Origin of the sequence: Candidatus Pelagibacter communis (assembly GCF_001179845.1) — a bacterium.
In the GTDB taxonomy this organism is placed as follows: domain Bacteria; phylum Pseudomonadota; class Alphaproteobacteria; order Pelagibacterales; family Pelagibacteraceae; genus Pelagibacter; species Pelagibacter ubique_Q.
Genome location: NZ_CVSB01000020.1, coordinates 1 through 57,671, shown reverse-complemented (window position 1 = coordinate 57,671; position 57,671 = coordinate 1). Strand labels below are relative to the sequence as shown.

62 protein-coding genes and 1 pseudogene (1 of these 63 running past the window's edge) are annotated in these 57,671 nt (G+C 28.6%); 27 read left to right on the top strand and 36 right to left on the bottom strand.

All coding sequences use genetic code 11. The features are described 5' to 3' along the window. From AMN81_RS01200 to metX, 12 genes are all read right to left on the bottom strand, one after another. On the bottom strand, positions 1-308 hold the 5' portion of the coding sequence (locus AMN81_RS01200) for an RNA pyrophosphohydrolase (protein ID WP_072090318.1). Its footprint begins 166 nt before the window's first position; the window shows 308 of its 474 coding nt (coding positions 1-308); its start codon is at positions 306-308; its stop codon lies beyond the left edge, outside the window. 1 nt (position 309) lies between these two features. Continuing rightward, positions 310-1,449 (bottom strand): S41 family peptidase, encoded by a 1,140-nt coding sequence (locus AMN81_RS01195; RefSeq protein WP_080986891.1) that lies wholly within the window; start codon positions 1,447-1,449, stop codon positions 310-312. Continuing rightward, positions 1,446-1,796, bottom strand: coding sequence for a ribosome silencing factor (gene rsfS / locus AMN81_RS01190; protein ID WP_072090317.1), 351 nt, complete (start codon positions 1,794-1,796; stop codon positions 1,446-1,448). Before rsfS ends, AMN81_RS01195 begins: the two co-directional genes overlap by 4 nt. 17 nt (positions 1,797-1,813) lie before the next feature. Continuing rightward, positions 1,814-2,341 carry a nicotinate (nicotinamide) nucleotide adenylyltransferase gene (gene nadD, locus AMN81_RS01185; RefSeq protein ID WP_256998201.1) on the bottom strand — a complete coding sequence of 176 codons (528 nt, stop codon included), beginning with the start codon at positions 2,339-2,341 and terminating at the stop codon, positions 1,814-1,816. Continuing rightward, complete coding sequence (locus AMN81_RS01180; RefSeq protein ID WP_072090316.1) at positions 2,337-3,587, bottom strand: glutamate-5-semialdehyde dehydrogenase; 1,251 nt, start codon at positions 3,585-3,587, stop codon at positions 2,337-2,339. The genes nadD and AMN81_RS01180 overlap by 5 nt, the downstream gene beginning before the upstream one ends. Beyond that, the gene (gene proB, locus AMN81_RS01175) at positions 3,588-4,694 is read right to left on the bottom strand and encodes a glutamate 5-kinase (RefSeq protein WP_072090315.1); all 1,107 of its coding nucleotides are present in this window, start codon (positions 4,692-4,694) and stop codon (positions 3,588-3,590) included. Next, on the bottom strand, positions 4,684-5,667 hold the full coding sequence (gene cgtA / locus AMN81_RS01170; protein WP_072090314.1) for an Obg family GTPase CgtA: 984 nt from the start codon (positions 5,665-5,667) through the stop codon (positions 4,684-4,686). The genes proB and cgtA overlap by 11 nt, the downstream gene beginning before the upstream one ends. A gap of 31 nt (positions 5,668-5,698) precedes the next feature. After that, positions 5,699-5,953, bottom strand: a complete 255-nt coding sequence (gene rpmA, locus AMN81_RS01165) for a 50S ribosomal protein L27 (RefSeq protein WP_023854670.1) — start codon at positions 5,951-5,953, stop codon at positions 5,699-5,701. Positions 5,954-5,967: 14 nt separating this feature from the next. After that, complete coding sequence (gene rplU / locus AMN81_RS01160; protein WP_072090313.1) at positions 5,968-6,366, bottom strand: 50S ribosomal protein L21; 399 nt, start codon at positions 6,364-6,366, stop codon at positions 5,968-5,970. A 64-nt stretch (positions 6,367-6,430) separates the two neighbouring features. Next, positions 6,431-7,150, bottom strand: coding sequence for a hydroxyacylglutathione hydrolase (gene gloB, locus AMN81_RS01155; protein ID WP_072090312.1), 720 nt, complete (start codon positions 7,148-7,150; stop codon positions 6,431-6,433). Between the two features lies 1 nt (position 7,151). Further along, a complete protein-coding gene (metW, locus tag AMN81_RS01150) occupies positions 7,152-7,748 on the bottom strand; it encodes a methionine biosynthesis protein MetW (protein WP_072090311.1) in 597 nt (198 codons plus the stop codon). A gap of 2 nt (positions 7,749-7,750) precedes the next feature. Further along, entirely contained in the window at positions 7,751-8,866 is a 1,116-nt protein-coding gene (gene metX, locus AMN81_RS01145; protein ID WP_072090310.1) for a homoserine O-acetyltransferase MetX, read from the bottom strand. 191 nt (positions 8,867-9,057) lie between these two features. Here metX and hisC point away from each other — a divergent pair, with 191 nt between their 5' ends. Further along, complete coding sequence (gene hisC / locus AMN81_RS01140) at positions 9,058-10,143, top strand: histidinol-phosphate transaminase (RefSeq protein WP_072090309.1); 1,086 nt, start codon at positions 9,058-9,060, stop codon at positions 10,141-10,143. Continuing rightward, entirely contained in the window at positions 10,140-11,036 is an 897-nt protein-coding gene (locus AMN81_RS01135; protein ID WP_072090308.1) for a prephenate dehydrogenase, read from the top strand. The genes hisC and AMN81_RS01135 overlap by 4 nt, the downstream gene beginning before the upstream one ends. Here the strand turns inward: AMN81_RS01135 and AMN81_RS01130 are convergent. From AMN81_RS01130 to AMN81_RS01120, 3 genes are read right to left on the bottom strand one after another with little or no spacing between them, the layout of a single operon-like run. After that, on the bottom strand, positions 11,033-11,779 hold the full coding sequence (locus AMN81_RS01130) for a C40 family peptidase (protein WP_072090307.1): 747 nt from the start codon (positions 11,777-11,779) through the stop codon (positions 11,033-11,035). The genes AMN81_RS01135 and AMN81_RS01130 overlap by 4 nt on opposite strands. After that, positions 11,769-13,145 (bottom strand): AmpG family muropeptide MFS transporter, encoded by a 1,377-nt coding sequence (locus tag AMN81_RS01125; protein ID WP_072090306.1) that lies wholly within the window; start codon positions 13,143-13,145, stop codon positions 11,769-11,771. The genes AMN81_RS01130 and AMN81_RS01125 overlap by 11 nt, the downstream gene beginning before the upstream one ends. Before the next feature lie 2 nt (positions 13,146-13,147). Beyond that, entirely contained in the window at positions 13,148-14,587 is a 1,440-nt protein-coding gene (locus tag AMN81_RS01120; protein ID WP_072090305.1) for a TrkH family potassium uptake protein, read from the bottom strand. Positions 14,588-14,678: 91 nt separating this feature from the next. On the opposite strand from AMN81_RS01120, the gene AMN81_RS01115 reads away from it, so the two are divergent. The 4 genes from AMN81_RS01115 to AMN81_RS01100 are packed head-to-tail and all read left to right on the top strand — an operon-like array spanning position 14,679 to position 18,226. Beyond that, complete coding sequence (locus AMN81_RS01115) at positions 14,679-16,241, top strand: lysine--tRNA ligase (RefSeq protein ID WP_102133208.1); 1,563 nt, start codon at positions 14,679-14,681, stop codon at positions 16,239-16,241. Next, positions 16,241-17,293 carry a quinone-dependent dihydroorotate dehydrogenase gene (locus AMN81_RS01110; RefSeq protein WP_072090303.1) on the top strand — a complete coding sequence of 351 codons (1,053 nt, stop codon included), beginning with the start codon at positions 16,241-16,243 and terminating at the stop codon, positions 17,291-17,293. Before AMN81_RS01115 ends, AMN81_RS01110 begins: the two co-directional genes overlap by 1 nt. A 52-nt stretch (positions 17,294-17,345) precedes the next feature. Beyond that, positions 17,346-17,657 carry a 50S ribosomal protein L28 gene (gene rpmB, locus AMN81_RS01105; protein ID WP_023854682.1) on the top strand — a complete coding sequence of 104 codons (312 nt, stop codon included), beginning with the start codon at positions 17,346-17,348 and terminating at the stop codon, positions 17,655-17,657. Beyond that, positions 17,657-18,226: a queuosine precursor transporter gene (locus AMN81_RS01100; RefSeq protein WP_072090302.1), complete on the top strand. Its 570-nt coding sequence runs from the start codon at positions 17,657-17,659 to the stop codon at positions 18,224-18,226. The genes rpmB and AMN81_RS01100 overlap by 1 nt, the downstream gene beginning before the upstream one ends. On the opposite strand, the gene speB is transcribed toward AMN81_RS01100, so the two are convergent. Genes speB through AMN81_RS01085 form a run of 3 tightly spaced genes read right to left on the bottom strand, consistent with a single transcriptional unit; the run spans position 18,208 to position 21,313 of the window. Next, entirely contained in the window at positions 18,208-19,083 is an 876-nt protein-coding gene (gene speB / locus AMN81_RS01095; RefSeq protein ID WP_072090301.1) for an agmatinase, read from the bottom strand. The genes AMN81_RS01100 and speB overlap by 19 nt on opposite strands. A gap of 2 nt (positions 19,084-19,085) precedes the next feature. After that, positions 19,086-20,129 (bottom strand): 1,9-bis(guanidino)-5-aza-nonane synthase, encoded by a 1,044-nt coding sequence (locus AMN81_RS01090; RefSeq protein WP_072090300.1) that lies wholly within the window; start codon positions 20,127-20,129, stop codon positions 19,086-19,088. Continuing rightward, the gene (locus AMN81_RS01085; protein WP_072090299.1) at positions 20,129-21,313 is read right to left on the bottom strand and encodes a type III PLP-dependent enzyme; all 1,185 of its coding nucleotides are present in this window, start codon (positions 21,311-21,313) and stop codon (positions 20,129-20,131) included. Before AMN81_RS01085 ends, AMN81_RS01090 begins: the two co-directional genes overlap by 1 nt. 169 nt (positions 21,314-21,482) lie before the next feature. Here AMN81_RS01085 and AMN81_RS01080 point away from each other — a divergent pair, with 169 nt between their 5' ends. After that, positions 21,483-22,046, top strand: a complete 564-nt coding sequence (locus AMN81_RS01080; protein ID WP_072090298.1) for an ActR/PrrA/RegA family redox response regulator transcription factor — start codon at positions 21,483-21,485, stop codon at positions 22,044-22,046. On the opposite strand, the gene AMN81_RS01075 is transcribed toward AMN81_RS01080, so the two are convergent. Further along, positions 22,039-22,590, bottom strand: a complete 552-nt coding sequence (locus AMN81_RS01075; RefSeq protein ID WP_072090297.1) for a biotin transporter BioY — start codon at positions 22,588-22,590, stop codon at positions 22,039-22,041. The genes AMN81_RS01080 and AMN81_RS01075 overlap by 8 nt on opposite strands. A 114-nt stretch (positions 22,591-22,704) precedes the next feature. Here AMN81_RS01075 and polA point away from each other — a divergent pair, with 114 nt between their 5' ends. The 7 genes from polA to AMN81_RS01040 are packed head-to-tail and all read left to right on the top strand — an operon-like array spanning position 22,705 to position 31,195. After that, the gene (gene polA, locus AMN81_RS01070; RefSeq protein WP_072090296.1) at positions 22,705-25,479 is read left to right on the top strand and encodes a DNA polymerase I; all 2,775 of its coding nucleotides are present in this window, start codon (positions 22,705-22,707) and stop codon (positions 25,477-25,479) included. A gap of 50 nt (positions 25,480-25,529) precedes the next feature. Next, a complete protein-coding gene (locus AMN81_RS01065; protein ID WP_072090295.1) occupies positions 25,530-26,237 on the top strand; it encodes a response regulator transcription factor in 708 nt (235 codons plus the stop codon). Continuing rightward, positions 26,237-27,778 (top strand): sensor histidine kinase, encoded by a 1,542-nt coding sequence (locus AMN81_RS01060; RefSeq protein WP_072090294.1) that lies wholly within the window; start codon positions 26,237-26,239, stop codon positions 27,776-27,778. The genes AMN81_RS01065 and AMN81_RS01060 overlap by 1 nt, the downstream gene beginning before the upstream one ends. Before the next feature lie 42 nt (positions 27,779-27,820). Beyond that, positions 27,821-29,107 carry an adenosylhomocysteinase gene (gene ahcY / locus AMN81_RS01055; protein ID WP_072090293.1) on the top strand — a complete coding sequence of 429 codons (1,287 nt, stop codon included), beginning with the start codon at positions 27,821-27,823 and terminating at the stop codon, positions 29,105-29,107. After that, positions 29,091-29,540: a tRNA (adenosine(37)-N6)-threonylcarbamoyltransferase complex ATPase subunit type 1 TsaE gene (gene tsaE / locus AMN81_RS01050; protein ID WP_080986889.1), complete on the top strand. Its 450-nt coding sequence runs from the start codon at positions 29,091-29,093 to the stop codon at positions 29,538-29,540. The genes ahcY and tsaE overlap by 17 nt, the downstream gene beginning before the upstream one ends. Positions 29,541-29,556: 16 nt before the next feature. Continuing rightward, the gene (locus tag AMN81_RS01045) at positions 29,557-30,501 is read left to right on the top strand and encodes a phosphotransferase (RefSeq protein WP_072090292.1); all 945 of its coding nucleotides are present in this window, start codon (positions 29,557-29,559) and stop codon (positions 30,499-30,501) included. A gap of 4 nt (positions 30,502-30,505) precedes the next feature. Further along, positions 30,506-31,195, top strand: a complete 690-nt coding sequence (locus AMN81_RS01040; RefSeq protein ID WP_072090291.1) for a sugar phosphate nucleotidyltransferase — start codon at positions 30,506-30,508, stop codon at positions 31,193-31,195. Here AMN81_RS01040 and AMN81_RS01035 read toward each other — a convergent pair. Then, positions 31,173-31,880, bottom strand: coding sequence for a 2,3-bisphosphoglycerate-dependent phosphoglycerate mutase (locus AMN81_RS01035; protein ID WP_072090290.1), 708 nt, complete (start codon positions 31,878-31,880; stop codon positions 31,173-31,175). The genes AMN81_RS01040 and AMN81_RS01035 overlap by 23 nt on opposite strands. Positions 31,881-31,924: 44 nt before the next feature. On the opposite strand from AMN81_RS01035, the gene AMN81_RS01030 reads away from it, so the two are divergent. Both AMN81_RS01030 and AMN81_RS01025 read left to right on the top strand, forming a co-directional pair. Then, on the top strand, positions 31,925-32,320 hold the full coding sequence (locus tag AMN81_RS01030) for a VanZ family protein (RefSeq protein WP_072090289.1): 396 nt from the start codon (positions 31,925-31,927) through the stop codon (positions 32,318-32,320). After that, positions 32,301-32,900 (top strand): transglycosylase SLT domain-containing protein, encoded by a 600-nt coding sequence (locus AMN81_RS01025; protein ID WP_072090288.1) that lies wholly within the window; start codon positions 32,301-32,303, stop codon positions 32,898-32,900. Before AMN81_RS01030 ends, AMN81_RS01025 begins: the two co-directional genes overlap by 20 nt. Here AMN81_RS01025 and AMN81_RS01020 read toward each other — a convergent pair. Genes AMN81_RS01020 through msrA form a run of 4 tightly spaced genes read right to left on the bottom strand, consistent with a single transcriptional unit; the run spans position 32,897 to position 38,280 of the window. Further along, the gene (locus tag AMN81_RS01020) at positions 32,897-36,019 is read right to left on the bottom strand and encodes an efflux RND transporter permease subunit (RefSeq protein ID WP_072090287.1); all 3,123 of its coding nucleotides are present in this window, start codon (positions 36,017-36,019) and stop codon (positions 32,897-32,899) included. The genes AMN81_RS01025 and AMN81_RS01020 overlap by 4 nt on opposite strands. Positions 36,020-36,023: 4 nt before the next feature. Next, positions 36,024-37,019 carry an efflux RND transporter periplasmic adaptor subunit gene (locus tag AMN81_RS01015; protein ID WP_072090286.1) on the bottom strand — a complete coding sequence of 332 codons (996 nt, stop codon included), beginning with the start codon at positions 37,017-37,019 and terminating at the stop codon, positions 36,024-36,026. 3 nt (positions 37,020-37,022) lie between these two features. Then, entirely contained in the window at positions 37,023-37,835 is an 813-nt protein-coding gene (locus AMN81_RS01010; RefSeq protein WP_072090285.1) for a sulfurtransferase, read from the bottom strand. Position 37,836: 1 nt separating this feature from the next. After that, complete coding sequence (msrA, locus tag AMN81_RS01005) at positions 37,837-38,280, bottom strand: peptide-methionine (S)-S-oxide reductase MsrA (RefSeq protein WP_072090284.1); 444 nt, start codon at positions 38,278-38,280, stop codon at positions 37,837-37,839. A gap of 34 nt (positions 38,281-38,314) precedes the next feature. Between msrA and AMN81_RS01000 the strand changes: the two genes are divergently transcribed. Continuing rightward, a complete protein-coding gene (locus tag AMN81_RS01000) occupies positions 38,315-39,196 on the top strand; it encodes a DMT family transporter (RefSeq protein ID WP_072090283.1) in 882 nt (293 codons plus the stop codon). Further along, entirely contained in the window at positions 39,189-39,824 is a 636-nt protein-coding gene (locus AMN81_RS00995) for a DNA-3-methyladenine glycosylase family protein (RefSeq protein WP_072090282.1), read from the top strand. The genes AMN81_RS01000 and AMN81_RS00995 overlap by 8 nt, the downstream gene beginning before the upstream one ends. 9 nt (positions 39,825-39,833) lie before the next feature. On the opposite strand, the gene AMN81_RS00990 is transcribed toward AMN81_RS00995, so the two are convergent. Next, the gene (locus tag AMN81_RS00990) at positions 39,834-40,721 is read right to left on the bottom strand and encodes a glycosyltransferase family 17 protein (RefSeq protein ID WP_072090281.1); all 888 of its coding nucleotides are present in this window, start codon (positions 40,719-40,721) and stop codon (positions 39,834-39,836) included. Positions 40,722-40,753: 32 nt separating this feature from the next. Next, positions 40,754-41,041 carry a DUF1330 domain-containing protein gene (locus AMN81_RS00985; protein WP_072090280.1) on the bottom strand — a complete coding sequence of 96 codons (288 nt, stop codon included), beginning with the start codon at positions 41,039-41,041 and terminating at the stop codon, positions 40,754-40,756. A 43-nt stretch (positions 41,042-41,084) separates the two neighbouring features. Between AMN81_RS00985 and AMN81_RS00980 the strand changes: the two genes are divergently transcribed. Beyond that, a complete protein-coding gene (locus AMN81_RS00980; RefSeq protein ID WP_072090279.1) occupies positions 41,085-41,408 on the top strand; it encodes a c-type cytochrome in 324 nt (107 codons plus the stop codon). A gap of 7 nt (positions 41,409-41,415) precedes the next feature. Here the strand turns inward: AMN81_RS00980 and puuE are convergent, their stop codons facing one another. From puuE to uraD, 4 genes are read right to left on the bottom strand one after another with little or no spacing between them, the layout of a single operon-like run. Further along, entirely contained in the window at positions 41,416-42,315 is a 900-nt protein-coding gene (puuE, locus tag AMN81_RS00975) for an allantoinase PuuE (protein WP_072090278.1), read from the bottom strand. Beyond that, complete coding sequence (locus AMN81_RS00970) at positions 42,312-42,803, bottom strand: ureidoglycolate lyase (RefSeq protein WP_072090277.1); 492 nt, start codon at positions 42,801-42,803, stop codon at positions 42,312-42,314. The genes puuE and AMN81_RS00970 overlap by 4 nt, the downstream gene beginning before the upstream one ends. Continuing rightward, positions 42,800-43,786 carry an allantoicase gene (gene alc, locus AMN81_RS00965; RefSeq protein WP_072090276.1) on the bottom strand — a complete coding sequence of 329 codons (987 nt, stop codon included), beginning with the start codon at positions 43,784-43,786 and terminating at the stop codon, positions 42,800-42,802. Before alc ends, AMN81_RS00970 begins: the two co-directional genes overlap by 4 nt. Beyond that, the gene (uraD, locus tag AMN81_RS00960; RefSeq protein ID WP_072090275.1) at positions 43,783-44,280 is read right to left on the bottom strand and encodes a 2-oxo-4-hydroxy-4-carboxy-5-ureidoimidazoline decarboxylase; all 498 of its coding nucleotides are present in this window, start codon (positions 44,278-44,280) and stop codon (positions 43,783-43,785) included. Before uraD ends, alc begins: the two co-directional genes overlap by 4 nt. A gap of 47 nt (positions 44,281-44,327) precedes the next feature. Between uraD and uraH the strand changes: the two genes are divergently transcribed. From uraH to AMN81_RS00930, 6 genes are read left to right on the top strand one after another with little or no spacing between them, the layout of a single operon-like run. Next, positions 44,328-44,678: a hydroxyisourate hydrolase gene (uraH, locus tag AMN81_RS00955; protein WP_072090274.1), complete on the top strand. Its 351-nt coding sequence runs from the start codon at positions 44,328-44,330 to the stop codon at positions 44,676-44,678. Then, a complete protein-coding gene (gene xdhA / locus AMN81_RS00950; protein WP_072090273.1) occupies positions 44,679-46,115 on the top strand; it encodes a xanthine dehydrogenase small subunit in 1,437 nt (478 codons plus the stop codon). Next, positions 46,116-48,419, top strand: a complete 2,304-nt coding sequence (xdhB, locus tag AMN81_RS00945) for a xanthine dehydrogenase molybdopterin binding subunit (RefSeq protein WP_072090272.1) — start codon at positions 46,116-46,118, stop codon at positions 48,417-48,419. A gap of 1 nt (position 48,420) precedes the next feature. Further along, a complete protein-coding gene (locus AMN81_RS00940; RefSeq protein ID WP_072090271.1) occupies positions 48,421-48,891 on the top strand; it encodes a nucleoside deaminase in 471 nt (156 codons plus the stop codon). Then, positions 48,891-49,799, top strand: coding sequence for a urate hydroxylase PuuD (locus AMN81_RS00935; RefSeq protein ID WP_072090270.1), 909 nt, complete (start codon positions 48,891-48,893; stop codon positions 49,797-49,799). The genes AMN81_RS00940 and AMN81_RS00935 overlap by 1 nt, the downstream gene beginning before the upstream one ends. A gap of 16 nt (positions 49,800-49,815) precedes the next feature. Beyond that, on the top strand, positions 49,816-50,340 hold the full coding sequence (locus AMN81_RS00930; protein ID WP_072090269.1) for a phosphoribosyltransferase: 525 nt from the start codon (positions 49,816-49,818) through the stop codon (positions 50,338-50,340). A gap of 51 nt (positions 50,341-50,391) precedes the next feature. On the opposite strand, the gene AMN81_RS00925 is transcribed toward AMN81_RS00930, so the two are convergent. The 5 genes from AMN81_RS00925 to AMN81_RS00905 all read right to left on the bottom strand — a co-directional run bounded on the left by AMN81_RS00925 (position 50,392) and on the right by AMN81_RS00905 (position 55,614). Next, the gene (locus AMN81_RS00925; RefSeq protein WP_102133207.1) at positions 50,392-51,462 is read right to left on the bottom strand and encodes a BMP family ABC transporter substrate-binding protein; all 1,071 of its coding nucleotides are present in this window, start codon (positions 51,460-51,462) and stop codon (positions 50,392-50,394) included. 77 nt (positions 51,463-51,539) lie between these two features. Next, complete coding sequence (locus AMN81_RS00920) at positions 51,540-52,460, bottom strand: ABC transporter permease (protein WP_425304111.1); 921 nt, start codon at positions 52,458-52,460, stop codon at positions 51,540-51,542. 8 nt (positions 52,461-52,468) lie between these two features. Then, a complete protein-coding gene (locus tag AMN81_RS00915; protein WP_072090267.1) occupies positions 52,469-53,533 on the bottom strand; it encodes an ABC transporter permease in 1,065 nt (354 codons plus the stop codon). Continuing rightward, complete coding sequence (locus tag AMN81_RS00910; RefSeq protein ID WP_072090266.1) at positions 53,530-55,020, bottom strand: ABC transporter ATP-binding protein; 1,491 nt, start codon at positions 55,018-55,020, stop codon at positions 53,530-53,532. Before AMN81_RS00910 ends, AMN81_RS00915 begins: the two co-directional genes overlap by 4 nt. Positions 55,021-55,023: 3 nt before the next feature. Beyond that, positions 55,024-55,614, bottom strand: a complete 591-nt coding sequence (locus AMN81_RS00905; protein ID WP_072090265.1) for a nucleoside deaminase — start codon at positions 55,612-55,614, stop codon at positions 55,024-55,026. Between the two features lie 125 nt (positions 55,615-55,739). Between AMN81_RS00905 and AMN81_RS00900 the strand changes: the two genes are divergently transcribed. Further along, positions 55,740-56,045 carry a hypothetical protein gene (locus AMN81_RS00900; protein ID WP_072090264.1) on the top strand — a complete coding sequence of 102 codons (306 nt, stop codon included), beginning with the start codon at positions 55,740-55,742 and terminating at the stop codon, positions 56,043-56,045. Positions 56,046-56,182: 137 nt separating this feature from the next. Then, positions 56,183-57,508 carry a uracil-xanthine permease family protein gene (locus tag AMN81_RS00895; protein ID WP_072090263.1) on the top strand — a complete coding sequence of 442 codons (1,326 nt, stop codon included), beginning with the start codon at positions 56,183-56,185 and terminating at the stop codon, positions 57,506-57,508. Positions 57,509-57,555: 47 nt separating this feature from the next. Here AMN81_RS00895 and AMN81_RS06455 read toward each other — a convergent pair. Continuing rightward, positions 57,556-57,671 (bottom strand): annotated as a pseudogene (locus tag AMN81_RS06455) (Hsp20 family protein); the annotation flags it as partial.

Genomic DNA, 57,671 nt, shown 5'->3' with positions numbered 1-57,671 from the left:
AACCATTTTTGCTTTTGACCTTTGTATTTACCTTTCCAAATAATACCTAGTAATCTATCAGGTAAATCATAGGTTAATGTACCATCTAATTCTTTTATAAGTTCTACGCTTTTGATACTTGTTTCTTCCTCTAGTTCTCTAAATGCAGCTTTTAAATTATCCTCTCCCTCATCAACACCACCCTGAGGCATTTGCCAAAAATTTTTAGGATTATCTATTCTTTTTGCAACGAATACTTTATTTTCTTTATTCAATAACACAATTCCGACCCCACTTCTCAGTGGTAAATCTTTAAAATTTTTATTCATATTATCCGTTAAGTAACTTAATAGCGTAGTTTAATTGATTATCAGTATCAGTTTTTATTCTAAAATCATCACCTTCTTCATTTACTTCAATATCTGGTCTAACTCCTACTTCAGAAATAGATTTTCCAGAGGGAAGATAATATTTTGCGACAGTTAACCTGATAGCTCCACGATTTTTTAAAGGAATAATTGATTGCACAGAACCTTTACCAAAGCTATTTTCACCAACGATGATTGCTCTTTTATGATCTTTTAAAGCTCCAGCAACAATTTCAGATGCAGATGCTGAACCATAGTTAATTAAAACCAATAGTGTTTTTCCATCGGTAATATCTCCTTTTTTTGCAAACCATTTTCTGTTTTCAGATTTTTTTCTGCTTTTTGTTGAAACTATTTCTCCATTTTCAAGAAAAAAATCTGATATCTTTATTGCTTGAGACAAAAGACCCCCAGGATTATTTCTTAAATCTAAAATAAATGAATTTAAGTTTTTATTTTTTTTAAGTTTTTTAATTTGTTTTTCTATTTGATCACTACTGTTATCATTAAACGAAGTAAGCCTGATGTATCCAATATTTTCATTTATAATTTCAGATTTTACAGATTGAACCTGAATAACTTCTCTTATGATATTAAATGTTAACGCTTTTCTTTCACCTCTTCGTCTTACTGTTAACTCTATTCCAGAACCTACAGGTCCTCTCATTAAATCAACAGCTTCACTTAATGATTTTCCTTGAACCTGAACATCATTTATTTTTACTATGTAGTCACCAGCTTTTAATCCAGCTCTGGATGCAGGTGTATCATCTATTGGTGAAATTACTTTTACCACACCAGCCTCCATGCTAACTTCAATTCCTAGTCCACCAAACTCACCACTGGTTTCTGTTTGCATTTCATCAAAAATTTTAGGGGACATATAGGATGAATAAGGATCTAAGGATTGTAAAAGTCCATTGATAGCAGCGTCCATACTTTCAGATTGATTGAACTCATCAACGTATTCTTTATTAATCTTTTCTAGAACCTCACCGAAGAGATCAATTTTTTTATAAATATCAACTTCAGCTGAAATAACTGTTTTATTTATATAAAAAACGGAAAAAAAAATTAATAATAAAAATTTAATTTTTTTCATATCATCACTTTTTCTTTTGGAATTAGCTCTGACCAAATTTTCTCTAATTCATAAAACTTTCTTTTTTCTGGGTGAAAAATATGAACAATTAAATCAATCCCATCAACAAGTTTCCATTCTCCACTTTCTTTACCCTCAATTTTTGGGTCTTTTACACCGTTATTTTTAAGTTTTTCTAAAACTTGTTCTGATAAAGATTGAATATGTCTAGATGAAGTCCCACTTGCTATGATCATGTAATCAGCCATAGAACTTTTGTCTTTAAGATCAATAGTTACAATGTCTTGAGCTTTATTGAGATCTAGTGTGTTGATTACAATTTCTTTTAAGTCTGAAATTTTGTCCATTAATTGGTTTTAGATTATCAAATTTTTCTTAATTGAGAAGATGAAATGTTGACTTTATTAAACTCAATAAACTCTAGATTGGCCTTACTAAGTTGCTTAAATGTCTTTGATTTTAAAGAATTTTTTTTATACCCATGTCTATCAAAAACTAGAATGTTACATTTTTGTGAAATTAATTTAGATTTATGCCATTTATGAAAATTAATAAGATTGTCGGCACCCATTAAAAAATAAATTTCAATGCTTTTATCTTTTTTTAAATGATTGATTAAATTAATAGTTTTATTTGATTTAATAATTTTTTCATAAAATTTAACCTTAATAAATGAATTTGTACTAATAATTTTTTTACAATATTTAATTCTGTCAGTAACAGATGTTTTGCTCTCTATTTTAAATGGATTTTTTTTTGTAATTGCCCAAATAACTTTTTTGAGTTTGAATCTTTTTTTTGCTTCCTTAGAAATTGCCAAATGTCCTTTATGAGCAGGATCAAACGATCCACCTAATACACCAATTTTTATTTTTGTGTTATTCAATTTAATTTCTTATTTTACCATTACTAGTGATTTCATATTTATATGAAATCAATTGATTTAAACCTACAGGACCTCTTGGTGGTAGTGTATTAGTAGAAATTCCAACTTCTCCACCAAATCCAAATTCACCGCCATCAGCAAATTGAGTTGAGGTATTATGCATTGCAATTGAGCTTTTAACATTTTTTAAGAAATATTTTGCTGTTTTTTTATTTTTTGTAATGATGGAGTCTGTGTGCATAGTGCCATATTTATTTATATGCTTAATTGCCTCTTCAGAATTTTTAACAACTTTAACAGATACAGCTGATGCCAAATATTCAGTTGACCAATCTTTTTCTTTTGCAGGATATACTTGACCTTTGTAATAACTCTTCAAAATCTTATCACCAATTATTTTACAACCATTATTTTCAAGTGCTTGCAAAATCGGATTACTAAATTTTTTGACTATATTTTTATTAATAAGAATAGTTTCAGTCGCACCACAAATACTTGTATTTCTTAATTTAGCGTTATAAACAACTTCTTTAGCCATTTTTAATTCTGCATCTTTATCTATATAAGTATGACAGAGTCCCTCTAAGTGCCCAATTATAGGTACTTTGGATAATTCTAAAACTTTTTTAACTAAATTTTTTCCACCACGAGGTATGATGACATCGATATATTTTTTCATTTTAGAAAGCATTATATCTACTAGTTTTCTTTGTTTTGAGTCGATAAATTGAATAAAGTTTTCATCAACTTTATTTTTTTTAAGTGCTTTTCTAAACAACCTAGCTAAAGCTTTATTTGAATTTATGGCCTCAGAGCCTCCTTTTAAAATCACTACATTTCCAGATTTAAAACAAAGACTAGCAACATCTGAAGTTACATTTGGTCTACTTTCATAAATAACACCAATAACTCCAATTGGTATTGATACTCTTTTTATGTTCAAACCATTTGGTCTTTTCCATTTGTCTAAAGTGTTGTCTATAGGATCCCTTAATTTAGCTATTTTTAAAATAGAATTTATAATTCCATTCAATTTAATTTCATCTAAATGAAGTCTTTTGATTAAGTTCTCTTTTAACCCTCTTTTTCTCGCGTAATTAATATCTTTTGAATTTTGATTAATAATAAATTTTTTTTCATTCTTAATTAATTTCGCGTAATCATTTAAGACTTTATTTTTTACTTCAGTTGTAACTTTATACTCACTAGCTTTGCGAGCTTTTCTTCCAATTAAATTCATATATTTAATCATTTAAATTTCCACCATATCATCTTTGTGAATAACTTCTGCTTTTGCAACATAGCCTAATAATTTTTCAATTTCATTCGAATGATGACCCATAATTTTATTCACCTCATCAGAAGTAAAGGAACTTAACCCTCTAGCACATTCGTTATTTTTTTTATCTAATACTTTAATATGATCACCTTTGTTAAATCTTCCCGAAACTTTTTTAATTCCTGCTGCTAACAAACTTTTTCCAGATTTTAATGCCTTTTTAGCACCATCATCAATTATTAATGCTCCTTTAGGTGCTACAGAACTTATTATCCATTTTTTTCTAGCATCTAACTTTGAAATTTTTGGACTAAACCAGGTGCAGTTATTTTTTTCAATTATTTTTGAGATAGGATTTGAATATAGTCCATTCGCAATAACCATACTAGTACCAGCAAGCTGACATATTTTTGCTGCTTCAATTTTTGTATGCATACCACCACTTCCATATTCATTTACGCCTTTAATATAAATTTTTTTTATATCTTTATTTAGGTCATCAATTTTCTTTATTAGTTTAGCATCCTTAAAAATTTTAGGATTTTTTGTATACAAACCGTCAACATCAGATAATAAAATTAAGGTATCTGCGTTTGTAATTTGAGCAACCCTAGATGCCAATCTATCATTATCTCCATATTTTATTTCACTCGTTGCAATAGTATCATTTTCATTGACCACAGGAATAAAACCAAGTTCAAAAAGATTATCAAAAGTTCGTTTAGCATTGAGAGATCTTCTTCTTTCCTCAGTATCTTCTAATGTAAGCAAAATCTGAGAAATATTTATTTTATATTTTGCGAAAGTTTGTGAAAATAAATTCATCAGTTCTATTTGACCAATAGAAGCAATAGCTTGACTCTTATCTAATTTGATATTTTTTTTGTTATAATTCATTTTCTTGCAACCCAAAGCTATAGCACCAGAGCTAACAATAACTACTTTTTGATTTTTATCTCTTAATTTTTTAATATCTTTTGCAAAACTAGATAACCATTGTTTCCTAATTTTTTTATTTTGATCAACTAGTAGAGATGATCCAATTTTTACAACAATTATTTTGGAGTTTTTAAGATACATAAGACAAAAGCTTTGCTTTAATTTTTGATACAGATTCTTTTTCCAGAGTTGTCATTGTCATAATCTCACAATTTTTACCCTTTGAAAAATGATCTATAACTTCATTTGCTGTTTCTTCATCAATCAAATCGATTTTATTAAGCACAATTAGTTCTTTTTTTTCTAATAACTTTGCACTGTAGCTTTTTAATTCATTTTTCACCTGATTATAAGACTCATTCAGATCTAAGTTGGTGACATCAATTAAGTGTAGTAAAGACTTACATCTCTCTATATGTTTTAAAAATTGTATCCCTAACCCTATACCTTCGTGAGCTCCTTCAACTAATCCTGGAATATCTGCAATGGTAATTTCTTTATCATCGTAAGAAGCCACGCCAAGGTTTGGATTAATAGTTGTAAATTTGTAATTTGCAATTTTTGGATTTGCGTTTGTTAATGCTGCTAACAAACTTGATTTTCCTGCATTTGGTAATCCGATAATACCGATATCAGCAATTGTTTTCAATTGAAGCCATATTGTAAATTCTTCACCAATAGTGCCTTTGGTAAATTTTCTTGGAGCTCTATTTGTAGAACTTTTAAATCTTGTGTTTCCTAAACCTCCTTTTCCGCCAGCAGCTGCAACATATTCTTCACCTTTTTTATTAAAATCGAAAAGAAGAGTTTTGTTATCCTCTTCAAATACCTGTGTACCTAGAGGAACTTTTAAAATTAAATCTTCACCACCTTTTCCTGTTCGATTTTGACCGGAACCGTTTTCCCCACGTTCGGCTTTGTGGTGTTGTTGATATCGATAATCAATAAGGGTGTTTAAATTTTCCTCTGACTTTAAAATAATTGATCCACCTTTTCCACCATCCCCACCATCTGGTCCACCAAATTCAACATATTTCTCTCTTCTAAAACTAGGAGATCCATCTCCACCGTTTCCAGCCTTAATATAAATTTTAACTTGATCGAGAAATTTCATAATACAACATCTATTTTAATTGGTTGTACTATTAATTGGGCTTTACAGAAACGAAAGTTCTATCTGATTTAGATTTTTTGAAAACAACTTTCCCTTTAACAACTGAAAATATTGAATGATCTTTACCCATACCAACATTTTCACCCGGAAAAATCTTAGTTCCTCTTTGTCTAACAATTATGTTTCCAGGAATTACTGTTTCACCACCGTACTTTTTTACACCAAGTCTTCTACCGGCACTATCTCGTCCGTTTCGTGATGATCCACCTGCTTTTTTTGTTGCCATAATTTACCTAATAACTATTTACTTACTGCTTCCTTAACTTCTTCTTTTTTTGAAGTTTTAGAAATTTTTTCAGCTTCTGATAACACTTTACCATCTTTTGAAAAAATTTTGTTAATTCTTATCATAGAATATTCTTGTCTATGCCCATTTTTTCTTCTTGAATTTTGTCTTCTTCTTTTTTTAAAAATTAAAATAGTTCTATTTTTGCTATTTTTAATTAAATCAGCTTCTACTTTTGCACCCTCAACATTTGGGGTTCCAATTTCAATTGATTTGTTATCACCGTATGCCAAAATTTCATTAAACTCTATTTTGGTCTCAGGTTTAGTGTCTGGTAGTTTTTCAATCTTTAGAATTTCTCCAGATTTTACTTTATACTGTTTTCCACCTGTTTTTATTACTGCGTATGACATAGTATGATTTAATTTAAAGTTACCGCAATATAGTTGTAGTCAGCCTTTAGTCAAGCCGAATTAATTAGAAATTATCCTTAAAATCTCTTAATTTTGAAAAGGTTTTAACATCTTTTGCTCTTAAAAATATATTACACTCCAATTCCTCTTTTAAAGTTGACGGTATCGTAGGAATTCCATTTTCTCTTAATTTTTTTATTTTTTCTATTTTTTTTTGTAAATCTTTGTTCTCAGAGTCATATTTTTTACAAAATTTTGAATTGTTAAGAGTGTATTCATGACCACAATAAATTTTTGTGTCTTTTGGCAATAATTTAATTTTGTTTAAAGATTCAAACATTTCCTCATAAGAACCTTCAAATATTCTTCCACAACCAAGTGAGAAAAGTGTATCTCCAGTAAAAACTATTTTTTCTTTAAAAAAATTAAAACAAATATGTCCTGAAGTATGTCCAGGTATATGTATAATTTTAGCTTCAAAGTTTTCAGCTTTCCATATTTGATTGTCTTCTAACAATATATCTATTCCAGGTATTCTTTTTGAGTCTCCCTTAAAACCCACAACAACTGACCCATATTTTTTTTTTAATTCTTGATTTCCTCCAATATGATCATAATGATGATGAGTATTAAGAATATATTTTAATTTAATATTTTTATTTTTTAAGAAATTGATTATTGGTTCAGACTCACTGGGATCTACAACACACGCAAAATTGTTACTTTCGTCTATTATTAAATAGCTATAGTTGTCTTGAAGACAGGGTATAATTTCAATACGCATTTTATTTTTCTATCAAAAATATACCTAGATCTGCAAACAAATTTTTAACTCCTAAATTACTCTCATTTATTATTGATGAATTAAGATTATTTAAAGCGAGTGATTTAAAAATTTTAATATCTTTTGATTTTACAAAGTAAAAAAAATCTTTGATTGTACACATATGTAAATTTGGTGTGTTATACCATTCATCTGGTAATGTTTTTGTAATTGGCATTGTACCTTTAAATAATAAATGAAATCTTACTTTCCAGTATCCAAAATTAGGAATCGTAACTATTGCTTTTTTTCCAACTCTTAAAAGTTCATCTAAAACTAATTCAGGATTAAGAAAAGCTTGAAGGGTTTGACTTAAAACAACATAATCAAATGATTTGTCTGGAAATTGCTTTAAATCTTTTTCAGCATTTCCTTCAATTACAGTTAAACCTTTAGCAATACATTCTTGCACTTTTTCTTTTGAAATCTCTAATCCTCTTATATTTATGTTTTTATTATCCTTTAAAAATTTCATCAAGGTTCCATCGGCACAACCTACATCTAAGACTTTCTTATCTTTTTCAATTAGATCTGCTATTACCTGAAATTCATTTTTCATAATTAATTTTCTTCGTAAGATTTATCTAAAAAGTTTTTAAGTGCACTCAAGAAATCAGGAACGTCCAGTAAAAAGGAGTCGTGACCTTTATCTGACTCAATTTCTACAAATCCAACATCAGCTCCTATTGAGTTTAAAGCAATCACAATATCTTTGTTTTCTTGGGTTGGATAAAGCCAATCTGAAGTAAAAGAAATTATAAAAAATTTCGCGTTTGTATTTATAAATGCTTCTGAAAGATTACCATTGAATTGCTTAGCTAAATCAAAATAATCCATAGCTCTAGTAATATAAAGATAACTATTTGCATCAAATCTATCTACGAAAACTGAGCCCTGATATCTTAAATAACTTTCTATTTGAAAATCAGCGTCAAATCCAAATTTAAGATCTTCTCTTTCTTGTAACTTTCTTCCAAATTTTTCCTGCAAACCTTTTTTAGATAAATAAGTAATATGAGCTGCCATTCTAGCTACTGCTAATCCTTTTCCAGGATTAGTATTGTTTGATGTATAATTCCCATCTCTCCAGTTACTATCAGCTGTAATAGCTTGTCTACCTAGCTCGTTAAAAGCAATATTTTGAGCTGAATGACTAGATGTGGTTGCGATTGGTATCACTGTTCTAGATTTATCAGGAAAGTTGCTAATAAACTGAAGGACTTGCATACCTCCCATTGAACCACCAGTTATAGAAAACAGTTTATCAATACCAAAGTGATCAAGTAAATTATATTGAGCATTCACCATATCATTAATTGTAATAACGGGAAAATTTGTTCCAAAAATTTTTTGATCAGGATCTTTATGACTTGGTCCGTATGATCCCATACATCCACCAATTACGTTAGAGCAAATAACAAAATATTTATTCGTATCGATAGCTTTATCAGGGCCTACCGCATAACTCCACCAACCCTCTTTGTTAGTTACAGGGTTTATTCCGGTTACAAATTGATCTCCTGTTAGAGCATGAAAAACTAATATTGCATTATCTTTTTTTGAATTAAGTGAACCGTAAGTTTCATAGGCAATCGGAAAATCTTTTATGGTCTTTCCACAGTCTAATTTTAGTAGTTTCTTTACAATTAAAGTTTTTATGTTTTTCTCAGTGTTCATATTTTTTGACTGTTTCGAATTGTGAGAAAAAAAACTATTTTAGCGGTTTTTTTTAAGCGCTCGCAATTCAGTTAAATCAGCGCATAATTTTTTTACTAGAACTTATTTATTATGTCAATTTTTTAAAAAATCCTCTTATTCTCTATAAAATTTTGTAATTTTATCTATAAAGAGCACATAAATTAAAAAAAATGATAACTCCAAATTTCAAAAAATTTAAAATTGAGGCTTATAAGCCTGGTAAATCAAAAGTTAAGAAACTTAAGAATGTAATTAAGCTTTCTGCAAATGAATCTGCTTTAGGTATGAGCCCTGAAGCAAAGAAAATAATATCAAATAAAAATATGAATTTAGATAAATATCCAGATGGAAAATCTCAAAATTTAAGAAAAGCAATATCTAAAGCATATAAATGTAATTCTGAGAAAATTATTTGTGGAGCTGGTTCAGATGAAGTTATTCAAATGCTTTGCCAGTTGTTTTTAAACCCAAAAGATGAGGTTGTGGTACCAGAATACAGTTTTTTAATGTACAGAATTTACTCAAAAATTGTAGGTGCAAAAATTGTATTTGCAAAAGAAATTAATTTTAAAGTTTCAGTAAATGAAATTTTAAAAAAAATAACAAAAAAAACTAAAGTTGTGTTTATAGCTAACCCAAACAATCCTACAGGAACTTACTTAACGAAAAAAGAAGTTTTAGAATTAAGAAAAAGATTAAATAAAAAAATTTTACTAGTTATAGATGATGCTTATGCAGAATATATGAAAAACAAAGATTATTCATCTGGGTTAGATTTGTTTAAAAATAAAGACAATGTTTTCATACTTAGAACTTTTTCAAAAATTTTTGGATTAGCTTCTCTGAGAGTAGGTTGGGGATATGGATCAAAAAAAATAGTTGATGCTCTAAATGTTATAAAACCACCATTTAATGTAAATGGTATTGCTCAATTAGCTGCCACCGAGTCACTGAAGGATAAATCTTTCATAAATAAATCGATTAGACATAATTTATTATATTCTAAAAAAATTAAGAAATTTCTTGAGATATATAATATTTTTTCAAATTCAGTTTCAGCAAATTTTTTGTTACTTAATTTTGAAAAATGCAGATATTCTGCAAAATTTCTGTATGAAAAACTTAAAAATAAGGGAATTATTTTAAGATCAACAGAAGATGGTTATCATATAAAGAATAAATTAAGGTTAACTATTGGATCTAAAAAAGAAAACTTAAAATTTATGAGTGTTATTAAACAAGTATTGAAAAAATGAAAAATATTTTAATTATTGGCTGTGGATTATTAGGTTCATCTTTATTAAGGCGTATTAGCAAAAAAAAAATAGCAAAAAAAATATTTATTTATGAAAAATCAAAATCAAATATTGCTAAGATAAAAAGATTAAAATTACCTGGAACAATTGTTAAATCATTAAAAGAAGGTGCAAGTAATTCCGATTTAATTATCTTTTGTACACCAATGAGTGAATACAAAAATATTATTTTAAAAATTAATAAATTTATACCATCGAAAACATTGATTACAGATATTGGTTCTTCAAAAATTGAAACTTCTAAAATTATAAATAAATTTTTAAAGAAAGGTATTCATTGGATTCAAAGTCACCCAATAGCTGGATCAGAGGTCAGTGGACCAGAGCATGGTAAAGAAAATATGTTTGCTGATAGATGGTGCATAATAATTAAAGAAAAAAATATAAAAAAAAATAATTTAAATATTCTAACTAAGTTTTGGAAAAAAATTGGAGCAAAAGTGGTTGTTATGAGCGCTGAAAAACATGACAAAATTTTTTCTATTACTAGTCATTTACCACACTTAATTGCATATAATCTGGTGAAATCAGCACAAGATTTTGAGAAAAAACAAAATTATAAGCTAATCAAATATAGCGCTGGTGGATTACGAGATTTTTCTAGGATTGCAGCATCAAATGAAATCATGTGGAGAGATATTTTTTTTAACAATAAAAATAATATTTCAAAAGCGATTGATTTATTTATTAAAAATTTAAATCAATTTAAAAAAGATATTAATTCAAAAAATAATAAGTCTATTGTAAAGAAACTCATTCAAACTAAAAAAGTAAGGTCAAAAATCATCAAATTGAAACAAGATATTGATAAACCTGACTTTGGAAGAAATTAATATTTTATTCTAGATAATTTTTTTACCTTTAGCTTGGCAGTTTTTTCAATTCTATCAATTGTTTCTATAATTGGCATAATAATTACTTTTCTTTCTGGACCATAAGCGTGTATTAGTTGTTTAGAATTTAAACACATAGCAACATGACCTTTCCAAAAAATAATATCTCCTTTTTTAAATAGTTTTTTCTTTGAATTCCTTTTTGTATATTTGATCTGATCTTTTGTATCTCTTGGATAAAACGAATTATTATAAAAATAAAATATTTGCAATAAGGCTGAACAATCAATACCTTTAAATGTTTTTCCACCCCAAACATATTTTACGTCGAGAAATTTTTTAAATATTTTTGTAAAATTATTTTCTTTATGGTTTATTTTTTTAATATCTGCTTTTTTAATCCATTTATTTTTTTCAATTTTTACGTAATTCTTATTTTGCTCAAATACAGATAATTTGGATGCAAGTGGAAGCCAACTGCTAGTTCCAATTCCAGGTTTTTTATAAATCTTTGCTTTTAGTGAACTGACTTTATAATTGGGGTTAAATTTTTCTATATATTTTGAATTTTTTATAAAACCCTTATAATTATCAAATAAAGTTTTAATTTTTATCCAATTTTTATTTTTTGCTAATATTTTGAATTTTTCACCATGTATAATTTGTGAAGTTACCTCAGATCTTTTCGAAGGATTTTTGTAAATATTCGAAAAATTACCTATAAAATAAAAATTATTTTGCACCAATTTTAATTTTGTTTTTAATTAACCACAAAAAAATTAATGATGGTATCACCATTATAGTCGTTAAAACAAAAAATGTTCCCCAATCTCCGTTTAACCAGTCAACTAGAGCTCCAGAGGATGAAGCTAAAGTAGTACGACCAGCAGTACCAATTGAAGCAAGCAATGCATATTGTGTGGCTGTATAAGTTCTATCAACTAGTAATGATATGAATGCAACAAATGCTACAGTTGCAAAAGCTGCTGTGATATCATCAGCTATAACCGCAATTGCAAATAAAATTTCTGATTTTCCGGTCCATGCTAAAACTGCAAATAAAAGATTGGTTATAGCCATTAACCCACCAGCAAAGAACATGGTTTTAATTGTTCCAGCTCTCATGGCCATTACTCCACCCAACAAAGTAAATACAACTGTTGTTATCCAGCCAAGTCCTTTTGAATAAATTGCAATTTGACCTTTGGAGAAACCAATTTCTTTATAAAAAACAATAGACATTCTTCCCATAAATGCCTCACCTATCTTAAACAAGAAAACAAATCCTAAAATTCCAGCTGCAATGGCAAAACCATTTTTTCTAAAAAAACTAATAATAGGTCCGCCTATAGTTCCTGTAATATATGCGATAAAGTTTGTAATAATATTGCTAGATCCAAGTTTTCCTTCAATTAATTTGTCTGTTTCTCTCTGTTTTGCTTGTCTGTTTGTCTCTATAGGTTCATGAACAAACATTAATCCAATATTCATTAAAATTATTAAAATACCTAAAATTAAAAAAGTAGCTTGCCAGTAGTCAGCCACCCCTAGGTTTTCAAAAAATTCTGCTGTGAATAAAGCAACAACTCCACCTAATTTATATCCTGTCCACCAACCAACAACAGCCATAGCTGCACCAGCAGCCATTGATTTTCCCTCATTTTCGTTTATCTGTTCAATTCTTAATGCATCTACAGTTATATCTTGGGTTGCTGACGCAATAGCAATAATTAAACCTACAGTAATTAATAAAGCCAAATTTTCAGTTGGATTAATCACACTCCAAACAACAAGACTTAACAAAATAATTAATTGCATCAAAACTATCCATCCTCTTCTATGACCTAATTTTTTTGTTAGCATTGGAATTTGAATTCTATCTATAATTGGAGCCCACAAATAATTGAAAGCATATACTCCAAAAATTAAACCTGCCCATCCAATTGTTGATCTACTAAGACCTTCTTCTTTAAGCCAAAGACTTAAGCTACTTGCAATTAATACCCATGGAAATCCACTTATTGCACCTAATAAAAGAATTCTTACCATTCGAATATCTTTATAAACTGCAAGAGAATCAAGCCATGTTTGTTTTTTTGTTTCAGACATAATTAATTTCTCCAAAAAGATGGTAAGAACAATACTAATATCGCAAACAACTCAAGTCTACCTAAAATCATACCTACAGTTAAAATCCATTTAGAAATATCAGGTAAAGCCGAAAAATCTCCATTAGGCCCAATAATAGGACCTAAACCTGGACCTACATTTGATATTGATGTTGCTGCTCCAGAGATAGCAGTTATAAAATCGAGACCTGTTAATGATAATAATGCAGCTAAAATAAAAAAAATAACAAAGTAAAAATAAATAAATGAAATTATTGATGCAATAAATTTATCATCAACAGATCCTTGATCGTATTTAATTACAAATATTCCCTTGGGATAAATAATTTTTTTTAATTGATTTAATATAAATAAATAAAGAATTTGAATTCTAAAGATTTTAATACCACAAGTAGTAGATCCAGCACACCCTCCAATAAACATTAGTGCAAGAAATATTGTTATAGGGAAGCCTCCCCAACTATCAAATTCAGCATTGACATAACCTGTTCCAGTCAATATTGAAATTGTATTAAAAAAAATAGATCTTAAACTGAAGTTTCCGTTATTATTAAATAATAAATAAATTGATAATATAATAATGCTTATAATTATTATTTTAATAAATGATCTAATTTGAATATCGCTTAAAAATATTCTTTTATTACCACTAATAAATTTAATATATGCAATAAATGGAATACTTCCTAGAATTATAAAAATCATCGATGATATTTCTATTGGAATACTGTTAAAATATCCGATAGATTGATTATAATTGGAAAATCCACCTGTAGCTATGGTAGTCATAGAATGAGTTAAACTATCAAATTTTCCCATTCCAAATATCCAATATGATAATGCACAAAGAACGGTTAGACCTGAATAAATATAAATAAGTCTTAAAGCTATTTCTTTCGATTTAGGAAGAATCTTTTCAGATGAGTCGTTACTAGAAATTTTAAATAATTGCATACCACCAACATTCATTATAGGCATTAGGGTAATTGCCATTACAATTATACCAATACCACCCAACCACTGAAGTATTGCTCTCCATAATAAAATTCCTTTTGGTGTATTCTCTAGGTCAGAAATAATTGTAGATCCAGTTGTTGTAATACCAGACATACTCTCAAAAAAAGCATCAGTAATTGAAAGCTCCATAGTCGAAAATATAAATGGTAAAGATCCAAAAATAGCAATACTTAACCAAGACAAAGCAGTTAATAAAAATGCTTGTTGTAAATTTAACTTTTTGTCGTGGTCTAGATTTGAAAGAAAAAATAAGGATCCAAAAATTATTGTCACAATAGATGCACCAAAAAATGATGAATCTATTTCAGAATAAATAAATTGAGCAATTATAGGGATGAACATTGAGATCCCTAAAATTATTTGCAAAATTCCAAGTGTAAAAAAAACAGTTTTATAATTAGACATTTTGAAAGAACATTATTTTATGGTAAATAAATTTCAACTCTATAAGAATTAATAAAATCGCCAATTTAAGATTTTTATAAAAGATATACTCGTGATTAAAAAAGAAATTTTAGACAAAACAAGTGCTTGGCCTTTCGTTGAAGCAAAAAAAATGCTTCGTGAGAGAAAATCATTTATTGATAAAAAAGGTAAAATTACTCTTCAAACAGGATATGGTCCAAGTGGCCTTCCTCATATAGGAACATTTGGTGAGGTAGCAAGAACTTCAATGATGGTTAATGCCTTAAAGCAACTTACAGATTTACCAACCGAGATAATTACTTTTTCTGATGATATGGATGGTTTAAGAAAAGTTCCTGATAATGTTCCTAATCAGGAATTACTAAACAAAAACTTACATAAACCATTAACACAAGTTCCAGATCCATTTGAAAAATTTGCAAGTTTTGGAGAACATAATAATGAAATGTTAAAAGATTTTTTAAATAGTTTTAATTTTAAATATAGTTTTAAAAGTTCGACATCTTTATACAAAGGTGGTTTTTTCAACTCAACTTTAAAAATTATTTTAGAAAATTATGATGGTATAATGAATATTATACTTCCAACTTTAGGCAAAGAACGTCAACAAACTTACTGCCCCTTTTTACCTATTTGTCCAGATACAAGTCATGTCCTCGAAATTCCAGTTATAGAAATTGATAAAAAAAATTCTAAAATAATTTTTGATAATAAAGGTAAAAAATTAGAATCTAGTATTTTGGATGGAAATTGCAAATTACAATGGAAAGTTGATTGGGCAATGCGATGGTATGCTCTAGATATAGATTTTGAAATGTACGGAAAAGACCTTATTGAGAGTGCAATTTTATCAACTAAAATAATAAATTTGATTGGTAAAAAACATCCATCTGGATTTGCCTATGAATTATTTCTTGATGAAAAGGGTGAAAAAATTTCAAAATCAAAAGGAAACGGTATTACTATTGACCAGTGGTTAAAATATGCCTCACCTGAAAGCTTATCTTTATACATGTATCAAAATCCAAAAAGAGCAAAAAAACTTTATAAAGAAATAGTGCCTAAAGCTGTGGATGACTACCTTGATAATATTGAAAAATCAAAAAAACAAACTGAACAACAATTAGTGATGAATCCTGTTTGGCATGTTCATAATGGACATATTCCAAAAGAAGAGATGATTATGACCTTTTCTATGTTATTAAATTTAGTTGAAACAAGTAACGCTGATAACAAAGATTTATTGTGGAAGTTTGTTAAAAAATATAAATCTAATATCCATGAAAAAAACTTTCCAATTTTTGATGGACTAGTTGGTTATGCAATTAAGTATTTTAATGATGTTATTAAGGCTCAAAAAAAATATAAAAAACCGTCTGAAAATGAAAAATTAGCTCTAAAAGCTTTAGTTAAAACTTTAGAACAATGTAATGATCAGATGTCTCCTGAGGATATACAAACATTAATTTATTCAACAGGTAAAGAGAATGGGTATTCAGAAAACTTAAGAGATTGGTTTAAGTTAATCTATGAAGTGGTGTTTGGAGATGAAAATGGACCTAGAATGGGTTTTTTTATAAGTTTTTTTGGTGTTAACGAAACAAAAGAATTGATAACTAGTAAATTGAAATAATGTATTCAAATTTAAGATCTTTAATATTTAAAATAGATCCTGAAAGAGCACATTTTTTAGCAATTCAATCACTCAAACTCAATTTAGTTTCAAATATATTTGATGAAAACAAAAATGATCCCATTTTAAAAACAAAATTATTTAATCAAGATCTTGATAATCCTATTGGTATTGCTGCAGGTTTTGATAAGAATGCAGAGGTATATAACCCTTTATTTAAGCTAGGTTTTGGATTTGTTGAAGTAGGTACAGTTACTCCATTAAAACAATATGGAAATGAAAAACCAAGAGTATTTAGATTGGTAGAAGATCAAGCATTAATTAATAGGTTAGGTTTTAACAACCACGGATCAGATACAATATTAAACAGAATAAAATTAAATAAAAAACTAGGCGTGCTAGGTGTAAATGTGGGTCCAAACAAAGATTCTAATGATAGATTGAATGATTATTTAATAGGATTAGAAAAATTTTCTGAAGTTGCAGATTATATTACAATCAATATTTCTTCACCAAATACTGAAAATCTAAGAAACTTTCATGATGAGAATAAATTAAAAGAGTTATTAAAATCTATCTTAGAGAAAAAAAAACAATTAAAAACTGAAATTCCTGTAGCTGTAAAAATTTCACCAGATATAAATGAAAATCAAATTGACTTAATTTCAGAAATACTTTTAGAAAATGAAATAAGCGCAATAATAATTTCAAATACTTCCGAAGCTTCTCGGGAAACACTTCAAAATATACAGAGACATCAAAAAGGTGGTTTATCTGGAAAACCTATTGAGAAAAAATCAAATCTTTTAATAAGTAAATTCTACAATTTAATAAAAGGTAAAATTAAAATAATTGGAGTAGGTGGTGTTGACTCTGGTAAAGCAGCTTATGACAAGTTTTTATTAGGAGCAGATTATGTTCAGTTGTATACCGGCATGGTATTTCAAGGACCCAATATTGCTGGGATGATTAAAAAGGACCTAAAAGAATTACTAATAAGAGATGGTGTCAAAAATTTCACAGAAATTGTGGGAAATAAAACTGTTTCTTAAATGTATTAAACTTGACGCCTTCAATATCTCACCTTATATAGGCACTGTTATTATGTCAAAAAAATGCGAACTTACCGGTAAAATTCCTATGAAAGGTCATAATGTTAGTCATGCTAACAACAAGACTAAAAGAAGATTTTTACCTAATCTTAAAAAAGTAAAATTTACAAGTGAGCTTACTGGAAGAAGTTTAAAACTTACTGTAAGCAACTCAGGTGTAAGATCAGTTGATAAAAAAGGTAGTTTTGATGAATTTTTAAAAACCGTAAAAAATAAAAATTTATCTCCTAGATTAAAAAAGTTAAAAAAAGTAGTTTTAATTAAATCCCCTTTTAAAAAGAAACCTGTAGCTAAATCAGCTTAATGAATAAATTATTTATCACCCTGTCTATAATGATGGGGGTTGTTGTACTATCTTCTAATTATTTAGTTCAGTTCCCAATTAACTATTTTGGATTAAACGAGATTTTAACTTATGGAGCTTTTAGTTACCCAATAGCTTTTTTAATAACTGATTTAGCGAATAGGTCTTATGGAAAATTATTAGCAAGGCAAATTGTGTATTTGGGCTTTTTAATAGGAATTATATTTACATTGTTATTCTCAACTGATTTTGCAGATTTAATCTCTGTTAGAATTGCAATTGGATCAGGCGTAGCTTTTATTACCGCTCAATTGTTAGATATTCAAATTTTCGATAGATTAAGAAAAAAAGAGTGGTTTGTTGCACCACTCACCTCATCTCTGATTGGATCAACAGTCGACACATTTTTATTTTTCTCAATATCATTTTATGCAACAGGGGTACCTTGGGTTACTTTATCTCTTGGAGATTTAGCGGTAAAAATTTTAGTTGCTATAATAATGTTGATACCATTCAGAATGTTATTGAAAATAATTAAACCAATTAAAGTTCAATATAAAAATTTATAAGACAAAATTTTATAAGCTAATTTTGCAACAAGAAAATTATAAGAATTAAATCCTTTAATTGGGGATAGTTCATTAATATCTGCACCAACAATTTTTGAGTTCTTTGCTGCAATTCTTATTATATCTAATGTTTCGTCCCACAAAAGTCCTCCTGGTTCAGGTGTACCAGTCGCAGGCATAATACTTGAATCTAGTCCATCTACATCGAATGTTAGATAAACAGTTTTGTTTTTAATCAGTTTTTTAAATTTAGACAAATTCCATTTTTTTTTATCTTTTGCCCAAAAAATATTTATTCTTGAAGAATTTTTTTTTAAATATGGGATTTCACTTTCTGAGATATTTCTTATCCCAAATGAAATTAAAGAAACATTTTTATAATCTAGACATCTTCTAATTGCTGAGGCATGTGAAAATTTTTCTCCATTATAGCTTTGACGTAAATCTGCATGTGCATCAAAATGCAAGAGGCAAATATTTTTATATTTTTTAGTAAAAGGAACAATACACCCAGGAGTTATTGAATGCTCTCCACCTAAAGTCATTGGAAAAAGCTTTTTATCTAAAATTTCTTTATTAATATTTGAGATTTTATTAAGTGCTTTTTTAATATTTTTATCAATTTTAAACGGTTTTAAAGTTTTAATACCTATTTTTTTATAAGGTTCACAATTAAGTTCTTCATCATACAGCTCAACTTGATGAGATGCTTTTATGATTTCTTTAGGTCCGTTTCTTGTTCCTCCCCCATAACTGACTGTTTTTTCTAATCCAAATGGAATAATCACAGCTTTTTCTCTAAAGCTAAATTTATTATCAATTCCTAAAAACCCGTTTTTATTTGAGAGATATTTCAATTTTATTCAAAAATTTTTGTAAAGTTTTTTCTTGCTCTGTTTTTCCACTCACCCTTATGATAAGCATCACTTGCTATCAATGGTAAAACACTAGTTGCTTCTGCAAACACCATCTGTTCTTTTGTAATATCTACTTTCCCCCATGAACTTGCTTCTTTTAATGTGGAGCTGCTACATGCACCGTCTCTACTATCAGCAACAGTAATTTGAACAGCATATTTATGCATGTCTACATCTTTTCCTAATAGTTCAGCGCAAATAACAGTATCTTGAATAAAGTTTTTAGGCACACCACCACCAATCATGAATAATCCAGAACCTTTAGATTTGATTTTAATTTCTGTTAGTTCTCTAAATTCTCTAACTGAGTCTATTGTCATATGTTTTTTTGGATTTTGTTCTTGATGCATAACTAACCCGAATCCTGCACTTGAGTCAGTGAAAGCAGGGCAGAAAATAGGAACATTGTTGTCAAAAGCAGTTTCAATTAAAGATTCTTTTTTCTTTGAGTTATTTTTTAAATATTTTCCCATTTCATAAATGAACTCTCTTGAAGTATAGCTTTTAGCGTCTAAGTTATTTGCGATTTCACATATTATTTTATCACACATTTGAAGCTCTTCTTCATCTATGTAGGTATCGTAAATTCTATCTATGTAGTTATTCCTCAGCTCAGTATCATCTTGAAATTGTGAACCTTGATAATGTTTAAAACCAAGAGCTTCAAAAAAATCCATATCTACTATTGAGGCACCTGTCGCAACGATTGCATCTACCATATTATATTTAACTAAATCTTTATAAATGTTCATGCATCCAGCTGCCGAAGTAGAACCTGCCAAAGTAAGGAAAATTGCACAATCTTTATCTTTAAGCATCTCGTTATAAATATTAGCAGCATTTGCTGTTTCTCTAGAAACAAATGACATTTTTTCCATTGAGGATATAATTTTTCTACTATCAAAAGAAGTTATATCGATGTGCTCAACAGGATTTTTTAAAAAATCTCTTTTACTGTTATGACCTGGATTTTTTTGACCTGACATTAAGCTACCATGTTAGCTTTATTAATGTCTTTGTCATACATTGTCATTATTGGATTATCTTCAACTTCGTAAATTTCATTTGAGTAATAACCGTTAAACTGAGTTCTAAATGTTAATCCGTATGCACCAAGTTGACCGAGTTCAATATAATCATTTTCTTTAATATTATTTGGAAGCAAAAAAGGACCTTTCATATAATCCATACTATCACATGTAGGTCCAAAGAAATCAAAAGCAGTTAATTTTTTTGAAATTATTTTATTAGAATTTTCTTTAATCATTCTAGATGGGAATACAATGTTTGGTGTGCCTGCATCAAAAAGAGTACCATATGTACCATCATTAATATAAAGCTTTTGTTTTTTCCTTAAATTAACCCTTACAACTGTAGAGCCACTTTCTGCAACTATAGCTCTACCAGGCTCACAAATAATTTCAGGAAGTTTTTCAAGCTTTAGATTTTCTAAACTCTTTTTTATTTCATTAAAATAACTATCTAAAGATTGTGGAATTAAGTCAGGATAGATTGTAGGAAAACCTCCACCTACATTAATGTAATGTGGAATAATTTTTGTCTTTTTAATTATATTTCCAATTTCACTAATTCCTTTCGAGTAAGAAATTGGATGCATACATTGTGAACCAACGTGAAAACTTAAACCAATTTTTTTAGCATGTTGTTTTACAAGTCTTAATAAACCTATTGCTTCTGATGTTAAAGCACCAAATTTTTTTGATAAATCAATTTCTGCATGTTCATTTGAAACAGCAACTCTTACAAATAACTCTAAATCTTTAGCGTTATTTGTACTTTCAATTATTTTAATCAGTTCATCTTTAGTATCTAATGAAAAAGTTTTTACACCAAAATTAAAATATGCTTCTTTTATACTTTCTCTACTTTTAACAGTATGCATATAAGAGCATTTTGCTGTATTGCTAAAAGTTCTAATATTTTTAATTTCCTCAATTGATGCAACATCAAACTGCTCAACTCCACTTTCTATGATTGTTTTAATTACCTCAGGGTGTGGATTAGTTTTAACTGCATATAAAATTTTACCTGGAAATTTGTTTAGGAAAAATTTAACAGCAGATTTAATGGAATTCTTTCTAATACAGTAAACTGGTTTTTCAGGTTTCAGCTGATTAACTAATTCCTCAACTGATTTAAATTTTTGCATTTTAAATGCCTCCAAAAAAAAATTTAATAAAAAAAAGTCTTTTTAAAAAAAAACTTTAATATTTTTTGGCATATAAAGTAAACAGCACTAAAGTAAAGCAAATAATTCAAGCCAGTAATGCGTAAAATTCATATATTGTAATATTTTATAGAGACCCCATATAAGGTCTATGAAAGAAGAGGCAAAACTACAGAATCTTAATGATTTTGAAAATAAGTCATTATTAATCGTGGATGATGATAATCCTTTCCGTGAGCGTTTAGCAAGAGCTATGGAAAAAAAAGGATTTGAAGTTTTTCAAGCAGAGAGTGTGCAAAAAGGAGTTGAATCTGTAAAAGCTAAAAAACATGGTTTTGCAGTTGTAGATTTAAGACTTGGAGATGGTAATGGACTTGAGGTTGTAAAAGAAATTCAGTCTTCAAATCCTGATAGTAGGATTATCATGTTAACTGGTTATGGAAATATTCCAACGGCAGTTGCCGCAATCAAAGAAGGTGCTATAGATTATCTAGCTAAACCTGCTGATGCAGAAGATGTAGAGAAAGCATTATTGGCAGATCCTTCAAAAAAAGCAGTACCACCAGAAAATCCCATGTCGGCTGACAGAGTTAAGTGGGAACATATACATAGAGTTTTCGAGCTGTGTAACAGGAATGTATCAGAAACAGCTAGAAGACTTAAAATGCACAGAAGAACTCTTCAAAGAATTCTTTCTAAAAGATCACCTAGATAAATTTTTTAATTTTAATTATTTGCTTAGTTAAAAGAGCTAAAAGCATAATTTTAAAAATCTCGGCTAATAGAAATGGTTTTGCACCTAAAGTAAAAATTGGCTTATCCCATCCAATCAATGTTCCAAGCCAAATAAGACCCAAAATATAAATTGTTGAAGTTGCGATAATTAACTTAAATAAAACAACGAAAAAATTATCATCAATCTTTATTTTAGAAGCTAAGTAACAAGCTGTTAAAAAACCAATTAAGTAACCCATAGTTGGTCCTGTAAAGTAAACTAATCCAATGCCTTTTTCTGGAGAATTTGAAAATACGGGAAGTCCTGCAATTCCTTCAATTAGATATAGACCAATTGTAGCTAATGCAATTTTATACCCTAAACTTATTCCTAAAAATAATACAACAAATGTTTGCATAGTCATAGGAACTGGATAGAAAGGAATTTTGATCTTTGCTGATATGGTTAGTGCTATAGAACCAAGAACAATAACAACCAGAGATTTAAATAGTTTAGGTTGAGTGAGATTTTTTGTTAATTCCATTGTTAAATAATACTCAAAATATAAAAAATAATCTACTTATAATTGTTATAATAATTGAAAGTAAATATTTTTATATACAGAATATATTATCATTATAATATTTAATATTACTTCATGAATAAAATTCAAAAAACAGATCATTTTTATTTGATTGATGGCTCTGGTTATATTTTTAGAGCTTATTATGCTCTGCCTCCGTTGACTAGAAAAAGTGATGGACTTCCAACAGGTGCTGTAAGTGGTTTCTGCAGTATGTTATTTAAATTACTAGAGGACTCAAAATCTGATCAAAATTTGCAAAAACCAACACATTTTGCGGTAATATTCGACTCAGCAAGAAAAACTTTCAGAAATGAAATTTATACTGATTACAAAGCTAATAGGTCAGAGGCTCCTGATGATTTGGCTCCTCAATTTGAATATATAAGAAAATCAGTTCTAGCATTCAATTTACCATCTGTAGATCTTCCTAATTATGAAGCAGATGATTTAATAGCCACATATGTTGATCAAATTCTCAAAGAAGGTGCAAAGGTTACAATTATTTCATCAGATAAAGATTTAATGCAGCTTTATAAAAAAGGAGTTCGAATTTTTGACCCAATGAAAAACAAATTTATAACTGATGATGATGTCTTAAAAAAATTTGGGGTAGATGCCTCAAAAGTTATTGATGTGCAATCTTTAGCAGGAGATAGTAGTGATAATGTTCCTGGTGTTCCAGGGATAGGTGTTAAGACAGCTGCAGAGCTAATTAACAAATATGGCACTTTAGAAAATTTACTAAATTCTGCTCACGAGATTAAGCAAAACAAAAGAAGAGAAACATTAATAGAGAACAAGGATAAAGCACTAATAAGTAAAAAACTTGTAACACTAGATCATAACTCTCCTGTTAATAGAGAGTTAAGTGAATTTAAATTGCAAAATATAAATAAAGATAAATTATATAAATTTTTAAGAGAAATGGAATTTAACAGGTTGTTAAGCTCTGCAATTTCTGCTTATGGAGAACCTGAACTAGAAAGTAACAAGATTGAAACTCAAAATTTAGAAAAACTACAAACGATAAATAATAAAAATTATTACTTAATAAATAGCTTGGATGAAATTGATAAATGGATAGAGGAAGCAGAAGAAGTTGGTGAAGTTGCTGTAGATACAGAAACCACTTCATTAGATCCTCATCAAGCAGATTTAGTGGGTATTTCTCTATGTTCTAAAATAGGAAAAGCATGTTACATACCAGTTGGTCATAAGTCACCCAAGTGTCTTAAAAAAGACGCAGTAATTAAAAAATTAAAAAAAATATTAGAAGATCCCAGTATAAAAAAAATAGGTCAAAATATAAAATTTGATTTTATCGTATTTTATAAGTGTGGAATAACGCTTTCATCAATGGAAGATACAATGTTGATGTCTTATGTCTTAGATGCAGGAAAAAATAGACATAATATGGATATTTTATCAGAAATTCATTTGGGACATAAAACTATTTCTTTTAAGGAGATGGTAGGCATAGGTAAGAAAGAAATAAATTTCAGCGAAGTAGAATTAGATAAAGCAAAAGATTACGCTGCTGAAGATGCTGATGTTACTTTTAGATTATATAAGAAATTTATCAAAAATTTAAAATCAGAAAAAATGATAAATATTTATGAAATTTTTGAAAAGCCATTAATTAAAATTCTTGCATTTATGGAAATAGAGGGAGTTGAAATTGATAGTAAGTTTTTAAAATCTCTTTCATCTAAATTTGAAAAAAAAATCAAAAAAATTGAAAAAGAAGTATTTAAAATTTCAAAAAAAGAGTTCAATATCGCATCCCCAAAGCAATTAGGTGAAATAATTTATAATGACCTGAAAATAGCTGAATTAAAAAAAACTAAAAAAGGAAGTTTCGCAACAAGTGCAAGTGTCTTAGAGGATTTAGCTTTCAAAGGTCATAAGTTTCCAAAATTAATTTTAGACTGGAGACAAGTTTCAAAATTAAAAAATACCTATTCAGATGCTTTACCTGAACATTTAAATCCAAATACAAAAAGAGTTCATACTTCGTTTTTGCTGGCTGCTACAACGACTGGAAGACTTGCATCTAGTGATCCCAACTTACAAAACATACCAATTAAATCAGAAGATGGAAAAGATATAAGAAAAGCATTCACTGCAAAAAAAGGGCACCTATTAATTTCTGCAGATTACAATCAAATTGAGATGAGAATTTTAGCAGACCTGGCAGATGTAAAAGAACTGAAAAAAGCTTTTAAAAATAAAGAAGATATTCACTCTTTAACAGCTAGCCAAATATTTAATATTGATATTAAAAAAGTTAATCAAGACCATAGACGAAAGGCCAAGGCTATTAATTTTGGAATTATTTATGGAATTTCGCAATATGGATTAGCTAAGCAAATAAATGTATCTAATTATGAAGCTGAGGAATTTTTAAATTCATATTTTGCAAAGTTTCCAGAAATTAAGGTTTATATGGATAATACAATAAAATTTTGCAGGAAAAGAGGATATGTTAATAATATTTTTGGAAGAAGATCTCATTTTAATGGAATTAATGACAAAAATTTTAATGTAAGAAATTTTCAAGAGCGTGCTGCAATAAATGCGCCTATTCAAGGTTCTGCTTCTGAAGTAATGAGACTGGCTATGATAAGATTAGATAAAAAATTATCGGAGCAAAAAAATTCTAATTCAAAAATGCTATTGCAAATTCATGATGAATTAATTTTTGAAATTCCAAAAAAAGACGAAAAAGCAATGATTAAATTAATTGAGAAAGAAATGACTAGTGTAGCCGAAAGTGATTATCATTCTTTTTCTACCCCTTTAACGGTTGATATTAATGTTGGAGATAATTGGGGAATGCTACACTAAATTTATAACATTGCCCAAATTAGGACAATTTAGTATTTTTAAGTTAGGTTATGCAAAAACATACAATAGCTTTGATAGATGATGATAGAAATATTTTAACAAGTTTAAGTATTGCATTAGAAAAAGAGGGTTTTAAAGTTCAAACATACATTGATGGTGAAAGCGCATTAATTGGTTTAACCAGAATGCCTCCTGATTTAGCAGTTATAGATATAAAAATGCCCAAGATGGATGGAGAAGAATTATTAAAAAAACTTCGAAAAAAAACTTCTTTACCTGTAATTTTTTTAACATCTAAAGATGAAGAAATTGATGAATTGCTAGGTTTAAAATTGGGTGCAGATGACTTTGTTAAAAAATCTGGAGGTTTTTCTATTAAAGTTTTGATCGAAAGAATTAGAGTGCAGTTAAGAAAAAAAGATTCAAATAATATTCTAGAGGAAAGTAAAAGCCTAATATCTCATGGAAGATTAAAATTAGATCCATCACAACTTGAGTGTGAATGGAATGGAAAACAGTTGCCTGATAAATTGACAACAACTGAGTTTTTAATAGTTAAAGAATTAGCCAAAAGACCCGGTATAATTAAAGAAAGAGCTCAGCTCATGGATATAGCTTACAGAGAGGACACTGACATTGAGGATAGAACCATTGATAGTCATGTAAAAAGAATTAGAAAAAAATTTAAAAAAGTAGATCCTGATTTTTCAGCTATTGAAACTAGGTATGGTAGTGGATATAGATGGAATGTTAGCTAATGTTTAGTAAATATCTAAAAACTCTCTCTATATTAAAGAAATTTTTATTTATAAATTTCATAATTTTTACAATTATTGGATTATTTACATTTACATATCTGAATAATATCCATCCAAGTTTAATAAAAAAAAAATCTCAAAATCACACAAACATTATTAACAACACTGTTGATAATATTTTAAGACTAGATGTAAAATTCCAATCTGATGATATTAGAAAATTTTTATTTTCCACAAGGTTTATTTTTCAAAATTTAGATAGAGTAATATTTTTTGATGATCAACTTAACCTTATTGGAGACACAGATACTTTAGATCTTGATCCGAGATCATTCTCTACGAGACTTGATAAAATTGAATTTGAAAGTTTAGATAATGAGGAAATAGAAAAAGCTATTGAGGAAAAAAATATAAAAATTGATAAAAAAAAACCTGTTTCATTCAAAGATATATTAAAAAATTATTCGAGCTCCGAATATTTAGGAGCTCCTTACACATTTACGCAAGAAGATTTTAATCAATTTAATGTTACAACAATTAAAAATGTTACAAAGAATGAAATTAATCTTGGTTATGTAGCTATTACAGAAAACGCTAATGAAATAAAGACAGCGATAGATGAGAGAAAAGCATTTGTAATAAGAACAGCTATTTCTGTAGGATTTGTAATATTAATTTTTTCTTTTGTTTTAAGCAGATATTTTATTAAACCAATACAAAATCTTGTTGGATATACAATTCGTATTAAAGAAAAAAGTCAAGCTAAACCAGGTATTGAAAATCTTAAAAAAAGAAATGACGAATTAGGACTTTTATCTAATTCATTAGAAGATATGACAAATGAGCTTCAAAACAGAGTTACTCACGCAGAAAATTTTTCAACTGATTTGGTTCATGAGATTAGAAATCCATTAGCATCTTTAAAAAGTGCATCAGAAATTTTACAAGATACAAATGATAACGAACAAAGAAATAAATTATTAAATATACTTAGTCACGACGTACAAAGAATAGAAAGGCTAATTACCGATTATTCACAAATGTTAAAAGATGAAGTTGCTTTAAGTAAAGAAAAAATGAAAAAAATTAATGTTGAACCTATTATTCAATCTGTTGTTGATGATTATAATAATATTCATCAAGTGAAAAAAGGAATAAAAATTGAATATAAAAATGACGGAAAAGAAGAATATTATATAAATGGAATAGAAAATAGAATTGAACAAATCATTGCAAATTTATTAGATAATTCAATATCATTTAGTAAGGACGGTGCTAATGTTTTTGTTGATGTTTCTGTTAATAAAAAAAATCAAATATCAATCAAAATTATTGATGAAGGACAAGGATTTAAAGAAAAAGACACATCAAGAATATTTAAAAGATTTTATAGTAATAGACCTGAAAAATTTGGAGAACATTCAGGCTTAGGTTTAAATATAGTAAAAAATTTGGTTGAACTCCACGATGGTGAGATTGTAGCATCTAATCGAATTGATAAAGCAGGAGCAATGATAGAGATAAGACTTCCCAATGTTTAATCATTTCTTGATAAATAAATACTTAGCTGTATAAAGCTTGACATGGAAGATTATAAAGTAAATGACATTGGTCAAGCTGAATTTGGTAGAAAAGAAATATCAATAGCTGAAAGTGAAATGCCTGGTTTAATGGCTTTAAGAGAAGAGTATTCTAAAGAAAAACCATTAAAAGGTGCAAGGATTATAGGATGTCTTCATATGACAATTCAAACGGCTGTACTAATTGAAACCTTAGTTGCATTAGGTGCCGAAGTTCGCTGGTCTTCTTGTAATATTTTTTCAACTCAAGATCATGCAGCTGCTGCAATTGCAAAGGCTGGGATCCCTGTTTATGCCTGGAAAGGTGAAACTGAAGAGGAATATTTATGGTGCATTAAACAAACTATAGTTGGAAAACCTGACTGGAAGCCTAACATGTTATTAGATGACGGTGGTGATTTAACAGCTATCATGCACAATGAATATCAGGATTTAATGAAAGATATTAAGGGTGTTTCAGAAGAGACTACCACTGGAATTAAAGCACTAAATAAAATGGAAAAAGATAAATTGCTTTTAGTTCCAGCAATAAACGTAAATGACTCTGTCACAAAATCAAAATTTGACAACTTATATGGATGTAGAGAAAGTTTAGTAGACGGCATAAGAAGAGCTACTGATGTAATGATGTCTGGAAAAATTGCTATTGTTGCTGGTTTTGGAGACGTTGGAAAAGGGAGTGCTGCTTCCTTAAGACAAAGTGGAGCTAGAGTTTTAGTTACAGAGGCAGATCCAATTTGTGCTCTTCAAGCCGCAATGGAAGGTTATGAAGTGGTATTAATGGAGGAGGCTATAAGTAGAGCGGATATAGTTGTAACGGCAACAGGTAACAAAGATATTGTTACTGCAGACCATATGAGAGATATGAAGGATAGAGCCATCTTATGTAATATTGGTCACTTTGATAATGAAATACAAGTTGAAGCTCTTAGAAATTATAAGTGGACTGAGGTAAAACCCCAAGTACATGAAATAGAGCTACCTAGTGGTAAAAGAATTATTCTTTTAGCTGAAGGAAGATTAGTTAATCTTGGTTGCGCAACTGGACATCCAAGCTTTGTAATGAGTGCATCATTTACCAATCAAGTTATTGCTCAAATAGAACTTTGGCATAATCATAAAAATTATGAAAATAAAGTTTATGTACTTCCAAAACATTTAGATGAAAAAGTAGCAACTTTGCATTTAAAAAAAGTTGGGGCAAAACTAACAAAATTATCAAAAGAACAAGCAGATTATATAAGTGTTGGAACAGAAGGTCCTTTCAAACCAGATGCCTATCGCTATTAAAGATAGCAAAATAGATATCACTTCAGAGAAGTTAACTAAAGAATTAGCTAAAGAATTTACAAAATATCTCAAAGGTGGCGAGTTTGTTTTTTTATATGGAGAGATGGGTGTGGGTAAAACTACCTTTATTAAATATTTTATAAATGAGTACCAAAAAATAAATAATTTAATGCAAACAGAAATTACAAGCCCTACTTTTAGTTTATTAAATGAATATCAGGTGAAAGATATAAGAATAAAACATTATGATTTATTTAGAATTAATAGGAAACAAGACGTCAACAATTTAGATATTTTTGAAAAAGATAATAAATTAATAACACTTATAGAATGGCCACAATTGATTGCCGATAAAAAAGATATTAAATTTATAACTTTAACATTTAATTATTTAAATGATTTAAATAATAGAAGTGTAGATATAAAAGTTTGAATTAAAACTAATTTTGATGAAAATCTTAGCAAAATTGAAAAAAATAAAAGGTGATGCATCTTTTAGGGAATTTTACAGAAACATAGAAAATAAATCAATTTTAGTAATATCTAAGAAAGAAAAGTCTAAAAATCTTTTAATTTATGATGCAATAAATAAAATTTTAATTAAAAATAAAATTTTAGCACCAAATTTATTAAGTGAAAACTACATTAATAATTATATAGAAATAAATGACTTTGGAGATCAAACTTTATTTCAAATCTTAAAAAACAATAAGAACAATAAATATGTCATTTTTAAAAAGATAATAAAAATTTTAAATAAAATACAATTAATAAAAGATGTAAAAGTTAAAAATTTTAAAAATAAATTATATAAAGTTCAAGAATATAATAACAAAACTTTATTTGATGAAACTAAACTTTTTTGTGACTGGTATGCACCAAAGAAATTGTCTAAATTTAAAAGTATTAAATTTAAAAAAAAATTTATATTGGAAATAAAAAATTTATTATCAAAATTAAATTATAAAAATGATACATTTGTTCATAGAGATTTTCATGTTTCAAATTTGATGTATCACAATAAAAAAATTGCAGTAATAGACAGTCAAGATGCACTAATTGGCAATAGAGCTTACGATTTAGCGTCCTTAATTGATGACGTGAGATTAAAAACATCTAATGAATTAAAAGAGAAAATATTTAAGTTTTACATCAAATCAAATAAAAAAATTGATTTGAAAAAATTTAAAAAAGATTTTGAAATACTATCTGTTTTAAGAAATTTAAAAATAATTGGTATATTTATGCGTTTAGCTGTTAGAGATAATAAAAAAAAATATCTTAAATTAATTCCCTACGCTTGGGAATTGATTAATCATAGAATTAGAGAGCAGAATGAATTCAATGATTTGATGTTGCTATTAAAAAATAATTTTCCAAAATTTATAAGGTAGAGTTTTGAAAATAAATACAGCTTTAATTTTATGTGCAGGTTTTGGTAAAAGATTAAATCCAATTACTTTAAATACTCCTAAGCCCTTATTAGAGATTAAAGATGTAAGTATGCTGGAGAGATGCATTAATTTAATCGAAAAACTAGGTATTCAAAAAATCTTAATAAATACTTTTTATTTAAAGGATCAATTTTCAGTTTTTTTAAACAATAAAAATTTCAATATTGATATCAAAATAATTGAGGATGGTGATCATATTTTAAATACAGGGGGAGGTATTCAAAATATGATTAAAGACTCTAATGAAAAGGATTTTATAATTTTTAATCCAGATACAATCTGGAGTAATAATTATGAAGATGAGATATCAAAAATGGAAAAAATGTATTTTTCTAAAAAATTAGAAAACATTCTTCTCTTAGCAAATAAAAAATTAAGTTTTGATAAAAAATTAAAAGGAGATTTCAATTTAAAAAATAATTTAATTAACAAAGACACTGAAAAAGAATTTATTTACATTGGTTGTCAAATAATTAATAAAAAATTATTTGTTAAAGAAAAATTAGAAAATTACTCAATTTTGGAAATTTGGAATAATTTAATAGATCAAAAAAAATTATTTGGTTATGAAAGTCTAAAAGACTTTTATCATTTAACTGATCTGGATATTTTTAAAAAACTAAAAGATCTTTAGCTCTTTGTTGATCAAGATATTTGCAATTAAAAATTTTGTTGTTTTCTAATTCAATTAACAGGGGGTTTCCTGTAGGAATTTCAAGTTTAGAGATCTTATTGTGATCTAAATTGAACAAATATTTGCAAAGAGCTCTAATAGAGTTTCCATGAGCAGAAATGAGAATATTTTCACTTGTTTTATATTCTATCTCTTTACTATAAAATTTTATTACTCTTTCATATGTATCTTTTAGTGACTCAGTGTCAGGAATTTTTTCTAAAGGAATTTCTTTGTAAGTTTCAATATTTAGGGGATGATATGGATTTTTTTTATCTAGAGGATCGGGCCTTAGATCCCAAGAACGTCTAAATTGATGAACTTTTTCTTCTCCGAGTTTTACTTTCATTTCATCTTTATTTAATCCTGTGAGAGCACCATAATGTCTCTCGTTTAATTCCCATGCATTTTTTACTTCTTTATAGTCTTTCAATTCATCTTGTATTATTTTTAATGTATTTTTTGCTCTTAATTGAAAAGATGAATAATAAAGATTAATTTCAATATTTTCTTGTTTTATTAGTTGGCCAGCTTTTTTTGCCTCTGATTTTCCATTTTCTGTTAAATCTACATCTACCCATCCGGTGAATCTTTTTTCTAAATTCCATACACTTTGGCCATGTCTTACTAATATTAAATAACTCATTTGTTTATCTTTTAGAACAATTTGATAAATAAAACTATATTTTAATGATTAATTTTTTTTCAAAAAATAAGTTTATTTTTTATTTATGTAATTTGATTTTAATTTTTTTATATTTATTTCCAGGTAGTTTACTAGGGTGGTTTTTATATAATGATCTAAGTTTACAGCCACAAATTACACCAGATTTTATAATTTCAACCAATCATGTTTATGCATTCTTAATTATTTCGACTATTGGATTATTAACTTTTAATATATCGAACCAATTTATTTACATAAGCTTATATTTAATTTTTTTATCTTTAGCACTTGAAGTAACACATTATTTTATCCCCAAAAGAAGTTTTGAATTTACAGATTTATTTGGAAATTTATTAGGTGTAATTATAGTATTAATTTTATTTTACTTTTATAAAAAAAATGAAAATTCAAAAACTTAGTTTTTTATTAGTAATAATTTTATTTATTTCAGCTTGTTCATCAGTTCCTAAAAATACCGCAAGCAGTTGTTCAATATTTAAAGAGAGATATTTTTGGTATAAACATGCAAAAAAATCTGAAAGAAAATGGGGTACACCAGTTCACTTACAGCTTGCAATTATCAAGATGGAATCGAGTTTTGATTGGATGGCAAAGCCACCAAGACAAAAACTATTTAAGGTAGTCCCCTACAAAAGACCGTCTAGTTCATTTGGTTATTCTCAAGCAATTAAAGGAACATGGAAACAATATAAAGATGAAACAGGAAACAAGTTTGCAGTTAGAACAAGATTTAAGGACAGTGTTGATTTCATTGGATGGTACACAAATAAAACAGAGAAAATTTTAAAAGTTTCTAAAAATGATGCTTTCAAACAGTATATTGCTTATCACGAAGGCTGGGGTAATTATAAAAATTTTAAAGATAATAAAAAAGTAATTTACTTAGCTAAGAAAGTAGAGAAGCAATCAAATATTTATAAGCAACAATTGTCTGAATGTAAAAATTCTTTATCAACTTCAAAGTATATTATTTTTTAATTTAGCTGTTTTTTTAATTCTATATCAACTGCATCAATACGCTTAGTATTTTTCGCAAGTGCTAAATACATCGTTGGAGTTACATATAAAGTAAAGAAGGTTGAAATAATCATTCCTCCTAAAATTGTAGAACCCACAGCTAATCTAGAGCCTTCACCTGCACCTGGGCCAATATTCCCAATAACTAATGGAAGCATTGCTATCATTGTGCTTAGTGAAGTCATGATGATTGGTCGAATTCTAAGTTGGCAAGCTTTAATTATAGCGTCCTGAATTTTAACACCTGTAGTTCTTATCTGGTTTGTATAGTCTACAATCAAAATACTATTCTTTGTGGATATACCAATAAGTATAATTAAAGCGATTTGAGAGAAAATATTTACTGAACTATTTAAAAATAAAATAAATACTAAGCCGCCAAATACAGCTAATGGAACTGTTAAAATAATAATAAATGGATGAACAAAGGAGTTAAATGTTGCTGCCATAACTAAATAAGCAGTTAACAAAGCAAGAGCAAAAATTAAGTATATTTCATTTGTTGTTTCTTTTAATTCTTCAGATTTTCCTTTCCAAGTGATTTGATTTTGAGGAGCAACTCTAATCATGACATCTTCTAGATATTTTATTGCTTCTGTTAAAGTATAATCTTCTGAAAGGGCAGCTGAAATTGTAACAGCTCTTTGTCGATTATATCTTGGAAGTGCTTCAGCAGTGCCTTTTTCCTTAAATTCAACTAAACTTGCAACAGATATGAGTTTACCAGTTGTTTCAGATCTAACAAAAATTTTTGATAATCCATCTTTATCTCTTCTGTCTGCTAAATATTGTTGTAAAATAATTGGGTATTCTCTTCCCTCTTTACTGAAAGTTGTTACTCTTTTTCCTCCATAAAGAGTTTCTAAAGTTCTACCTATATTTTCTGTAGAAACTCCCAAATCATTTGCTCTATTTTTATTTGTGACTAATTTAACTTCGGGTTTATTTTTTGTATAATCACTTTCAATTCTGGACATATTTCTATTTTTTCTTAATTCTCTTAAGACATTATTTTGAATTTCTTCTAATTCTTCATAGCTAGATCCATAAATCACCATTTGAACAGGCTTATTATAACTTGATACTCTTATTGATTGTGGAGAAATTGGAAAAGCAAAAGTTTCAGGTACAGAAACCACTTGTCCAATAGCTTCTCTTAGTATTATTTGACTACTTTTTTCTCTATTTTTCCATTCGTCAAGTAATGCAATAATTATAAAAGTGTTATAAGAAGTTGCTGATCTTCCAAAACCAGGAACTCTCATGATTAGTCTTGCATATGGACTGTCATCTGCTTGTAATAATTTTAATATTCTTCCTTCAATTATTTGAGCTTTTTCTTGGGTATATTCAAATGAACTTCCTTCGTCAGTTGATCCTATAATTAAATAAGCACCCCTATCTTCAACTGGTATCAATTCTTTTTTAGAAAAACTAAACAAATAAGCTGAAGCAGCAATAATTAAAATTATAAATATTGAAATAGTTTTTTGTTTATTCACCCAATATTTAAGGGAGTTTACATAAAATCCTGTGAAAGATTTGAATCCATTATTGAATTTTTTTACAAAGAAATTGATTTTTTCTTTTTTGTTTAAAAATTTACTCCCTAGCATTGGAGATAATGTTAATGCCACAAAAGAAGATACAACAATTGAAAAAGATAATGCTATTGCTGTTTCTTTGAATAAAGTTCCTGATATTCCTTTAATAAATATTAGAGGCAGGAATACTGCTATAAGAATTAAAGTCGTTGCAATAATTGCAAATGTAATTTGTTTAGAACCTTTGTAAGCAGCTACTAATGGTGTTTCACCATTTTCAATTCTTGTATATATAGCATCAGTCATGATCACCGAGTCATCAGTGATTATGCCAATTGCTAGAATAAAACTTAGTAATACAAAAATATTAATTGATAGATCAAATATATATAACCCAAGAAATGATCCAATAAGACTAACTGGTAAAGCAACCGCAGGAACTATTACAGCTTTAAGGTTACCTAAAAAAAGATAAATAATCAAAACAACTAATACGAATGCAATTATTAAACTTTTATATACTTCTTCAATTGCAGCACCAATGTAGGTTGCTCTATTAAATGCTATTTCTAATTTTAATCCATCAGGCAAAGATTTGTTAAGTTCTTTGATTTTAGTTTTTATTTGTTTAGAAAGCTCTACCGTTGATGCACCACTTTTAGCATAAATACCAATACCGACAGTTTTTAAATTTACTGCATTTTTTCTTTGTGCTTTAAATAAAGTTTTTTCTGAAACAGGTCCTAATTCTATATTAGCTACATCGGATAAAATGATAACTTTTTCTTTATTTTTCTTAAGTGGCAGTTGTTTAATTGAATCAATATTAGAATAAGATTTATCAATGTTTAAAGTTAAGTCTTTGTTGTTAGCTTCTAAGGTTCCAGCTGGAAGATTTATATTCTCATTTCTAAGAGCTCTTTCAACTTCTTGAATTGTAAGATCGTTTGCAGCTAATTTAATTGGATCTATCCAAACTCTAACACTAAGCTCTCTTAATCCACCAACTAAAATTCGACCTACGTTTGGTACACTTGAAAATGCATCTATTAGATATCTTTCAGCATAATCTCCAAGATCTAAATCATTCCAAGTTGGAGATGATAAAGCTACCCACATTGTAGTTGTAAAACCTGCTGCCTGTTTTAAAATTTGCGGAGGGTTTGATTCACTTGGTAAATTATCTACAACCCTTGCAACTCTTTCCCTAATATCATTAGCAGCATCATCTAAATCAATGTCTGTGTTGAATTGAATATTAATCCTACTTCTTCCATTGAGAGAACTTGAGTCAATATTTTTGATACCTTCAGCTCCACCAATTACATCCTCTAATTTTTGAGTTATTTCTTCATCAACAATTTCAGCTGAAGCAGATTTATAATCGGTTTGAACTTGAACTACAGGAGGCTGTATACCATCAGGAAGTTCTCTTACTGGCAATTCCAAAAAGACAAAAATACCAAAAATAATTAATATTAAAGACATGACCCAAGCTACCACAGGTCGTTTAATGCTAACTTCAGTTATATACATTTAATTATTTTTTATCTTTATCTGATTTTTTAAAAATATTTTTCAACCAATCAAATTTACCTTTTTTTTCTTCAGCTTTTTTTGATTTATCTTTTTTACCCCAGCTTGAATTTCCTTGCTGTTTTTTAGCACCTTTCTCTATAGGTCTGATTGTTAAATTTGGTCTTACCTTTTTTGTTCCTTCTGCAACAATTTTATCTCCATTATTTAATCCATCTAATATTTCTACAAAGCCTAAGTATCTATCACCAATGGTTACTTTTGTTTTCATTACTTTATTTTTTTCATCTACTTTATAAATAAAAACATTTTCACCCTCGACAATTGTACTAGTGTCGGGAGCACTTAAGCCATTTCTTACATCATATTTAATTGATATTTCTAAAAATGAGCCAGGTAATATTTCACCTGATGAATTGTCCATTTTAATTCTTGTTGCTAAAGCTCTTGTATCTTCACTTATCCTGCTAGCAAAAGAGTCTACTTCACCTTTATAAATTTTATTTTTATATCCAGAAAATTTAATATCAACTGGCAGACCAACTTTAATAAATGGTACAAAAATTTCAGGTATATCTACATCACAAAATATTGAGCTAGTATCTTCAAGATTAATTAATATTGAAGATTTTGAAACCTCTATATCTTCCGAAAATTCTCTTTTTCCAATAACACCATCAAATTGAGCAATTACTTTTCGATTTTTAAGCTCGGCAATTACATCACCCTTTTTAACTTTTTGATTAAATTTTATAGGTTTTAATATTTCATATTTTTCAATTTTAAATGATTGTGTTTGAATTGGAGTTGCAGTTCCATAGGTACTAACAATATTTTCAAAAATTCTTTCTTGTGTAGTAGTTACTATTATTCCAGGAGGTGGTCTTTTACTAAATTTTTTTTTGAAATGATTTCCTATCATTGTTCTTCCAATGATCACTGTTGCAATGATTAAGAAAAATATTATTACTATACTTGTTATTTTTGTAGATGTTTTCATAAGTTAATTTTTTCCGTATTCAGCCCAAGAGCCATCGTAAATTGTTGGCATATACTTAACATTTATTAAAGAATAAGCTAGAGCCAATACACTTGCAGTCACTCCAGAACCACATGAAAATACTAGATTTTTATTATGGTCAAATTTAAAGGACTTAAATTTTTGTATTATTTTATCTTTACTAACGAAAGTATGGTCTTCGTTTACTAATTCAGAAAAGGGTAGGCAAAAAGAATTTTTTATTGAACCACTTCTAAGACCTTTTCTTGGTTCAGCTACTTTACCTTCAAATCTTTCTTTACTTCTTGCATCAACAACATTAAATTTTCCTGTATCAATGTTATCATCTATTTGTTTTTTATTTTTAACAAGTTCTTTATTTTCTTTACATGTATACTTTGACGTTTGAGTGGTCACTTTTTTATTATCTGTAGATTTATTTTCTTTTTTCCATTTTTTTAATCCACCATCTAGAACATGGACTAGTTTAGGGTCATGTCCATAATAAATTAAATTGTACCAACATCTACAAGAACTAATAACATCAGAGTTATCGTAAACTACTATTCGATCGTTATTTTCTATACCCATATCGCTTATTATTTTTTCCCAAGATTTAGTATCGGTAAGCATATGTGGTAAATCAGTATCTAATTTAGAATTTTTATCTAAATCAAAAAAAATAGCATTTGGAATATGTTCCTCTTTATATTCCTCAAAACCGTTTCTTTGAGTTTGCGGCATATGCCATGAGCAATCAATAATTTTTACTTTATCAATATTATTTTCTAACCAATTTGTATCAACTAAAGACATTTTATCTTTTTTCCAAATACCTTTGATGATATTCTTCAGCTGGGCAATAATTTTTAACTAAAGAAGTTTTTGTTTCTACTCTTCCTGATAATTTGACGTTTTCTTTTTCTATCATTTTTTCAGCAATAATTTTTTGCTGATCATTTAAATAAAATATTTCACTTCTATATTGGGTTCCAAAATCTGGTCCTTGAGAATTTAAAGTTGTTGGATCATGAATTTCAAAAAAATATTCAAGAATTTTCTCGTAAGATATTACTTTAGGATCAAAATCTAATTTTACTACTTCTGCATGATTTGTTGTGCCTGTGCATACTTCTTTGTAATTGGTTTCAGCATTATGACCTCCACAATAACCTACTTCTGTTTTTATAACTCCATCAAGTTTACTAAACTTAATTTCTGGTCCCCAAAAACATCCTAATCCTAAAATTGCTATTTCCATTGATAATTAACTTAATTAATCTAAAGTTAATCATATGCTATCAAAAAATCAATTAGGCTTTTTTTACATGTTCATATCGGTATGTGCATTTTCACTTATGGATGTGATTGTTAAATGGTCTGATGATTATCCCGTTGGACAAGTATTATTTTTCAGAGGATTTTGTGGAATAATTCCTATTTTATTTCTTATTCCTAAAGATAGATATTTAGATTTTTACAAAACAACAAGACCATTTCTTCATTTTAAAAGATGTTTAGCAGGATTAATTGCTTTGGTTTCTATATTTGTAGCATTAAGAAATTTACCTTTGGCAACAGTTGTAAGTATATCTTTTGCAGCACCGATATTTATAACAATATTCTCAATTTTTTTATTAAAAGAAAAAGTTGGTATTTATCGATGGTTAGCGGTCCTAGTTGGATTTGTTGGTATAATTTTCATAACTGAACCAGGTTTTAGCTCTTTAAATTTATATTATATTTATCCAATAATTTTTTGCTTAGGTCTATCTTACGTTGCTATTGCTATAAGAAAATTGTCATCAACTGAACCTGCCTGGTTGATTAGTTTTTTCTTTTCATTCTCAATAATGCTTTTAAGTTTTCTATCTTTCTATCAGGGATGGATCCTGCCAAGTTTAATTGATTTATTTTTGCTATCTATGGTCGGTATATTAGGTGGTCTTGCAAATTTATGGTTATCACAATCTTACAAATATTCAGAAGTAAGTTTAGTTTCCCCTTTAAAGTATCTTGGATTAGTATTTGCAATAATTTTTGGATATTTTATTTGGAATGAAATACCAACTTTTAAAACTTTATTAGGTGCTTTATTGGTTATTGTTTCATCTATTATAATATTTAGAAGAGAGATGTATTTTAAAAAAAAGCTATCTGTTTCACGTCATGAGTAAAACCCCATTATATTGGAATAAAGCAAAAAAATATTTATCTCAAAAAGACAAAACCATGTCTTCTTTAATTAAAAAATACAAATCTCCTTCAGAAACTGTTCTAACATCAAGAAAGGATGTTTTCTTCTCGCTCTGTAAAAGTATAATTGGTCAACAAATTAGTGTTGCTGCTGCTAATTCAGTTTTTTTAAAATTTAAGAAAAAATGTAAAAATAGAATTAATGCAAAAACAGTAAGCAAATTATCTACCATCCAGCTCAAAAGTTGTGGTCTAAGTAGACAGAAAGCAAAAGGAATAAAAAGTTTAGCTCAAAAAATATTAAGTAAAGAGTTTAATCCAAGACTTATTTCAAAAATGTCTGATGAAGATGCCATAATTTATCTCTCTCAATTAAGACAAATTGGAAGATGGTCAGCAGAAATGATTTTGTTATTTACTTATAATCGTCCTAATATTTGGCCTATTCAAGATATAGGTCTTTTAAGAGCTATTTCAAAAAATTTTGATAAAAAATATCTACCACCAGAAAGCTATGTTAAATATTTAAATAAAAGGTTTTCACCTTATTGTTCAGTTGCTACTTGGTACTTGTGGAGAAGTATAGATCCAGAGCCTATTCAGTACTGAGTCCCATTATCAATCAATCCATTCTTTATATTTCTCTAAATTATCAATTAAAAATTTAGGTAAATTTTGTATGGGATAATTTTCTAATTTGTTTCCACCTAATTTATTATTTCTTTGATCTACTGATAAATCATAAACTGCAATTTTATCTTTAATTATTTCATTAATTTGATCAGTAGTTAGTGGATTTTTGTCAAATTCAATATGATGAAGATATGATTTTAATTTATGTTTTATTTCTTCAGCTGTTTTTATATTGGTGAAATGCCATCCTCCATTTTTAATTATCTTACAATTAATAAATTTTTTTTCAGAAAAAAAAGCATCTATTCTATAAAATGGGTACTTACGATCTTTTATATTCCTTAACCATTGTGGATTTTTTAAATGTTTCTTTCTACAGCCCTTAGTTCCTTTCCAAGATAAGTTGGGTAATTTTAAATTAAATTTGTAATAAAACATATCTTGTTCAAATAAAAAAATTTTTTGATTTATTTGAGCAAAATTTAAATTATCTAAGTTTGGTATCTCGTCTACATCTGATATCAAAACGATATCTTCACTTTCAGCAATTTTCAAACCTTTCGAAATAAAATTTCTTTGACTATTCTCTCTAAAAATTGCATTCATAATCAATTTACTTGATTTTTGTATCTCCGTATCTTTTTCACTGATATTCTTTACATTTTCTGGGACTTGATCATAAATGAGATAAATAATTTTATCTTTAAAGCGCTCAAACTTATTTTGATTAAAATTTAATTCTCTTTTCTCTCCACGATGAGTAAATGTACTTTCGACGATTACAAAATAATCAACATATTTGTTTAAAATATTTAGTCTAAGATCTAAAATCATTTCCTCATCAAAATACATAAAACAATCAAATATCTTCATACTCTTCACTTAAATATTAAAAATTTATTATGTTACATTCCTTCAAAAATTATGTGTTCTCTAGTAGCATTATTTTCCAAATGTTTTCTAGCTTCAACATACTCTTCAGAATTATAACAATTTTTTGCAGTTTCTATGTCTGGAAATTCTGCGAGAGCTACTCTGACCATTTCCCTGCCTTCCAAAGTTATATTGTTTGCACTTCTTGCTATTATTTTTCCAGAATATTTTTCAACCGCTTCTTTAGCTTTGACAGCATATTTTTTAAGTCTTTCGTCATCTTTTATCTCAGTATAATTCGCAATCCAATAAGCTTTCATAATTCTCCTTTTTAAATTTTTTTAATTATGATACCAAATTTATGTGAAAAAATTATTTTTAAATACCTTTGGTGCATCATTATTTTTGATATTTTCATCATTAACTCAAGTTAATGCTGATGAATTATTTAATAAAGGAAAAGAAGTTTTTCTAGGAGCTGGTAATTGCGTAGCATGCCACATGCTCTCAGATGCTGGATCGAACGCAATGGTTGGTCCAAATTTAAATGAAATCAGACCTGATATTCAAAGAATTATAATGGCAGTTAGAAACGGCATAGGAGTAATGCCCGCAATGGAGGGTATACTAACTGACGAGGAAATAGAAGCAGTTGCTCACTACACTTCAATAGCTGCAGAACAATAATAAAATTTTAACTATAATTTTTTATCCAATGTTTAGCTATATCCACTCTTTTGCAGATCCATATGTCTTTAAATTTTGCGATATAGTTTAAAAATTTTTTAAGGGACTGTATTCTACCAGGCCTTCCAATTAATCTACAATGCAAGCCAACTGACATCATCTTTGGTGAGGTTTTTCCTTCTTCATAAAGAGCATCGAAACTATCTTTTAAATAATTATAAAATTGTTCACCCGAATTAAATCCTTGATTGGTTGCAAACCTCATATCATTGTTATCAAGTGTGTAAGGAACCATTAGTTGTTTTTTATTACCTTTTTTTATCCAGTAAGGGAGATCATCACTGTATGTGTCACTACAGTATAAAAAATTACCATTATCAATTACTAAATCTAAAGTATTTTCGCTGCACCTACCAGTGTACCAACCAGTAGGTTGATTACCAAAAATCTTTTTTATAGATTTGACTGCAAGCTTCATATCATTCTTTTCTTTTTTCTTTGATACATTTTGATAGTCAATCCATCTCCACCCGTGACTAGCAACTTCATAATTTGCTTTTTTTATAGCCAAACAAACTTCTTTATTTCTTTCCAATGCCATACCAACTCCAAAAATAGTAAGTGGAATTTTCTTTTTATTAAATAGATCATGAATTCTCCAAAACCCTCTTCTTGATCCGTATTCATAAATTGATTCCATATTTAAGTGTCGACCTTTAATTGGTTTTGCCCCTATTATTTCTGATAAAAATACTTCTGAAGTTTTATCACCATGAAGAGTACAATTTTCTGCTCCCTCCTCATAATTAAGCACAAATTGCAAAGCCAACTTAGCATTACCAGGCCACTTTACCTTAACTCTTTTGGAACCATATCCCACTAAATCTCTTGAGTATTTTTTTTTCATTTTTTCAAAATAATTTTATCTTTTTTAAATTTATAAATAACAAGATTGTTTCCTTTTCCCTTTCTATCAACAATTAGAAAATTCATATTTTTTATAGAAATAAGCGGAAAGTGCCAAATACCAGCATTGTAATTAACTCCAGTTTGTTTCGGGACCACAAAAGATTGGATTTTATTTACATCTGGTTTATTTCCTTTTGGCGCTACAAATACTAAAAATTTTGTATCTTCCATTGGTATAAAGGCTTGGCTTCCTAAAGGATGTTTTTCCATCATATCAATTTTCATAGGAAAATTTCTTTTTTTCGCTTTAAAAATACTAACAATTGCTTTCCCTTTGTTTTTAGATGCATCTAAGTTTATCAAATTATCAAATCTTTTTGCATAACCATCATTAATATTTATAGGATTTTTTTTTGATGTATCTATTAATTGACCAAATTTAGAAAAATTTTTTTTAGTAATTTTTTTTGCTTTTATTACTTTCATTTTACAAAATTCCCGAATGCCCTTATTCTTGAAATTCCACCATCTGGATAGATATTTATTTTAAGATAATTTTCCTTACTTCTTTTAATTAAGAATTTTTTAAAAATATGTTTCTTGTGAGCTGAGAGTTTTGACTTATTTAAAATAAACTTCCAATTTTTTGAATTATTGACGATTGATTTATTGGACATTTCTTTCGTGATACTTGCGGTTTGAATTGAGCAACTATCGGGGTAGTTTCCTTTAAAATGATGGGTATCTATTTCTAATTTTTTTATCAATCCTGGTTTTCCAAATTTTATTATAAGCCAATCAAAGTTTTTTCCTCTACTTCTTCTTGTTTCCCAACCATCTCCCATATTTTTTCCTTTACCAGGTGCTATGATATTTTCAGCTCTACCAAAATGTTCATTATTACAACCAATAATTGAAGCACCATTTAAAACAGATGTAAGGTTAATAGTTTTGTTATTTAAAAAGTTTTTCTCCATTTCAATTGTTCCATAAAGCCTTAGTCTTGCAACTCCACCATCAGGAAAAATGTTTAGTCTTATGTAATTAAAAACAGATTTGTTGTTTGATTTGAAGCTATGGTTTCGGCTTGGCCCAAGTTTTTTTTTGCTCAGTAAAGAAATCCATTTTGTTTTCTTATTAGGCTTTGTTTTACTAAAGCAACCCTCTAACGAAGCATGTGTAGGTTGGTTTCCATTGAAGTGTGTTGTGTCAATGTCTATATCAAATATCTTTCCAGGTTTACCAAGTTTTAGAATTAAATAATCAAAACCTTTTGACCTTCTTCTTCTTGTTTCCCATCCATCCATCCATTTACCATGTTTGTCAAATAGTCCGTCTTTGAAAATTGGAGTTTCGATATTTAATATTCTATGAGCAGCTGCAAAAAAGTCATCAGTCTTAAATATAATTTTAGATCCAATTCTTGGATCTGCTAAGTTAATCATCTTTGCACTTATGAATTTTTTCATTTTTTATTTATTTCATTTAAACGAAAGGTTGCGATTTTTTTTACTTGTTTTTTTGCTTCAAGGAATTCACTTTCTACATCACTTTGTATTCTTTGTCTAAAATTATTCAAAATTTCATTTTTATCTTTACCTTTTACGGCGATTATAAAAGGAAAATTAAACTTTTTTTTATATTCTGAATTTAATTTTTTAAATTCTTCATATTCATCATTAGAACATTGGTTTAATTTTGCAGAGGCTTGCTCTGATATAGATTCAGAGGTCATTTTTTTTGCTACAGCAAGCTCAGGATGAGCATTTAAAATCTCTAAAATTTTATTCTTTTCATAATTTTCATAAATATTTAGCATTTTAGACACAATATCTTCAAAGTTTTTAAATGGTTTTGACTCAAAAGCTTCCATAGCAACTGACTCAGTTTTTTCAAAAACATTACCAAATATAGACAAAAAATCAGACTTGTTAAGATCGTTAATGTTATCTATTGTTCTCATATAACTTTTAAAAATTTAAGTTTGAAATTAAATGATACTATAATTTTATGACAAAGCTCACAACTCATGTTTTAGATGTGTATTCTGGTAAACCTGGCAAAGGTATTCTAGTTGAGTTGTTTTATATTAATAATTCAGAACGAAAAAAATTAACGTCAACAAAACTTAATGACGATGGTAGAGCTAATTCACCATTAGCAGAGGGAGATGTTTTTATTAAGGGTAAATATGAATTAATTTTTCATATTGGTGACTATTTTAAAAATATATCTTCAGGTAGCGATGTACCATTCTTGGATGATGTTGTTATAAGATTTGGTATTTCAGATCCCTCACAGCATTATCATGTTCCTTTACTTGTTTCACCTTGGAGTTATTCTACTTATAGAGGTAGTTAAGTGATATCGAGTTCTGTTAAATTTCTATTAAATGACAAGCTTATAGTAATCAAAAATCCCGATCCAAATCAAACGTTACTTAATTATATTAGAACTGAATTGAAAAAGACTGGAACTAAAGAAGGATGTTCAGAAGGTGGTTGTGGCGCATGTACAATTGTTTTAGGTGAATTAGTCGATAATAAAATTGAATATAAAGCAATTAATTCTTGTATTTCGTTTGTCCCAACACTGAATGGTAAACAACTTATAATTGTCGAAGATTTAGTTTCTAAAAATGGACAACTTCATCCTGTGCAAGATGCAATGGTGAAATTTCATGGATCTCAATGTGGTTTCTGCACTCCAGGATTTGTTATGTCGTTATTTTCAATGTTTAAAAATAACAAAAATCTTAACAATGAATTAATATCAGATTCTATATCCGGTAATTTATGTCGTTGTACTGGTTACAGACCCATAATTGATGCTGCAAAAAGTTTAAATAAAATAAATAAAGATGATCAATTTTCTAAAAATAAAAATAAAATTATTCAGCAATTAAAAAAAATTAAACCAAAAAATATTTATATTAAAAAAGATGATAAAGTTTATTTTTCACCAAAAAATATTAAAGATTTAAAAGATATAATTAAAAAACATTCTAATTTTAGTTTTCTTGCTGGAGGTACTGACTTATCTTTAAAAGTTACAAAAGAGAGAAAAGAAATTCCATTTATAATTGATTTAAAAGAAATTAATGAATTAGATTTTATCAAAGTAAGTAAAAATTATCTAGAAGTTGGTTCCGCTACACCTTTAATAAAATTTGAAAAAGAAATTAAAAAATATTATCCAGATTTTCATTCGGTTCTTAAGAGATATGGTTCTGTTCAAATTCGAAATGTGGGAACTATAGGTGGCAATATTGCAACCGCATCACCAATAGGAGATTCATTGCCAATTCTACTATCATTAAACGCAGAGGTTTTAATTGAAAGTTTTAATAAAAGGAAAGTATTACCTTTAAATAATTTTTTTCTTGATTACAGAAAAACTAAATTAAAAAACAATGAATTTATACACTCAATTAAAATACCATTACTTAAGAAAAATATTTTTAAGGCATTTAAGATCTCAAAAAGGTTTGATGATGATATTTCATCTGTTTGTGGATCTTTTAATTTCGAGATTAATAATAATAAAATTAAAGAGGTTTATATTGCATATGGAGGTATGGCTGCTGTACCAAAAAGAGCTGTAGCATGTGAAAAAATTCTTAAAAATAAGCCACTTACCATCAATACTTTTGATCAAGCAAAAAAATATTTAGAAAAAGATTTAAGTCCTATTGGAGATATGAGAGCTAGTAAAGAATACAGACTAGAGATAGCAAAAAATTTATTGATGAAATGTTTCGTAGAAATAAATTCTAATAAGTTATCTAGAGTAAATTAAATGAGCAAAGAGAACTACATCGAGGAAATAAGACCACATGATAGTGCCTATAAGCATGTGAGTGGATATGCAGAGTACACAGATGATATTAATGAGCCAAAAAATACAATTTATGGTGCTATTGGTTTAAGCAAAAAAGCCTATGCAATAATCAAAAATATAGACCTCACTGAAGTAAAAAAAAGTGAGGGAGTGATATCAGTAGTTACACAAAAAGATATCCCTGGTAGAAATGACGTAGGTCCAGTCTTTGAAGGTGATCCAATTTTTCCAGAAAAAAAAGTAGAGTTTTTTGGTCAGCCATTATTCGCTGTGGCTGCCACAACTACAGAACTTGCTAGAAAGGCAGTATTAAAAGCCAAAGTTACCTATAAAGATTTAAAACCGGTTATCACAATAAAAGAAGCTTTAAATAAGAGGCAATTTTTATTTAAACCTAGAAAAGTTAAAAAAGGTAACCCTTCTAAAAAAATAAAAAATTCAAAAAACAATTTAAAAGGAAATTTTACAACTGGAAGCCAAGAGCACTTTTATTTAGAGGGCCAGGCAGCTTTTGTTATTCCTAAAGAAGATGATAATTTTTTAGTTTATAGTTCGACGCAACATCCATCGGAAACACAACAATTAATTGCAAAAATGTTTAATCAAAAAAGCAATTCAATAAATGTTGAAGTCAGAAGAATTGGAGGTGGGTTTGGGGGAAAGGAAACAAATTTTATGACAGCGTGTATTTGTGCGTTGTTGGCAAAAAAATCTGGGCAGCCAGTCAAATTAAGATTAGATAGAGATGATGATATAATTTTAACTGGCAAGAGGCATGAATTTTTATCTGAATATGAAGTTGGTTTTGATGATGAAGGAATTATCCAGGGATTAAAATTAAACTTATCTTCAAATTGTGGAATGTCACCTGATTTATCAGCTGCAATAAATGAAAGAGCTTTGCTTCATGTAGACAATGCATATTATATTTCAGATATTGAGATAACAAATAATCTATGCAAAACAAATATTCCAACTTCAACTGCATTTAGAGGCTTTGGTGGAAATCAAGGGATGATGGCCATAGAAAATGTTATAGATAATATATCAAGGTATTTAAAAAAAGATCCTATAGAAGTCAGAAAGAAAAATTTTTATCAAAAAGATAAAAGGAATGTAACTCATTATGGAATGACTGTTGAAGATAATGTCATTAATGAAATATTTAAAAAATTAGAAAGTAAATCTAATTACAAGAAAAGATATTTGGATATAAGAAAATTTAATGAAAAAAATAAATTTAAAAAGAAGGGTATAGCTATTACACCTTTAAAATTTGGTATTTCATTTACAACAATTCATTTAAATCAAGCTGGAGCCTTAGTTCATATTTATACAGATGGAAGTATTCATTTAAATCATGGAGGTATTGAAATGGGCCAGGGGACCCATACAAAGATAGCTCAATTAGTAGCTAATTCTTTAGGATTACCCTATAGTTTAGTTCACATTTCATCAACAAATACGGCTAAGGTTCCAAATACTTCAGCTAGCGCCGCTTCATCTACTACAGACCTTAATGGAGCAGCAGCTCTAAATGCAGTAGCAAAAATTAAATTAAATTTAGAAAAATTTATTAAGAAAAAATATAAGATCTTCAATCAAGAGGCAGTATATAAAGACCAATATATAATATTTGGAAACAGACAATTCGAATTTAAAAGTATAATTCAAGAGGCATATTTAAATAGAATATCTCTTTCGTCATCAGGCTTCTATTCAACACCAAAAATTAATTTTGATAAAAAAAAATTTAGAGGAAGACCTTTTTATTACTTTTGTTACGGAGCAGCTGTTTCGGAAGTAACTGTAGATACTTTAACGGGTGAAAATATATTAGAAAGAGTGGATATCTTGCATGATGCCGGCAAACCAATAAATCCAGCACTAGAATTAGGTCAGATTGAGGGTGGCTTTGTTCAAGGACAAGGTTGGCTAACAATAGAAGAATTAAAGTGGAAATCAGATGGTCAGATTACAACTTTTTCTCCATCGACATATAAAATACCTGCAGTAAGCGATATTCCAAAAAAATTTAATGTAGAAATTTTTAAAGAGGGATTAAACAAAGAAAAAGTTGTTAATAAAGCAAAAACAACTGGTGAACCTCCTTTGATGCTAGCCATGAGTGTTTTTTATGCAATTAAAGATGCAGTTGCTTCAATTGGAAATTATCAGTTTGCACCAGAACTTAATGCACCGGCAACACCTGAAAGAATTTTAATGAGTATCAACAAAATTAAAAATAAAATTAAAAATTAAAATGGAAGATAAGAAAAAATTTATGGCAAAAGCCATTGAGCTATCAATTAATAGTGCGAATACTATTGGAGGTCCCTTTGGAAGCGTTATAGTTAAGAATGATAAGATTATTGCAGAGGGTTCTAATAAAGTTACTTCTTCAAATGATCCAACTGCTCATGGAGAAATAGTAGCAATTCGAGAAGCCTGTAAAAATTTAAATACTTTTGATCTTTCTGGGTGTGAGATTTATACATCTTGTGAACCTTGCCCGATGTGTCTTTCAGCAATTTATTGGTCAAGGTTAGATAAAATATATTATGCAAATACAAGAGAAGATGCAAAAAATATAGATTTCGATGACTCGTTTATTTATTCAGAAATTCCAAAAAAAATTGATGATAGGAAAATTAAAATGGTACAAATGCTTAGAGATGAAGCTTTAAAAGCATTTGAAATTTGGGATAAAAAAGTAGATAAAATTAAATATTGATGGAATTTTTACCTTATACAATAAAATGGTTAGAAGTTATTTTAAGATGGGGCCATGTCTTGTTTGCAATATTATGGGTAGGTAATAGTTTTTTATTTAATTACTTAGATAATAATTTAAATAAAAATATAACAAGTGATGATATCGATGGTGAAGGATATCTGATGCATTCAGGTTTTTTTTACAAACTTTCGAGGTTGAAAACATCTCCACCTCAGGATTACTTAAATAGATTAGTAATCTTTAAGTGGCAAAGTTACTTAACTTTTGTAACTGGAATGTTGCTCTTAGTTGTAATTTACTATTATAACGCTGGAGTATTGATGGTTGATAAGCGTGTTCTGTTAATGCCTCCAAGTTATGCTATTATTATCTCACTTTTATCATTGATTGTAGCTTGGTTTATTTATGATCTTTTATGCAAATCAAAATTAATTGAGAATAATATTTTATTTATATCCACGGGAATAATTTTGCTGGCAGTTGTATCATTTGGACTTACAAAATTATTTGGACCGAAATTTGCAATTTTAAGTGTTGGATTAATCATTGGATCCAATATGTTTGGTAATGTTTTCACGGTAATCATCCCTAATCAAATGAACATAATTAGTAGCAGCGAAAGAGGTGAAAAATTTGATATGAGCTTATCTTTAGCAGCTAAACAAAGATCTATTCACAATAATTATTCAACTTTTTTAGTTTTGTTTATAATGCTTTCTGGGCATTCGAGTTTTTTAGTTTATCACCAATATAATTGGTTAATATTATGTGCGATTGCTGTTATTTCTGGAGTAGCAAGACATTATTTTAATTTAAGAGGAAGAAACATTCATAGGTTGTATATTTTAATTTCTTCAATAATAGCACTTATCGTTCTTGCAGTTTTAGTTTTATTATTTAAATAACTAGATATAAAAAATTATGTCTGAAAAAATGATTGTTAGCTGGGATGAGTATAACAAAACTGTTGAGAAACTTGCAATCCAAATTGATGAGAGCGGATATAAACCAACAATACTAGTTGGTATCATGCGTGGAGCAGCGCCGATGATAGATGTTTTAAGTAGAATTTTTAAATTAAAATGTGCATATCTAGCAGTTGAGTCTTACAGTGGTAAGGGAGTAGAGGATGAGCAGGGTGATATTGTGTTTTCAAGAGAAATGAGTTCGATAGCACCTAATATGGGTGGAAAAATACTTTTATGTGATGATTTATCTGATACAGGAATCACTTTTAACAAAAGTATAGATTGGTTAAAAAAATACGAACCCATTAAGGATAAAATAGAAGATATTAAAACAGCAACATTGTTTAAAAAAAAGAAATCAACATTTGAGCCAGACTTTTGTGCAAATAGACTTCCTGATAATCCCTGGATAGTACAACCCTTCGAAATTTACGAAGAATTAAGGATTGAAGAAATCAAAAAAAAACATCAGATATAAAAAAGGCCAGTTAAAAAACCGGCCTTTTAAATTTTTTAAATTGGAAACTGATTACTTAGGTATATCTCCTTCAACACCTTTAACGTAAGTCATCATTCCTGCAAGCATTCCATCATCTGCAGTTTTTCCTTCAGCAACCATCAAGTTACCTTTCTGATCATAAATTGGTCCAGTGAAAGAATGAACTTTACCAGATGCTAAATCCGCTTGAAGTTTTTTAACTTTTGATCTTAGGTCAGCTGGCATTTGTGAATCTAAATCTGATATCACAACCATACCATCTCCAATACCATGCCAAGTATCTTTTTGGCTCCATGTACCGTTCGCAACAGCTTTAACTCTGTCTACGTAATATGGCCCCCAATTGTTTTCAACTGAAGTCAATACAGCTTTAGGAGCAAACTTGTCCATATCACTTGCTTGTCCAAAAGCATATACTCCAGCTTTTTCAGCCATTTGAACAATAGCAGTACTATCTGTATGTTGAGCAATTACATCAGCACCTTGATCGATTAAAGCTTTTGCTGCCTCTGCTTCTTTACCTGGGTCATACCAAGTGAAAGCCCAAACAATTTTAGTTTTAATATTTGGGTTAACTTTTTGAGCTGCTAAAGTAAATGAATTGATACCTCTGATAACTTCAGGAATTGGAAAAGATGCAACATATCCAATAACATTTGATTTTGTCATAGTTCCAGCAATTGTTCCTAAGATAGTTCTACCTTCGTAGAATCTAGCTGCGTATGTTGAAACATTTGGATGTTCTCTTTTGTATCCAGTAGCATGTTCAAATTTTACATTTGGAAACTCTTTTGCAACTTTGTTAGTTGGATTCATATATCCAAAACTAGTTGTAAAGATAACATCATGACCAGAGTTAGCTAATTGTCTAAGAACCCTTTCAGCATCGGCACTTTCTGGAACACCTTCTACGTAAGTTGTTTTAAATCCGGCAGCTTCAACAGCTTTTCTACCTACATCATGCTGATATGTCCATCCATGGTCACCAGTTGGACCAATATAAACAAAAGCTGCTTTAACATCTTTGGCAACTGCAGCTACAGTTAATGTAAATAATAAAACTAAAGAAGAGACGAAAGAACGAATTAAAAATTTATGCATAAATTTATTTCCCCTTTTGATTTTTTAATTATTTAAATTTAAATTAAATTATCTAAAAAAAAATGATTATTTTTAAATTAATTGTCTTTATGAAAAGATTTCCCCAATGAACTCGGAGTACTTAGTCTTATTTTTCTACTATCACGAGAAATTACAACTAAAACTATTATAGTAACGATGTAAGGTAGAGCTGTTAAAAATTGCACAGGAATCCTTACTCCAATTGCTTGCATATGAAACTGAATAATTGTTAAGCCACCAAAAATCATAGCACCAATCAAAATTTTAATTGGGTTCCACGTTGAGAAAACCACCAAAGCCAATGCGATCCAACCTCTTCCACCTGTCATATTTTCAATCCACTGAGGAGTATAAATCATAGATAAATATGCACCAGCAAGTCCACTCATTGCGCCTCCATAAAGTATACAAGCGTAACGAACTAGCCTAACATTTATTCCTTGATTAGATGCAGACTCAGGTGAGTCTCCTACAGCTCTTACAATTAATCCAATTTTCGTTTTTTTTAAAAAATAGCTAGTTATAAAGGGAAGGGCAAAAGCAAAATAAAAAACAATTGAATGCCCAAATAATATTGGACCTAAAAGTGGTATTGTGTCTTTTAAACCTTCAAATATAACAGGAAACTCTTTTCCAGGAATACCTACAAAATTTTTTCCTATCATCGCAGAAATACCAATTCCAAATATTGTAAGCGCCAAACCAGTAGCAACATGATTTGTGATCAATGTTTGAGTCAGGAATGCAAAAATAGTTGAAATTAAAACTCCAGCTAACATTGCACCAAAAATTGCAATAATTAAACTTCCTGTAACAGTCATTAACGCGAAACCTGAAATAGCACCAATGATCATCATTCCTTCAACACCAAGGTTTAAAACTCCAGACCTTTCTGTAATCAGTTCACCACAAGACGCTAGGATTAAAGGAACAGCAGAGGCCATGATTGATGCAATTATCAGTCCAATAAAATTTATATCGATGATCATTTTTTTAAACCTATGAATTTAATTTTGAAAAAAAGTAAATAATCCGATGCAAGAAGAAAAAATAAAATCATTCCTTGAAAAACCTGACCAGTATATTTAGGTATTTGCATAAATATTTGAGCTGTCTCAGCACCCAGATAAGTTATTGCAACAACTAGAGATGCAAAGATGATACCAACAGGATGTAAACGACCCAAAAACGCTACAATTATAGCAGTAAAACCATAATCTGGAGAAATTTCTCTATGAAGCTGTCCAATTGGTCCAGTTATCTCTCCAACTCCAGCTAAACCTGCGCAAGCACCACTTATTAGAAAAACGAGGATGATCATTTTTTTACCTTTGTATCCGGCATATTTTGCTGTCTTTAAACTAAAACCCGAAACTTTCATTTGGAACCCTAAATACGTTTTATAAAAAACAAACCAACTGATAACCACCGCAGCTAAAGCTAAAAATATACCCGCGTGAATTCTCAGTCCTTCAAATAACAACGGAAGTTTAGCAGATTCACTGAACTGTCTAGTTTCAGGAAAATTAAATCCCTCTGGATTACTCCACGGACCAACAACAAGGTAGTCCAAAATTAATTTTGAGACATATACCAACATAAGACTTACTAATATTTCATTTGTATTAAAGTAAGTTTTTAAGATTGCAGGTATTGATGCATACAGCATACCACCGATTGCACCAGCTAAAATTACTATTGGAAGAATGTAAAATCCTTCTTGCTCATAAAACAATAATGCAACTCCTCCCGAAACTATCGCCCCGAAAGTTAATTGTCCTTCGGCTCCAATATTCCAGTTATTACTTTTAAAACAAAAAGATAAACCGATTGCTATTAAACAAAGAGGTGTAGCTTTTAATAGTAATTCACTGAAACCATATTTATCTGCAATTGGAACTATGAAAAAAAATTTAAGAGCTTCAAATGGTTTAAAACCTAAAATAAAAAAAATCAAACCTCCCGCTACTAATGTTAGAAAGATAGCTAACACAGGTGTAAAGAAAAAAATAGCTCTTGATGGTTGATCTCTTTTTACGATTTTAATCAATCTGCTCCTCCCATTAGTATCCCAAGTTTTTCAGAGGTAACTTCTTCAGCATTCATAATTTTTGACAATTTTCCTTTATGAATTACTGAAATTTTATCACTTAATTTTAATAATTCATCAGTGTCTGTAGATATTAATATAATTGATTTATTTTGTTCATTGATTTTAATCAATGTTTCGTGGATATAATTTATTGCCCCAACATCTAGACCCCAAGTTGGATTAAAACAAATTAATAAATCTGGAGAAGTTATTAATTCTCTTCCAATAATTAATTTTTGAAGATTACCTCCAGACAAAAATTGGCTTTTTAATTCAATGTTGTCCGTATTAACATTAAAATCTGAAATTATTTTTTTGGAATGCTCTTTAATTTTGTTTTCGTTTATTAATCCATTATTAAAAAAATTTGATGATTTAAAATTGTTTAGAGCTACATTTTCAAAAATTTTCATTTGTGGAATTGCAGCCTGCTCAAGCCTATCCTCTGGAGAAAAGGCCATCAAATATTCTCTTCTTTCTTGAGGATTTAAATCTCCTATGTAATTATTGTTAAATTCTATAGAGTTCTTTTCCGAAATAATTTCACCACTTAATACTCGAAATAATTCACTTTGTCCGTTCCCTGATATACCAGCAATTCCTAAACACTCTCCTCTATTAACAGAAAAATTAATATCTATTAAATTTGTTTCAAAAGGATCTTCACTTGTAAAATTAAGATTTGTTATTTTAATTAATTGATCTGATGAAGTTTTTGCTTTTTTTTTCTTAATTGTTTTTAGGTTCTGACCCACCATTTTGTTAGCAAGTGACTCAACATTTTCGTTCTTTATTTCACTTACAGAAACTAACTTTCCTCTTCTCATTACAGCAACTTCATCACAAAGCTGCATAACTTCCTTTAGTTTATGTGTAATATAAATAATTAAAATTCCTTCTTCTGAAAATTTTTTCAAAGATAAGAATAATTCACTCGTTTCTTGTTCTGTTAATACAGATGTTGGTTCATCCATAATTAAAACTTTTGGACTCCTTATTAGACATCTTATTATTTCCACTTTCTGTTTTTGACCTGCTGATAGATTTAGAACAGGAATATTAAGATCAATTGAAAAATTATATTTTTTCATAATTGTATCAATTTTTTCTCTTAAACTTTCCCTTTGTTCATCTGAATCTATTATTAAGTTTTCAAATACGGACAAAGTTTCAAAAAGATTAAAATGCTGGAATACCATTCCGATATCATTTTTTTTTGCATCTAATGGCGAATTAAGCTTTAGATTATTTTCATTTAAATAAATTTTACCTTCGTCAGGAATGATGACGCCTGATAGAATTTTAACTAGTGTAGATTTTCCAGCACCATTTTCTCCAAGAAGAGCATAAATTTTACCACTATTAAATTCGAGTGAAACATTGTCGTTTGCAACACACCCAGGATATATTTTAGTTACATTTGAAATTTTAAGGTTTGTATTCATTACTTAATTTAATGGTATAGAATTTCCATCCTTATTTTCCTGATATTGATTTGATAAAATTTGATATTTTTTTTTAATTTCATTTAATTGTTTTAAAATACTTTCTTTTTTTGAAGTAGGTAAATTTTCAATAAGTAAGTTTATATTTTGACTTTTCCAATAAGAATTTTCTTTATTATATTCTCCATCATTAATTTTGAATACTTCTTTGAGTATATTTAAATCATGTGGAATATTAAATTTCTCATTTGTGTCAGTATACGGAAACAAATAATAAAAATTATCAAATCCAGAAAATGTGATTGCACTCAAACACATACTGCAGGGCTCATGTGAACTTAAGAACATGCAGTCTTTTTCTTTTGGTCTTGTATTTGTATCTAATTCATAAAATTTTTTAAGAGCATGCATTTCACCATGCCACAATGGATTTTCTATTTCATTGTTTGTTTCTGCAACTACAAGCGATAAATCATCTTTTTTAATTATTGCTGCACCAAATATTTTACTACCTTTAGCAACACCTTTTTCAGTAAGAGGTAAAACTTCTTTTGAAAATATATTTAGTATCTTTTCTAGGGTTTTTTCATTCATATTCTTGAACCATCAAATAAAGAACACAATTGTTACTATAATTAAACTTAAATGTAATAAGAAATAAATTATTTATACAACTTAAGAGTTAATAATTTATTAAACAAAAAAGTTAATTTAAACTTATGACAAAATTTAAATCAGCAATAAGTCTTTTGATTATCATAATTTTTTTTTCAGGGTGTCAAACTGTAAAAGATAAAACAGATGCTATTGTTGAAAAAGAAAATGAAAAATTAAGCAAATTCCTTGGAAAATCTTCTAGTGAACTTCAAATGGAGCTTGGAAAACCAGATGAGGATTTTAAAAATGCAAAAGGGAATTTTGAGCTAGTTTATAATAGCAAAAAATACCTTGTTCCTTGTGAGCGAAGATTTGAAATAAATTCAGAAAATATAGTTATAGGCTTCGTTTCAAACGGTTGCTTTTAAAATTTATTATTAAAATAAATCTGCTCATAATAGGTTTTTTTTATTATCTAAAGTGGAGTTATTTTAAAATTATCAGTTTTTTTATTTTAATTCATAGCCAATAATATAACGTCTATTTAGTTAACGACGGAGGTTATATGGCTTCAAGAAAAACAAAAGCGGGCTCTTCTGCAAACAGTCCAGACAAGAAGCTTCCATTAAATAAATCCATACCTTTGGGAATTCAGCATGTGCTAGCAATGTTTGCTGGTAATATAACTGTTCCTATTATTGTGGCTGGAGTTTTTGGTCAAACGCCTGAACAAAAAATATTTTTGATTCAAATGGCTTTGTTTGTAGCGGGAGTTGCGACAATTATTCAAACTGTTGGATACAAAGAAATTGGTGCAAGACTTCCTATTGTTCAAGGAACAAGTTTTGCGTTTATACCGATTATGCTACCATTTAAAGCAGCAGGATTGGGTGCAGTATTTACAGCTGCATTTATTGGAGGAATTTTTCAAATTTTTATTGGAAAAGTTTTAAAACCAATAAGGCATCTATTCCCACCATTAGTCACCGGTATAGTTGTGTTAATGATCGGATTTAGTTTGCTTAAAGTTGGCTTCATGTATGCTGGTGGAGGTGGATGGTTAATGAACAATAAACCTGAAATCTTTGCAAATGCAAATCACTTAACGGTCGCTTTCACAGTGTTTATAGTTGCTATCTTTTTTAATCTTAGAGGCAAAGGAATGGCTTCTGCAGGATCAATTTTAATTGGAATAGTAGCCGGCTTCATAGTTGCAGCAGCACTAGGAATGGTTAACTATGGAAAAATTGCTTCCGCATCATGGTTTGCATTTCCAATGCCACTTCAATATGGAATTGATTTTGTACCTGGTGCAATAATTCTAATGTTGTTTATGTCAATTGTTACAACAATTGAAACAATTGGAGATATTAGTGCTACGACAATGGGTGGTGCTAAACGAGAAGCAACGGATAAAGAAATATCAGGTGGAATTATGGCAGATGGTGTTGGTACTGCATTTGGTGCAATATTTAATGCGATGCCAAATACATCTTATTCACAAAATGCTGGACTAGTTGCTTTTACAGGAGTTGTAAGTAGACACGTTGGAACTATAGCTGGAATAGTTTTGGTTCTAATGGGATTATTTCCAAAATTAGGTGGAATAATCGCTGCAATGCCTGAGTCTGTGATTGGTGGAGCAGCAATCATTATGTTTGGTATGATTGTAGCTGCTGGTATTAAATTGATTTCAAGAGCAGAAATGGATCAAAGAAATTTATTAATCTTAGCTCTATCTCTATCTTTTGGAATTGGAATGTCATTGTTGCCAGACTTTGTAAAAAATATTCCAGATTTTGGAATAAGTTTGAAATTATTGTTAACAACAGGACTTATACCTGCTGGATTACTAGCGTTTGTTTTAAATGCTATAATGGCAAAGAAATAATTAATTTAAACTTGTGGGGAGAAATCCCCACAAGCAAGGTTTAAGACTTATTTAATTTCAATAAGCTTCTTTTTTTTATGTTCTGGAATTATTCTTTCACAAGATATTGTTAAAAGACCGTCTTTAAGCTCAGCACCATTAACTTTTACATCATCAGCTATAG

Bases quoted from the DNA above. Each gene is read 5' to 3' on its own strand.
- tsaE (WP_080986889.1), top strand. From the start codon at position 29,091: ATGCCTATCGCTATTAAAGATAGCAAAATAGATATCACTTCAGAGAAG.
- AMN81_RS00935 (WP_072090270.1), top strand. From the start codon at position 48,891: ATGGAATTTTTACCTTATACAATAAAATGGTTAGAAGTTATTTTAAGA.
- AMN81_RS00910 (WP_072090266.1), bottom strand. From the start codon at position 55,020: ATGAATACAAACCTTAAAATTTCAAATGTAACTAAAATATATCCTGGG.
- metX (WP_072090310.1), bottom strand. From the start codon at position 8,866: ATGAACACTGAGAAAAACATAAAAACTTTAATTGTAAAGAAACTACTA.
- AMN81_RS01000 (WP_072090283.1), top strand. From the start codon at position 38,315: ATGCTATCAAAAAATCAATTAGGCTTTTTTTACATGTTCATATCGGTA.
- AMN81_RS00895 (WP_072090263.1), top strand. From the start codon at position 56,183: ATGGCTTCAAGAAAAACAAAAGCGGGCTCTTCTGCAAACAGTCCAGAC.
- AMN81_RS01025 (WP_072090288.1), top strand. From the start codon at position 32,301: ATGAAAATTCAAAAACTTAGTTTTTTATTAGTAATAATTTTATTTATT.
- AMN81_RS01065 (WP_072090295.1), top strand. From the start codon at position 25,530: ATGCAAAAACATACAATAGCTTTGATAGATGATGATAGAAATATTTTA.
- AMN81_RS01110 (WP_072090303.1), top strand. From the start codon at position 16,241: ATGTATTCAAATTTAAGATCTTTAATATTTAAAATAGATCCTGAAAGA.
- AMN81_RS01090 (WP_072090300.1), bottom strand. From the start codon at position 20,129: ATGTCAGGTCAAAAAAATCCAGGTCATAACAGTAAAAGAGATTTTTTA.
- AMN81_RS00995 (WP_072090282.1), top strand. From the start codon at position 39,189: ATGAGTAAAACCCCATTATATTGGAATAAAGCAAAAAAATATTTATCT.
- AMN81_RS01060 (WP_072090294.1), top strand. From the start codon at position 26,237: ATGTTTAGTAAATATCTAAAAACTCTCTCTATATTAAAGAAATTTTTA.
- metW (WP_072090311.1), bottom strand. From the start codon at position 7,748: ATGAAAAATGAATTTCAGGTAATAGCAGATCTAATTGAAAAAGATAAG.
- xdhB (WP_072090272.1), top strand. From the start codon at position 46,116: ATGAGCAAAGAGAACTACATCGAGGAAATAAGACCACATGATAGTGCC.
- AMN81_RS01085 (WP_072090299.1), bottom strand. From the start codon at position 21,313: ATGCAAAAATTTAAATCAGTTGAGGAATTAGTTAATCAGCTGAAACCT.
- AMN81_RS01010 (WP_072090285.1), bottom strand. From the start codon at position 37,835: ATGTCTTTAGTTGATACAAATTGGTTAGAAAATAATATTGATAAAGTA.
- AMN81_RS01030 (WP_072090289.1), top strand. From the start codon at position 31,925: ATGATTAATTTTTTTTCAAAAAATAAGTTTATTTTTTATTTATGTAAT.
- AMN81_RS01100 (WP_072090302.1), top strand. From the start codon at position 17,657: ATGAATAAATTATTTATCACCCTGTCTATAATGATGGGGGTTGTTGTA.
- AMN81_RS01045 (WP_072090292.1), top strand. From the start codon at position 29,557: ATGAAAATCTTAGCAAAATTGAAAAAAATAAAAGGTGATGCATCTTTT.
- rplU (WP_072090313.1), bottom strand. From the start codon at position 6,366: ATGTCATACGCAGTAATAAAAACAGGTGGAAAACAGTATAAAGTAAAA.
- AMN81_RS00970 (WP_072090277.1), bottom strand. From the start codon at position 42,803: ATGAAAGTAATAAAAGCAAAAAAAATTACTAAAAAAAATTTTTCTAAA.
- ahcY (WP_072090293.1), top strand. From the start codon at position 27,821: ATGGAAGATTATAAAGTAAATGACATTGGTCAAGCTGAATTTGGTAGA.
- proB (WP_072090315.1), bottom strand. From the start codon at position 4,694: ATGTATCTTAAAAACTCCAAAATAATTGTTGTAAAAATTGGATCATCT.
- AMN81_RS01135 (WP_072090308.1), top strand. From the start codon at position 10,140: ATGAAAAATATTTTAATTATTGGCTGTGGATTATTAGGTTCATCTTTA.
- rpmB (WP_023854682.1), top strand. From the start codon at position 17,346: ATGTCAAAAAAATGCGAACTTACCGGTAAAATTCCTATGAAAGGTCAT.
- uraD (WP_072090275.1), bottom strand. From the start codon at position 44,280: ATGAGAACAATAGATAACATTAACGATCTTAACAAGTCTGATTTTTTG.
- AMN81_RS01075 (WP_072090297.1), bottom strand. From the start codon at position 22,590: ATGGAATTAACAAAAAATCTCACTCAACCTAAACTATTTAAATCTCTG.
- alc (WP_072090276.1), bottom strand. From the start codon at position 43,786: ATGAAAAAATTCATAAGTGCAAAGATGATTAACTTAGCAGATCCAAGA.
- uraH (WP_072090274.1), top strand. From the start codon at position 44,328: ATGACAAAGCTCACAACTCATGTTTTAGATGTGTATTCTGGTAAACCT.
- AMN81_RS00985 (WP_072090280.1), bottom strand. From the start codon at position 41,041: ATGAAAGCTTATTGGATTGCGAATTATACTGAGATAAAAGATGACGAA.
- AMN81_RS00905 (WP_072090265.1), bottom strand. From the start codon at position 55,614: ATGAATGAAAAAACCCTAGAAAAGATACTAAATATATTTTCAAAAGAA.
- AMN81_RS01125 (WP_072090306.1), bottom strand. From the start codon at position 13,145: ATGTCTGAAACAAAAAAACAAACATGGCTTGATTCTCTTGCAGTTTAT.
- AMN81_RS00925 (WP_102133207.1), bottom strand. From the start codon at position 51,462: ATGCATAAATTTTTAATTCGTTCTTTCGTCTCTTCTTTAGTTTTATTA.
- AMN81_RS00900 (WP_072090264.1), top strand. From the start codon at position 55,740: ATGACAAAATTTAAATCAGCAATAAGTCTTTTGATTATCATAATTTTT.
- AMN81_RS00990 (WP_072090281.1), bottom strand. From the start codon at position 40,721: ATGAAGATATTTGATTGTTTTATGTATTTTGATGAGGAAATGATTTTA.
- rpmA (WP_023854670.1), bottom strand. From the start codon at position 5,953: ATGGCAACAAAAAAAGCAGGTGGATCATCACGAAACGGACGAGATAGT.
- msrA (WP_072090284.1), bottom strand. From the start codon at position 38,280: ATGGAAATAGCAATTTTAGGATTAGGATGTTTTTGGGGACCAGAAATT.
- rsfS (WP_072090317.1), bottom strand. From the start codon at position 1,796: ATGGACAAAATTTCAGACTTAAAAGAAATTGTAATCAACACACTAGAT.
- AMN81_RS00940 (WP_072090271.1), top strand. From the start codon at position 48,421: ATGGAAGATAAGAAAAAATTTATGGCAAAAGCCATTGAGCTATCAATT.
- hisC (WP_072090309.1), top strand. From the start codon at position 9,058: ATGATAACTCCAAATTTCAAAAAATTTAAAATTGAGGCTTATAAGCCT.
- AMN81_RS01180 (WP_072090316.1), bottom strand. From the start codon at position 3,587: ATGATTAAATATATGAATTTAATTGGAAGAAAAGCTCGCAAAGCTAGT.
- AMN81_RS01020 (WP_072090287.1), bottom strand. From the start codon at position 36,019: ATGTATATAACTGAAGTTAGCATTAAACGACCTGTGGTAGCTTGGGTC.
- AMN81_RS01035 (WP_072090290.1), bottom strand. From the start codon at position 31,880: ATGAGTTATTTAATATTAGTAAGACATGGCCAAAGTGTATGGAATTTA.
- polA (WP_072090296.1), top strand. From the start codon at position 22,705: ATGAATAAAATTCAAAAAACAGATCATTTTTATTTGATTGATGGCTCT.
- AMN81_RS00930 (WP_072090269.1), top strand. From the start codon at position 49,816: ATGTCTGAAAAAATGATTGTTAGCTGGGATGAGTATAACAAAACTGTT.
- AMN81_RS01120 (WP_072090305.1), bottom strand. From the start codon at position 14,587: ATGTCTAATTATAAAACTGTTTTTTTTACACTTGGAATTTTGCAAATA.
- cgtA (WP_072090314.1), bottom strand. From the start codon at position 5,667: ATGAAATTTCTCGATCAAGTTAAAATTTATATTAAGGCTGGAAACGGT.
- AMN81_RS01195 (WP_080986891.1), bottom strand. From the start codon at position 1,449: ATGAAAAAAATTAAATTTTTATTATTAATTTTTTTTTCCGTTTTTTAT.
- AMN81_RS01080 (WP_072090298.1), top strand. From the start codon at position 21,483: ATGAAAGAAGAGGCAAAACTACAGAATCTTAATGATTTTGAAAATAAG.
- gloB (WP_072090312.1), bottom strand. From the start codon at position 7,150: ATGCGTATTGAAATTATACCCTGTCTTCAAGACAACTATAGCTATTTA.
- puuE (WP_072090278.1), bottom strand. From the start codon at position 42,315: ATGAAAAAAAAATACTCAAGAGATTTAGTGGGATATGGTTCCAAAAGA.
- AMN81_RS01015 (WP_072090286.1), bottom strand. From the start codon at position 37,019: ATGAAAACATCTACAAAAATAACAAGTATAGTAATAATATTTTTCTTA.